A 57671-nucleotide genomic window follows, 5' to 3' on the forward strand; every position below is an offset into this window, starting at 1 on the left:
CGGTGTTCGTGAACTTCCTGCTCGCCGACGAGATCAACCGCGCCCCGGCCAAGGTGCAGTCGGCGCTGCTGGAGGTCATGGCCGAGCGCCAGGTCACGCTGGCGGGCGTCACACACGAGCTGCCCAGGCCGTTCATCGTGCTGGCCACCCAGAACCCGATCGAGTCCGAGGGCGTCTACCCGCTGCCCGAGGTGCAGCGCGACCGGTTCCTGTTCCGGGTGCGGGTGCCGCATCCCAGCGCCCACGAGGAGCTGGAGATCCTGCACCGGATGAGCGTCACCCCGCCCGCGGCGGAGCGGGTGCTCGACCCGCAGCGGCTGATGGCCCTGCAGGAGGCCGCCGAGCAGGTCTCGATCCACCAGCTGGTCGCCGACTACGTGGTGCGGCTGGTGATGTCCACCCGCGCCCCGGCCGAGTACGGCGTGCCCGACCTGGCCGAGACCATCGAGATCGGCGTCAGCCCCCGCGCCACGCTCGGCCTGGTCGCCGCCGGGCGGGCGCTGGCGCTGCTGCGCGGCCGCGACTACCTGCTGCCCGACGACGTACGGGACGTGGCCGTCGACGTGATGGGGCACCGCCTGATGCTCACCTTCGACGCGCTGGCCGACGGCGTCGATCCCGAGCAGGTCGTCCGGCAGATCCTGCAGGCCGTGCCGCCGCCTCTCGTCGTCTGGAACCAGAACCGTTGACGGCGACCGCGGAGCAGGCGCTGCGCCGGCTGGAGCTGCTGGTGACCAGGAAGCTCGACGGCCTGCTGCACGGCGCGCACCAGGGGTTGCTGCCCGGCACGGGCAGCGAGGCGGGCGACAGCCGCGTGTACGTGCCGGGCGAGGACGACGTGCGCCGGATGGACTGGTCGGTGACCGCGCGCACGACCGTGCCGCACGTGCGGGATCTGATCGCCGACCGGGAGCTGGAGACGTGGGCGCTGGCGGACCTGTCGCCGAGCATGGATTTCGGCACCGCCGACACCGACAAGCGTGACCTGGTGGTGTCGGCGGTCGGCGCGATCGGGTTCCTGTGCAGCCGGATGGCCGACCGGTTCGGCGCGCTGGTGATCCACGACGAGTTCCTGCACCGGATGCCCGCGCGCACCGGCCGTCCCGCGCTGTACGGGCTGCTCCACTCCCTGATGGACGCGCCGCGCGGCCGGCCCGTGCCCGACGCCCCCGACCTGGCCGAGGGCATCGAGGTGCTGGCGGCGACCCGGCGCAGGCGCGGCATGCGGGTGGTCGTGTCGGACTTCCTCGACGCCCGGCCGGAGCTCGACCCCGACGCCGAACGCCCGTGGGAGCGGCCGATCCGCCGGCTCGCGTCCCGCCACCAGGTGCTGGCGGTCGAGGTGATCGACCCCCGCGAGCTCGAACTGCCGGACGTCGGCAGGGTCGCGTTCGCCGACCCCGAGACCGGGAAAGTACGCGAAGTGCACCTTTCTCCCAAAGTTCGCCGTGACTACGCCGAGGCGGCCGCCCTGCAGCGGGAGGGCACCAGGGCCGCGCTGCGCCGGGCCGGCGTGGCGCACCTGGTGCTGCGCACCGACCGGGACTGGGTGTTCGATGTGGCACAGTTCGTGCTACGCCAGCGCCGTATCGGCCACCTCGCCCGCCGGAGGGTGACGTGACCGAGGGCGCCGAGGCGACCACCGGACCAGGCGACGTGGCCACGAAGGAGGCGTCATGACGTTCCTCGCCCCCGCCTGGTTGTGGTTGTTCCTCCTGGTGGCCCTGCTGATCGCGGGATACGTGGCCGCGCAGCTGGCGCGGCGCCGCTACACCGTCCGCTTCACCAACCTGGCCCTGCTCGACCTGGTCGCCCCCGCCGGGCCCGGCTGGCGGCGGCACGTGGCCCCGTTGCTGTTCCTGGCCATGATGTCGCTGCTGGTCATCGGCGCGGCCAAACCCGCCGACCAGGTCAAGGTGCCGCGCGACCGCGCGACCATCATGATCGCGCTGGACGTGTCACTGTCGATGGACGCCGACGACGTCCAGCCCGACCGGATCACCGCCGCCAAGGCCGCCGCCCAGGCGTTCGTCAGTGAGCTGCCCGACCGGTTCAACGTGGGCGTGGTCTCCTTCGCCCGCTCGGCCAACGTCGTCATCTCCCCCACCACCGACCACCAGGCCGTGGTGACCGCCATCGGCAACCTGTCGACCCGCCCCGGCACCGCGATCGGCGAGGCGGTGTTCAACGCGCTCGACTCGGTGCGCTCCTTCGACCAGGACGCCGCCACCGACCCGCCGCCCGCGGCGATCGTGCTGCTGTCCGACGGCGACAACACCTCCGGCCGCTCGGTCAACGAGGCCATCGACGCCGCCAAGCAGGCGGCGGTGCCGGTCTCCACGATCGCGTACGGCACGCAGGAGGGCACGGTCTCCATCGACGGCCGCCCGGTCAACGTGCCGGTCAACAAGCAGACCCTGCAGTCGCTGTCCGACGGCACCAGCGGCCGGGCCTACTCGGCGGAGTCCGGCAACGAGCTGCGCGACGTCTACGAGCAGATCGGCACCTCACTCGGCTTCAAGCTGGTCGACCAGGAGATCACCCAGTGGTTCATCGTGGCCGCGATCCTGTGCGGGCTGCTGGTGGCCGGTGCCGCGGTCCTGTTCGGTGCCCGGATCCCGTAACGTTGCGGCCCGTGGCCCACTACTTCTCCGAGCAGCCGGGGACGCCGAGCCGGCCGGGCGTCGTCGACCTCGTGCTGCCCGACCTGCACCTGCGGCTGGAGACCGACAGGGGCGTGTTCAGCCCCGAGCGGATCGACCTCGGCACCCGCGTCCTGCTGGAGACGGTCCCGCCGCCGCCGCGCGAGGGTGACCTGCTCGACCTCGGGTGCGGCTACGGCCCGATCGCGCTCACCATGGCCTCGCGGGCTCCGGAGGCGACCGTGTGGGCCGTCGACGTCAACCGGCGCAGCGTGGAGCTCACGGAGCGCAACGCCCGGGCCGCCGGCCTTTACAAAGTAAGAGCAATGCACGCCGACGAGGTCCCGGACGACGTGACGTTCGACGCCATCTGGTCCAACCCGGCCATCCGCATCGGCAAGCCGGCGCTGCACGAGATGCTCACCCGCTGGCTGACGCGGCTGGCGCCCGGCGGGGTCGCCTACCTGGTCGTGCAGAAACACCTCGGCTCCGACTCCCTGCAGCGCTGGCTCGGCGAGCAGGGCTGGCAGGCCTCCCGCGAGGCCTCCCGGGCCGCCTACCGGATTTTGAGAGTGGAACGATGAGACGGCAGTTGCGCCCCACCGATGTCAAGCGCCTCAACCGCACCTGGCGCCGCCAGACCGGCAACCGGCTGGCCCTGATCCTGGAGTCGGTGACCGGCCCCTTCAACGTGGGCTCGATCTTCCGCACCGCCGCCGCCTTCGGCGTCGACCAGATCTGGCTGGCCGGCAACGCCACCCCGCCGACCAACCCCAAGGCGGGCAAGACCGCGCTCGGCACCGAACGCCTGGTCACCTGGCACGACGCGGTGCCCGCCGGCGAGGCGGTCAAGGCGGCCAAGGCCGACGGCTACACCGTGCTGGCCATCGAGCTGACCTCCGAGGCGGTGCCGCTGCACCGGGCCGACCTCGGCCGCGACGTGTGCCTGGTGGTCGGCAGCGAGGACCACGGCTGCTCGCCTGCCCTGCTCGACGCGGCCGACGGGGTCTGCTACATCCCCCAGGTCGGGCGGGTCGGCTCATTCAACGTCTCGGTGGCCGCCGCGATCGCGCTGGCCGAGGCACGCCGCCAGGAATGGCAGAATCTCCCCGATTCGTAATCGCATCGTTCATCCGGGGAAGGCATACTTCAGGACGTGCTGAGCCGCCGCTTCGCGTTCCTCGACCATCCGGGCCCGCTCGCCTTCGCCCATCGCGGAGGCTCGGCCGAGGGCGCCGAGAACTCCGCCGAGGCCTTCGAGCGATCCGTGCGGCTGGGCTACGCCTACCTGGAGACCGACGCCCACGCCACCTCCGACGGCGTGCTGCTCGCCTTCCACGACCACACGCTCGACCGGGTCACCGACCGGCGCGGCCGGATCTCCGAGCTGCCCTACAGCGCCGTCAGGCGCGCCCGCATCGGTGGCGTTCACGAGATCCCGCTGCTGGAGGACCTGCTCGGCACCTGGCCGGAGCACCGCTTCAACATCGACGTGAAGGAGGCCGGCGCGATCGCCCCGCTGGCCGACGCGATCAGGCGCACGGGCGCCCACGACCGCGTGTGCCTGACCTCCTTCTCCGAGGAGCGGCTGATGCTGGCCAGGGCCGCGGTCGGCCGGGAGGTCTGCTCCGCGCTCGGGCCGCGCGGCGTCGCCACGCTGCGCGCCGCCGCCTCGACCTCCGGCTACGGCCGGCTGCTCGCCCGCCTGTCGCGTGCCGGCGTCCCGTGCGCGCAGGTGCCAGTGGGGTTTCGCGGGCTGCGGGTCACCACCCGCAGCCTGATCCGCACCGCCCACGCCATCGGCATGCAGGTGCACGTCTGGACCATCAACGACGCCACCCGTATGGAGCACCTGCTCGATCTCGGCGTCGACGGCATCATGACCGACAACGTCACCGGCCTGCGCGACGTCCTCGATCGTCGCGGGCTGTGGCATCCCGGCCACCTGGCCGCCTAGGAGCGACTGGACACCATGCCCGTACCCGCACCCCCCGCGGTCCCTGACGACCCCGCCCACGAGTCCCCCGCCGCCCGCAAACGCGAGCAACGGGCCTGGTACTTCTACGACTGGGCCAACTCCGCCTTCTACACCACGATCGTCTCGGTCTTCCTCGGCCCCTACCTGATCGCCGTGGCCAAGACCTCGGCGTGCGCCACCGACTTCCCGTCGGTCGCGGCCGCCACCTGTTCCGACGGCTTCGACGCGCTGGTCACCGCCAACCCGGGGCTCGGTTATGTCGACGTGCTCGGCGCCGACATCCGGCCCGCCGCGTTCTTCGGGCTCACGCTGACCGTGGCGGTGTTCCTGCAGATCGTCTTCCTGCCGATCGTCGGCGCGCTGGCCGACCACACCGGCCGCAAGCGCGAGCTGCTCGGCGGGTTCGCCTACCTCGGCGCGCTGGCCACGCTCGGCCTGTTCTTCGTCGAGGGCGACCGCTACCTGCTGGGCGGCGTGCTGTTCGTGCTGGCCAACCTGGCCTACGGGTCGTCCGTCGTGGTCTACGACTCGTTCCTGCCGCAGATCTCCACGCCCGACGAGCGCGACGGGGTCTCCTCGCGAGGGTGGGCGATCGGCTACCTGGGCGGCGGGCTGCTGCTGGCCCTCAATCTGGCGCTCTACCTGCAGCACGAGAGCCTGGGCCTGTCCGAGGGCATGGCGGTGCGGATCTGCATGATGTCGGCCGGGCTGTGGTGGGCGACGTTCACCCTGATCCCGCTGCTGCGCCTGCGCAACCGGCCGGTCCCGGCGCACGAGACCACCGCGCTGCGCTCGGTCGGCGGCAGCTTCCGCCAGCTCGGCCGCACGCTGAGGGAGCTGCGCCGCTATCCGCTGACGCTGCTGTTCCTGGTGGCGTACCTGGTCTACAACGACGGCATCCAGACGGTCATCGGCAACAGCGCGGCCTTCGCCTCCGAGGCCCTCAAACTGGACCGGACCGTGCAGATCAGCGCGATCCTGATGGTGCAGTTCGTGGCGTTCTTCGGCGCGCTGCTGCTCGGCCTGCTGGCCCGCCGCTTCGGCACCAAGCGCACCGTGCTCGCCAGCCTGGTCGTGTGGACGGTGATCGTGGTCAGCGCCCTGTTCGTCGAGGAGGGCGAGCCGCTGCAGTTCTACCTGCTGGCGCTGGCGATCGCCATCGTGCTGGGCGGCACCCAGGCGCTGTCGCGCTCGCTGTTCTCGCAGGTGATCCCGAAGGGCAGGGAGGCGGAGTACTTCAGCCTGCTGCAGATCAGCGACAAGGGCTCGGCCTTCATCGGCGCGCTGACGGTGACGATCGCGCTGCAACTGACCAACAGCTACCGGATCGCCATCGTCTCCATGATCATCTTCTTTGTCCTGGGGTTCGTGCTGCTGGCTCTGGTCAACCTGCCCAAGGCGATCCGCGCCGCCGGCAACGAGGTGCCCGAGCGCATCTGACTCGCCGCGCGGTGGACCTGCGCGACCTGTCCGGCGAGGTCGCCCGGCGCCACAAGCTCGCCGTTCTCATCCCAGGCGAGCTTGTGGTGCGATGTGAACCCGCCTGCTCCCCGTCGCCACCGCGACGTGATGACAGGTCGGGACTCGGACATGCCCGTCAGGGTTGATCAGCGAAACAGCCGTGAGATCTCCTACTCGGTCTGCGCCGAGACACTCACCGAACCGGGCCGAGCCCTGCGAGCAACGGTCGATCTGATCTGCGACTGGACCCACCACCACTTCGGTCACATCGAGGGTGCCCGCCGCCGCTTCGACAGCTGACGGCGGAGCCCGTACGAGTACCACGCCAGCCTGGACTTCCGAGGCATGCGGTCCGAACAGAGAGCACCGCTCTTGACGGCGGCACTCTCCAGCGAGAGCATTGCTCACATATCAGAGCGATGATTCCCACTCGATGGAGCGCCATGAACCCCCGACTCACCTCCCTGGCCCTCGCGGCCGGCGGCGTGCTGTTCCTCGTCTATCCGGCCGTGCGGCCCTCCGGCGACGACGCGGCCGCCATGGCCTCCACGGCCTGGATCATCGGCCATCTGGCCGCCATGATCGGTTTCATCCTGCTCGCCCTCGGCCTGCTGGGCCTGCACGGGCTGCTCGGCGACCGGCTGTCACTCCGGGCGGCCGTGGTCACCTGGATCGGCGCGGGGCTGACCCTGCCCTACTACGGCGCGGAGGACTTCGGGCTCAGCGTCATCGCCCGGCGCTCCCTGCGCGACGACGCCCCGGCCCTGATGGAGCTGGCCGAGGAGTTCCGCTACGGGCCGGTGGCCCTGTCCATGTTCGCCGCGGGGCTCGTGCTGCTCGCCGTCGGCGTCGTGATGGCCGCCGTGGCGGTCAGGCGCTCCGGCACGCTCGCCGGATGGAGCGCGGCTCCGCTCGCGCTCGGTTTCGTGTTGTTCGTCCCGCAGTTCTTCGGGCCGTATCCGCTGCGGATCGCGCACGGCGCGCTGATCGCCGTCGGCGGTCTGTGGCTGTCGTACGAGGTGTGGCGCTCGCGCGCCGCCTGAATCGGCTGCCCCCTCGCGACGCCCGGACCAGGGGGGCGCGGCTTCCGTGTCAACTCCTGGGAGCCGAAGCGATTGGATCACGCCGCGGGTGGGAATCCCATCACGGTACCAAGCGTTAGACACCGTGGGAGACAGACCCCCTATGCATGGGGGCCCTGTAGGAGGCATTTAGACATGGGCGAGCGCGCACTTCGTGGCACCCGGCTCGGGGCAACCAGCTACGAGAACGACCGTAACACGGATCTGGCCCCACGCCAGGAGGTGCCCTACACCTGTCCTAAGGGCCATCGCTTCGAGGTTCCGCTTGCCGCCGAGGCCGAGATTCCCTCGACCTGGGAGTGCCGGATGTGCGGCGTAACCGCCGTACGCGTCGACGGCGAGCAACCGGAGTCGAAGAAGACCAAGCCCCCGCGGACACACTGGGACATGCTCCTGGAGCGGAGGTCCATCGAGGACCTGGAAGAGGTGCTCAACGAGAGGCTGGCCGTCCTGCGAGCCCAGCGTCGCAAGAGCGCCTGACACATCTCACGGTACGAAACCCCCGGGCGGTCGCCCGGGGGTTTCGCTGTGCCCACGCGTAAGTTCCGCGCTTATCGAGGGTCGCCGGATCCGTGGTCGGACCGGATCGCCGCCGGACCCGAGGCACGCTCCTCGCGGCCGGAGTCACCCCCGGGGTCACCGCCGGGGGCACGGTCGTCGCGGATCACCTCACCGTGCACCACCCGGCCGCCCCGCGGCCCCTGATCCGGCGCGCCGCCGCCCTGCGGCGGGAACAGATGGGTGTACGGCGAGGCGGCCGCCATCCGCTTGACCCGGCGGTCGAAGAACCAGGCGCCCAGGCGGCGCATCATCGGCCGGGTGAACGGCAGCACGAAAGCCAGCCCGACGATGTCGCTGAGAAAACCCGGAAGCACCAGCAGCATGCCGCCCATCAGGATGAGGCCGCCCTCGGCGAGCTCCCGGTCGGGCATCCGGCCCGTCTGCACCGCCTCCTGCAGCACCCGCCACGCCCGCCGCCCCTCGCGGCGCACCAGCCACACGCCCAGCGCGGCGACGGCCATCAGCACCGCCACGGTCGTCCAGCCGCCGATGGCCGAGCCGACCTGGATCAACAGCCAGATCTCCAGCACCGGAATGGCCAGAAAGGCAAGAAAGAGCAGCAGCCGCATCATTTCCCTCGATTCCGCATACCTGCGTACAGCAGGAACAACGCCCGGGGCGGCCGAACCGTTCCGCCTCAGGACCTGCCGCCCCGCAAGCGGCCGGGCAGGCCGGTGATCCCCCACACGAAGATCCGCCAGAACGCCTCGGCCATGATGCGAGCGTTCATCTTGCTGGTGCCGACCGTCCGCTCCACGAACGTGATCGGCACCTCCACCACCCGCAGCCCGTGCTGGGAGGTGCGCAGGGTGAGGTCGACCTGGAAGCAGTAGCCCTGCGACTGGACGTCGGCCAGGCCCACCTTCTCCAGCGTCGCCGCGCGGTAGGCGCGAAAACCCGCGGTCGCGTCGCGCACCGGCAGGCCGAGCATGATCCGCGTGTAGACGTTGGCGCCCCTGGACAGCAGCTCACGCGAGGCCGGCCAGTTGACCACCTTGCCACCGGGCACCCAGCGCGACCCGATCGCCAGGTCGGCGCCCTCGTCCAGCGCCCGCAGCAGACCGGGCAGTTCCTCGGGCTGGTGGGAGCCGTCGGCGTCCATCTCCACCAGCACGGTGTAGCCCTCGTCGAGGCCCCATCGGAAGCCCGCGATGTAGGCCGCGCCGAGCCCCTGCTTGGCGGGCCGGTGCAGCACGTGGACGTGGTCGTCCTTGGCCGCCAGCTCGTCGGCGACGTCACCGGTGCCGTCGGGGCTGGCGTCGTCGGCCACCAGCAGGTGGGCCTCCGGCAGCGCGGCCCGCAACCGCTCGGCGATCGCCGGCAGGTTGTCACGCTCGTTGTAGGTCGGGACGATGACGAGCACCCGGCCGAGAGTCTCCATGATCAGTCATTCCTCATCGGGTCGTCCTGCCGCCTGCCTCTCCACGCGGCACCGGCGGCCACCACTCCCATCAGGGCCAGGGCCCACTCAGGCAACGCGCCCAGCCTGGTCGCGACGGTGGTCTGGGTGCGCACCGGCACCGTGACCACGTTCATGTCCGCGACGAGCTCGCGGGTCTGCCAGGAGACCTTACCGTCAGGAGTGACATAGGCGGAGATGCCCGTGGTGGCGGCCGTCACGACCGCCCTGTTGTGCTCCACCGCGCGCAGCTTGGACATGGCGAGCTGCTGCGGCGGCAGATTGGACTCGGCGTAGCTGGCGTTGTTGGTCTGCACCACCAGCGGCGTGGCGCCGGTGCGCACGGTATCGCGCACGGTGCCGTCGTAGGCCACCTCGTAGCAGTTGACGGCGCCGATCGTCACGGGGCCCATCTTCAGGTCGCCGGGCCTGGTGCCCGCGACGGACTGCCTGCCGACCAGGTTGGCCCGCTCCCACAGCGCCAGCACGATGTCCTTGAACGGGGTGTATTCGCCGAACGGCACCAGGTGCCGCTTGTCGTAGTAGGCGCCGGGCCCGGTCACCGGGTCCCACACCAGGCTGCGGGTGGCGCGGTGCTCGTCGCCGATGGCCACGACGGCGCCGACGAGCGTGGGCACGCCGACGTCCTTGACGGACTCGTCGATGATCTCCCGCGCGCCGGCGTCGCGGTAGGGGTCGATGTCGGTGGAGTTCTCCGGCAGCACCACGAGGTCGGGCTTGGGCAGCCTTCCGTCTCGTACGGCCCGCGCCAGCCTCTTGGTCTCGTTGGCGTGGTTTCGCAGGACGACGGCCGGCTCGTCGCCCAGGATGTACATGCCGCGGCCGGGCACGTTGCCCTGCACGATGCCGATGTTGACGGTGCGGCCCTCGTCGCCCGGCCTCGGCACGGCCAGGCCCAGCACCGGAACGGCCAGCGCTAGCGCGAGCGGGACCAGCCGGCGCGCCTCCACCGGCCCCACCCGCCGCACCGGAGCCACCGGCCGCGCCCCGGCCGCCGGTCTCCACCGGAGCGCGCAGGCGATCAGGGCGCCGCACAGGGCGACGGCGAACGACACCAGCGGGGCGCCGCCCAGCGCCGCGTAGCCGGTGAACGGCGACTCGCCCTGGCTGAAGGCGGCCCGCGCCCAGGGGAAGCCCCCGATGGGCACCAGCCCGCGCGCCCACTCCATGGCCACCCAGAGCCCGGCGAACCACAGCGGCCACAGCCGCAGCCGGAACGCCGGCGCGGCGAGCGCGGCCAGCGCCGCGTAGAACAGGCTCTCGACGCCCACCAGCATGAGCCAGGCGTCATCGCCGATCGTCCGCACCCAGGCCAGCGTGGGCAGCAGGAACACGGCGGCGGCCAGGTAGCCGAGCCAGGCGGCGCGGCGCGGGCGGGTGCCGCGCAGGGCGGCGACGATCAGCGCGATGCCGAGCGGCGCGCACGCCCACCAGTCGAGCGGCGGGAAGGCCAGGAACAGCGTCGCCCCGCCGGCCACGGCGGCCGCAACGCGCGCGGCGAGCACCCGGCCGGACTCCATTGCGCGAGCCCCGCCACGTTCGAATTCGGGTCCGGGTGCCGCTGCCGGTGCGGAGGTGGCCGCGGGTTCGGGTGCGGCCGGGGTGGCCGGGGCGTGCGCAGGCTGATCGTCGCTCGACGGTAGGCCTGTCCTGTCCTGCACCACTCCGGTCTCTCCTCAGCGCGTCGCGTGCCTGCTAGCCGAAACGGTACCGCCCTCCGGCGGGCGTTCGGTCGTCCCGCCGCGGCCGGATCGGAAATGGGAGCCCCAGGGCGTCACAGGAGTCTCTGACGGCCTCGCGGCCACCGGGTCGCACTGGGAGACGGAGATCGGGCCGTCCGTGGCCTGTGGGCCCTCTGGGCCCTCTGGGGCCGCTGTGAGCGGAGCCGGCGGCCTGGCACCGGGGGCGGATCAGGGAGGGAGCCGGCGACTGGGTGATCCCGCGGTAGACGAGGCCGTGGGACCACCCGGCGCTTGATGGCGATCCTGCGCACGAGAGCGGGAAGAGGGCCCGGAAACCCTTCGGACCGGACCCGTCTCGTCGGCGGCGAGCGCGGAATTCCGTTGTCTACTGGGCTCCCGGGCCCGTCCCGGGTCCAACCCCCCGCCCGGTTGGGGTGCCCCGACTCGACGGACCGACGGCCCTGCACCTGGCTGTGTGGACGAAGTCACGCTCCGTCACGGACGCAGGATCCGACGATGTCAGAGACGGCCAACCGGCCAAGTCCCGTGCTGGACTGCGCAGCAAACTACCGACTCCACCTCAGATGTCAACCGTGTCCCGATCAGCAGAAACATCAAGTTTTCGCAGGTAGGACATGCCGGGGCCGCCTCGGCCAAAGCCGGTTATAGCCCATTAGTCGCCTCCTGCCCGCGCCTTGGCAAGCCGCTCAGCGCCTCCCCCGGCGGCTGGTCGTACACGATGCCGAGCCGCTGGGTGGCCCGGGTCAGCGCGACGTACAGGTCGCTGCGGCCGCGCGGTGACTGCGCGGCGATGAGGGCGGGCTCGGCGACGATCACGGAGTCGAACTCCAGCCCCTTCGCGTCGGCGACGCCCAGCACCGCGACCGGCGCGTCGAGCGCCGCGGCGCCCTTGACCCGGCCGACTCCGGGGGCGATCACCTCGGCGCCCGCCACAGCGGCGCGGACGGTCTCGCCGACCGGCTCCAGCAGCTCGTCAGGCACCACGACCGCGATCTTGCCGCCCTCCCCGACCTCGGCCTTGACCAGCTCGGGCAGCGCGGCCAAGGGCGCCGACCAGGGCTCCGCGCCGGTCTCGCGGACCGAGGCGGGCGCCTCGAGCGCCGGGTCGATGGTGGCCAGCACGCGGGCCGCGACCGCCATCAGCTCCACCGGCGTGCGGTAGTTGACGGTCAGCCGCTCCTGCCGCCAGCGTCCGGCCACGTAGGGGTCGAGCACCTCCTTCCAGGAGCGCGCCCCCGCCGCCGAGCCGGTCTGCGCGATGTCGCCGACGATGGTCATCGACCGGGTGGGCACCCTTCGCATGACCGCGCGCCAGGCCATCGGCGACAGCTCCTGCGCCTCGTCCACGATGACGTGGCCGTAGGCCCAGGTGCGGTCGGCCGCGGCCCGCTCGGCGGTCGTCAGGTAGGGGCCCTGGCCGCGCTGGCGCTCGGCCAGCCGTTCGGCCTCCATGACGTCGGACAGGCCGGTCAGCTCCAGGACCTCGCGGGCGTAGGCCACCTCGGACTCGCGCTCGCGCTCCTCGGCCTGCCTGGCGGCGGCCAGCTCCTCCTCCGCCTGCAGCGCGGTGGCGCGCAGCACCTGCTCGTCGATCTCGCCGAGCAGCTCCGCGGCCTCGTCGAGGAGCGGCACGTCGGACTCGGTCCACTCCCCGCCGCGGGCCGCCGGGTCGCGGCGGAGCAGGGCGCGTTCGGCCGGAGTCAGGGCGGAGGCGGCGGCGCCGAGGCGTTCGGGCGAGCCGTACAGGCCGAGCAGCAGGCGCTGCGGCGTGAGGTAGGGCCACAGGCGGTTGAGCGCGGCCTTGACGACGGGCTCGGTGCGCAACTCCTCGCGCAGGTCGGCCAGATCGTCGTCGTCGATGAGCCCCTTGCCGAGCCGCTTGGCGGCCTGCCGGGCCAGGGCGTTCAGCAGGGACCTGACGAACACCGCGCGCGCCTGGTTGTGCGGGCGGCGGGCGCGCACGGCCTTGTTGCGGGCCGCTTCGAGCATGTTGCGGTCGATGGTGAGGCTGTGGCGGCCGAGGTCGAGCTCGATGGGCTTGCGCGGCACCCGCTGCCGGTCGCGCACGGCCCGGGCGAGCACCTCGGCCATCCGCGTGTCTCCCTTGAGCGCGGCCACCTCGGGCCGGTCGCGGGCGGTCGCGGTCACTCCGGGGTAGAGCTCGCCGACCGTGGACAGCAGCACGTCGGTCTCGCCGAGGGAGGGCAGCACCTGCTCGATGTAGCGCAGGAACATGGGGTTGGGGCCGAGGATGAGCACGCCGCGGCGCTCCAGCCGCTGCCTGTGGGTGTAGAGGAGGTAGGCGGCGCGGTGCAGGGCCACGACGGTCTTGCCGGTGCCGGGGCCGCCCTGGACCACGAGCACACCGCTCAGGTCGGCGCGGATGACGCGGTCCTGCTCGGCCTGGATGGTGGCGACGATGTCGCGCATCCGGCCGGTGCGGTGCTCGTCGAGCGCGGCGAGCAGCGCGGCCTCGCCGTTGAGCGTGGCGCGGTCGTCGTCGCTCAGCGCGTCGAGGTCGAGCAGGTCGTCCTCGACGCCGATGACCGCGCGGCCCTTGGTCTGCAGGTGGCGGCGACGGGTGACGCCCATCGGCGCGGCCGGGGTGGCGCGGTAGAACGGCTGCGCGACGGGCGCGCGCCAGTCGATGAGCAGGCGGTCCTGCTCGTCGTCGGTGAGGCCGAGCTTGCCGATGTAGAGCCGGCCCTCGTCGACGTGGTCGAGGCGGCCGAATACCAGGCCCCGCTCCACGGCCCACAGCCGGGCCAGGCGGGAGGCGTACATCTCGGCGAAGGTGTCACGCTCGGACCGGTTCTGCAGCGTGCCGACGGCGCCGGTGGCCAGCACGTCCTTGAGGCTGCGCTGGGTGCGGTCGCGCAGCACGTCGAGGCGTTCGTAGAGGCGGGTGACGTACTCCTGCTCCCTTGCGAGCTCTGTTTGACGTGTTGACACCAGACCATTATTGTTATTAATGGGACACTCCGGGCCATTCTGTTTGTTGTTGCGACAAACGACGACATTAGCATGCCCGTCGAGTCACACACATCCTCGCGCCTGCCGCCCCTCCCCGCATCCCGTCCTCCCTCTTGTGACGGCAGCGGTCCGGTCAAGGGCGGGTCAGGTGCTGGCGCGTACGGTCAGCCGGGGTTCGAGGAGGGTGGCCTCCGGCACGCCGCGGCCCGCCGGCTTGTCCATCAGCAGCCCCACCGCCTCGCGGCCGACCTCCTCGGCCGGGATCAGCACCGAGGTGAGGCGGGCCGGCTGGGCCACGTCGTCGGGGCAGATAGAAGGGCACGTTCTTGTACGCGCGCTGCGACTCCGCGCCGAAGGCGTCGAAGTTCCACATGACGGGCCGCTGGCCGCGCTTGTCGACCCGGGTGAACGACTCCCCGAACCCGCTGAACGCCTCGTCGGCCGGGGCGGCGAAGCTCTCGTGGTAGGCCACCGTGACGCCGCGGCCCGCGAGCGCCCGAACGGCAGGGTGCGCAGCCGGCCGCTGATGTCGACGTGGCCCCGGTCCTGTTCCACCAGCGTCGCGCCCGAGGCGTCGGTGAACCTGATCCGCCACGGGTCGAGCGTGATCTCGGCCCGCAGCGAGCCCGCGTCGACGGGCAGCGCCCCGACTCCGAGTTAGTTTGCCGTCCATACCAACCCGGCCACACGCCCGGCACGACGGCCATGCGGGTGGACCTGCCCGAGCCCGGCACCATGATCTTCACCGCCGACGCGATCTACGGGCGCGACCCCTGCGGCCCACCGCACAACGCCGACCGGGAGTACGTCGCCTCACCGCGCAGGACCGCCGACGAGCGGCGCGCCCTGAAGGAGCGCCACCCCGGGCGGGATGAGCCGGGCTGAGGGACGGTCAGGAGAGGGTCTGGCCGTCGCCGTCGCCGACCACGTCGGGGGCCCGGTGCTCGTAGGGGGTGCTCAGCACCACGGTGGTGCGGGTCGAGACGTTGGCCGAGGCACGGATCTGCTGGAGCAGGTCCTCCAGCGCCACCGGTGAGGCGACACGCACCTTGAGGATGTAGCTCTCGTCACCCGCCACGCTGTGGCACGCCTCGATCGCGCGCAGGTGGGCCAGCCGGTCGGGGGCGTCGTCGGGCGCGGCGGGGTCGATCGGTTTGATCGACACGAACGCGGTGAGCGGCAGGCCGACCGCGTCGTGGTCGATGATCGCCGCGTATCCCCGGATGACTCCGCGCTTCTCCAGGCGGCGCACCCGCTGGTGCACCGCCGAGACCGAGAGCCCGGTCTCCCTGGCCAGGTCGGTAAAGCTCATCCGGCCGTCTCTGGCCAGCAGCGTCACGATCCGGCGGTCGATCTCCTCCATCGGTCAAAAGTAGCGGCTCTTGGTCACGACCCGGTCCCGACCGGGATGGCCGCCCTGCGCATGGCATGCTCCACGAGCGTGATGAGCACCTCCTTGCCCGAGTCGCGCCTGCGCGCGTCGCAGCGCACGATCGGGATCTCGGGCTCCAGTCGGAGGGCCGTCCGCACCTCGCCGACCGAGAAGGGGATCAGGTACACATTCCGTGATCGGTCTCTGGTCAGTCGGTCAGCAGGATGCGTTTGCGCAGGAGATCGGGGTTGGCGCGGCCGTACATTTGACGTTTGAGCATTTTGGTCCGGTTGACGTGTCCTTCGACGGGTCCGGAGCTGTAGGGCAGGGTGAGGCCGGCGGTGACGGCGTCTTGGTCGCGGCGTAGCCCGGTGACGAAGGAGTGCAGGTCGGGCAGGTCGTCGCCCTGGACTGCGTTCATCCACGTCTCCAAGTTCTGGCCCTGGCGGTGGACCATCATCTCGGCGAACTGGCGCACGTGCAGCCGAAGCGCCGCCAGTTGGGGGCATGCGGTGGTGAGCGCGTCGAGGTGTTGTTGCTCGTCGGGGTCGAGATTGGCGGGGTTGCGCAGGAACCAGCCGGTGGCCTGTCGGACGGTGGGTGGGCGCGCTGATGCCGGCGCGGGAGGCGTTGCCGCTCGCCAGGGGTGGACGTACTGGCGGAGGGTGGTGGTGCTGCCGCGATAGCCCAGAGCCTGCAGTTCCCGGTAGAGAAGTTCGGCGTTGGTGCATCCCTCGGCCCACCGCCTGCGCAGGTAGGAGTCGTAGGTCTCCAGGGTCTTGGGCCGCCGGCCCGTTCCGGCGTGAACGAGCAGGTCTTCGGGATCGGCGGCGCGAGCGAACCGCCGGACGGTGTTACGACCCAGGGATAGCAGCCGGGCGATCTCCCGCAACCCTTGGCCTTGATCGAGCAGGGTGTGAATGGCGGCATGCCGCTCGCGGGTTCGGGTGGCGATGCGATCGTGACGGTCGGCGGACGAGCGAGGCGGGGCGGGCGGCTCCGGAGGCGGGGACGTATCAGTGGGGGTGCTCGGCGCGCTGGCCAGGGCTTGCAGGTGGTGGCGGTGGCGGGTGACGGTGCGTTCGACAGCCTCGCCGAGGTTGCGCCAGAGGTGCCAGCGGTCAGCGACTTGAGTCGCATGCGGTGCGCCCCGGGCAATGCCCACGGCATAGGCGCCGGCTCGATCGCGGCAGACGATCTCGACACCGGGATGGGCTCGCAGCCAGGCGGCCAGGGTGTCGGCCGTCCGGTCGATCAGCACATCGACCGGGGTGCTGGTGGAGATGTCGATCAGGATCGTTCCGTAGGAGTGGCCGCGCCGCAGGGCGAAGTCGTCCACCCCGAGCACCCGCGGGCCCGCCACGAGAACCGGGTCTGGCAGGGAACGGATCAGCCTGATCAGCGTCATCCGGCTCACCGAGGCCGCCAGCCGACCAGCGAGCCGGGCTCCGGCACGGCCGCTCAGCGCCAGCGCGATGGCCTGCAACGCCTGTGCCGCTCGCACGCTGCGGCGGCCGTATCGGACGGTCAACCCCGGGACCTGCTCGGCGAACGTCGCCTTCGCGCACGCGTCAGTGCGGCAGAAGAACCGGTGGACCCGCAGGTGAATGAGCACCTCCTGGCCCCCGACTGCGGTATCGGACAGCCGCCGTTCATAGTGGCTGTGCACCCGCCGCGACGGCGTTCCACAGGCCGGGCAGGCGGCCTTCACTGTGCCGGTCCTGGCCCGGATCTGCACTGTGGCCCCCGACCGGAACACTTCGTCGATGCACACTCCGGCCAGGTGAGGGAACAAGACGGCCAGCAGCTCCTTGATCAACACGCTGCAGATGGTGGTGATCAAACAGTCAGCTACCGGCCGGAACACCCGAATCGTGATCTACACAACGGGTCCCATCACGGAATGTGTGCCTGATCCCGAGAAGGGGCTCGCGCCGTCGAAGCAGTTGAGCGCCACCACGAACGGCGTCTGGCGGCGTTCGAAGTAGTCGAGAGCCGGAAAGCAGTCGGCCAGCCGGCGGGTGTCGGCCAGCACGACAGCGCCGAGGGCGCCCAGCGTCAGGTCGTCCCAGACGAACCAGAACCGCTCCTGACCGGGCGTGCCGAACAGGTACAGCATGTAGTCGTCGCGGATCGTGATGCGGCCGAAGTCCATGGCCACGGTCGTGGTGGGCTTGGCCTCGATGCCCGACAGGTCGTCGACGTGCGCACCGATGTGGGTCAGGGCCTCTTCGGTGCGCAGCGGCCGGGTCTCGGAGACCGCGCCGACCATGGTGGTCTTGCCCGCGCCGAAACCGCCCGCGATCAGGATCTTGATCGCGGTCGGCAGCCTCCATCGAAGATCAGAGCGACCGAAGTCCATCGAACACCGCCTGTACATCCCTTCGCGGCAAAGTGTTGAACCCGCACGCGTGCACACATCCGCCCTGAGGAGCCTTGGTCAGCGGAACCTGTCAAGGCGCAGGAAGAGGTCGATCTACACGGCTGACATCGAGACACCATAGCAACGCCACAAATTCCACTCAAGACGCAAAGCAGTACAAGATTCAATGTGTCACAATTGTCGCCTCCTGCCCCTCTTGTGGGTCCGCTTCCCACCAGGATGTCAAGAGGGTTGTCAGGGGTGCCGGCCGCCGGGCCGGGGCAGCCGGACATCGTGCGCCGGACGCCCCGGGCCGTGTTGGCCCGGGGCGTCCACGGATCAGAAGTCGGCGTCGAAGCTGACCGAGCCGGTCACGCCCACCTGATAGGCCGAGACCCGGCGCTCGAAGAAGTTCGACAGCTCCTGGACGTCCTGCAGTTCCATGAAGGCGAACGGGTTCTTCGCCCTGTACAGCGGCTCGATGCCGAGCTGAGCCAGCCGCCGATCGGCCACGTGCTCCAGGTAGGTCCGCGTGTCCGCGATCGACATGCCCGGCACGCCCTGCCCGAGCAGGTCCTCGGCGAACGACGCCTCACAGTCCACCGCCTCGGCGAGCATCTCCCTGACCTGGGTGGCCAGCTCTTCGTCGAACAGGTCCGGTTCTTCCTGCCGCACGACGTCGACCACGTCGAAGGCGAAGGCCATGTGCATGGACTCGTCGCGGAAGACCCAGTTCGTGCCCGAGGCCAGCCCGTTGAGCAGGCCGCGCGAGCGCAGGAAGTAGACGTAGGCGAAGGCGCCGTAGAAGAACAGCCCCTCGATACAGGCGGCGAAACAGATCAGATTGAGCAGGAAGGCCCGCCGGTCCTCCCGGGCCTCCAGCCGGCGAAGATCGCCCAGCGAGTCGATCCAGCGGAAGCAGAACTCCGCCTTGCGCCGGATGGAGGGGATGTTCTCCACGGCGGCGAACGCCTCGAAGCGCTCCTGCTCGTCGGGCACGTACGTGTCGAGCAGGTTCAGGTAGAACTGGACGTGCACGGCCTCCTCGAACAGCTGCCGCGACAGGTACAGCCGCGCCTCGGGCGCGTTGACGTGCTGGTAGAGGTTGAGCACCAGGTTGTTGGCCACGATCGTGTCGCCGGTGGCGAAGAAGGCGACCAGGCGGCTGATCAGATGGCGCTCGGCTCCCGACAGTCTCGACAGGTCCTTGAGGTCGGAGTGCAGGTCCACTTCCTCGACGGTCCAGGTGTTCTTGATCGCGTCGCGGTAGCGGTCGAAGAAGAGGGGATAGCGCATCGGCCGCAGGGTCAGGCTCATGCCCGGGTCGAGCAACATCAGGTTCTCCTTGGGGTCGGCGCCGCTCACTGGCAGGCCTCGCAGGACTCGGGGTTCTCCAGCGAGCAGGCGAGAGCCTCCTCGGAGGTGTTCACGACGGGGACGGTGGCCTGCTGGATGCGGGTGGCCGGACGTGAGCGCAGGTAGTAGGTGGTCTTCAGCCCGGACTTCCAGGCGTACAGGTACATCGAGGAGAGCTTGTCGATGGTCGGGGCGCTCATGAACAGGTTGAGCGACTGGCTCTGGTCGATGTACGGCGAGCGCGCGGCTCCCAGGTCGATCAGCGCCCGCTGGGGCAGCTCCCAGGCCGTGCGGAACAACCGCCGCACGTCTTCCGGTAGCTCGGAGATGCCCTGCACCGAGCCCTCGGCCTGCCTGATGGCGGCCCTGATGTGCTCGGTCCACAGCCCGCGCGCCTTGAGTTCGGCCACCAACGCGCTGTTGACCTGCATGAACTCTCCGCTGAGGGTCTCGCGCTTGAACAGGTTGGACACCTGCGGCTCGATGCACTCGTAGCAGCCGGCGATCGACGCGATGGTGGCGGTGGGCGCGATCGCGATCAGCAGCGAGTTACGCAGGCCATGAGCCGCGATCCGCTCACGCACCTGCGCCCAGCGCCCGCTCTGGGTGCCGCTTTCGCCCCACAGGTCGTGCTGGAGCTTGCCACGGGCCGCCCAGGTCCGGTCAAAGGAGGGATGGGCGCCGAAGCGCTCGGCCAGACCCGCCGACGTCTCCAGCGCCGACAGGTAGATCTCCTCGGCGATCCGGGTGGACAGTTCCTTGGCCTCAGCCGAGTCGAACGGCAGCCGCAGGGCGAAGAACACGTCCTGCAGACCCATCACGCCCAGACCGACCGGCCGCCAGCGCGGGTTGCTCGCCGCCGACTGCTCACTCGGGTAGTAGTTGATGTCGATCACGCGATCCAGGAAGGTGACCGCGGTACGCACGGTCGCACGCAGCCGCTCCCAGTCGATGCCCCCGTCGGCCACATGCGCGGCGAGGTTGACGGAGCCGAGGTTGCAGACGGCGGTCTCGGCGTCGCTGGACACCTCGATGATCTCCGTGCACAGGTTGGACAGGTGCACCACGTTGCCGGGCTCGGCCGCCTGGTTGCACAGGCGGTTGGCGGCGTCCTTGAACGTCATCCAGCCGTTGCCGGTCTGTGCGAGAGTGCGCATCATCCTGGCGTACAGCTCGCGCGCCTTGACCTGGCGCACGTAGCGGCCGGCCCGCTCGGCGGCGCGGTAGACCTCGTCGAACGCCTCCCCCCACAGATCGGGCAGTTCGGGCAGCTCGTCGGGGTCGAACAGCGACCACATCCCATCGGCCTCGACCCGGCGCATGAACTCGTCGGGGATCCAGTTGGCCAGGTTGAGATTGTGCGCACGGCGGGCGTCCTCACCGGTGTTGTCGCGAAGCTCCAGGAACTCCTCGACGTCCGGATGCCACGGCTCCAGGTAGACGCAGGCCGCGCCCTTGCGGCGACCACCCTGGTTGACGGCCGCCACGGAGGCGTCAAGAGTCCGCAGCCACGGGACGATGCCGTTGGAATGTCCGTTGGTGCCGCGGATCAGGGCGCCCCGCGAGCGCACCCGAGACCAGGAGATGCCGATCCCCCCGGCGAACTTCGACAGCTGGGCGACCTGGGCGTAGCGCTCATAGATGGAGCCCAGCTCGTCGCGAGGCGAGTCGACCAGATAGCACGAGGACATCTGGGTGTGGCGCGTGCCGGAGTTGAACAGCGTCGGCGAGCTCGGCAGGTAGGCCAGCGACGACATGAGCCGGTAGAACCCGATCGCCTCGGCGGGCGTCTCGGCCAGTCCGCACGCCACGCGGAGCAGCCAGTACTGCGGTGTCTCCAGCGTCAGCCGGGTGGACGGGTGGCGCAGCAGGTAGCGGTCGTAGACCGTGCGCACCCCGAAGTACTCGAATCTCAGGTCCGCGGCCGGGTCGATCGCGTCGTCGAGCTTGCGGGCGTTGGCGTCGACGAACTCCGCCGTGGCGTCGCCGATGAGCCCTTCGGCATGAGCCAGGCGGATCGCCTGGCTGAAGGAGGCCACCCCCTGCCCGCGGACCTCCTTGTCGACGTAGCCGGACAGCAGCCGCGCGGCCAGGCGCGAATACTGTGGCTCCTCGCCGATCATCTCGGCGGCGGTCTGAATCGACAGCCGGTCCAGCTCGGCGGTGGTGGCCCCGTCGTACAGGCCGCTGATGGTCTTGGTGGCGACCCGCAGCGGGTCGACGTCGGTCAGATCGTCGGCCCAGCGCTCCACCGCGCGAACGATCTTGTTGACATCGACCGGTTCGGTCCTGCCATCGCGTTTGCGCACCCGCATCTGAACACGGCGTGGCGCGGGCACCTCCCCGTCCGCCGGCGCCCTCTCGGTGAGGTCGGTCAATGCGTCCCCGGTGACCGTCACTGTTCTCTCCTCGCGAACTCGGTCATGAACCGAGAACACGCGCAGGAGGCGCCGGCAAGGACGCCGCACAAGCCCTCGCGCCGGTGCCGTCGGCCGTCCCGCGCGGCCTCGGAGCAGCCGCACACGCATGATCGTGTACGGCGCGCCGGCAGGTCTTCGGACTCGTGGGCGCGTCCCTCATGCCTACTGGCCGTCGCTTCCCGGGCCTCGTGGCCCAGTGCACCTGACGGCGGTCGTTCCCACTCACCGCTGCGGGGCAGTCCCGGATTCTCACCAGGTTCCCTCTTGCCTCAGCCTCCCTGTCGGGCGGCCGAACCGGCTGCAGGAGACACCATATATAGGGGACGATCGAAAGTCACACCCAACATGTCGTGTTGAGAGAAGCGTCATGGGAGGTGCCGTCCGGCTCGCCAGGCCGAAACCCGGACCGGTCACCCGGTCAGGACCACGGGACGGGCCGCTAACCCGAAACGCCGTTGTAGCCCGCGTGGAAGCCGATCTGCCGCCGAAGGTAGGCGGCCACCCTCGGGCTCCGCTCGCGCAGCGGCCCGATCAGCTCGGCCGACTCGTGTTCCAGCCGGGCCATGGCGTCGGTCACCTCCGCGCGGTCGACGCCGAGCATGAGCACGTTGAGGTCGCCCCAGGAGACGTCCCTGCGGTAGGAGGCGAGGTCACCGAGGAGGTGCAGGTAGCGCTGCACGTGCGCGCTGACCGGGCGCAGCTCGGTCAGGTGCCGCCTGGCCCAGTCGTCACCCGCGTAGATCCAGTGCGACAGGTCCACGAAGCACGACCCTCGGCTGTCGGCGTTGTCCAGGTAGCCCTCCAGCGAGGGCACCCGCCGGGTGTCGCGCCACACCCACGCCCGGGTCATCGCGCTCAGCATGGCGGCCAGCTGGTCTCGCCAGAGCCCCTTCAGGTCCTCGAACTCCTTGACCCGCTCCAGCTCGTCGCGCAGGTCGGCGAGGAACCTGGTGACCGCCGCCCTGGGCACCGCTCCGTCGGCGACCGCCAGGCACTCGCGGACCAGCGCGTGGACCTCGCCGCGCCTGGTGAAGGTGTGGTCGATCAGCCGGTCGACGGCCAGCACCCAGATCGCGGCCCTGTTGGCCACCTTGAGCCCCTCGGCGCTGGTCCACGGCGAGGTGAACGCGCCGGCCAGGGACATCCCGGTGTAGAAGTCGGTGTCGAAGGCCGCCGCCGGGAACAGGCCGGTGTACATCTGGGCGCAACGCCGCAGATCTCTGCCGCATTCGGCGGCCAGCGCACAGGTCCTGCCGAGCTCGAACGCCACGTCCAGCCCGTCGTCCGGCATCCTAGAGCCGCTCGATCGGCACACGGATCATGGGCGACGACCCCCACTGTCCGGATAAGTAACCCATTATAAAGAAGTCTCACATGATCAACGGCATCCGATCAAGGCGCTGGACGGCCTCATCGTCAAATCTGCCGAGGCCGGAGACCTCCCCCTTCAGGGGGCGGCGGGGAAAGCCTCAACCTGCCCCGATGGCGACGAAGGAGACGTCGTCTCCGCGGGCGGCCGCGAGCGCCCCGGCCAGGGTGAGCCCCCGCCGCAACCCGTCGTGCAACCCCACCATCACCGGCACCGCGGCCTCGTCGTTGACCGGGACGACGCTCGCCACGATGCCGGCCGTGCCCAGCCGGAGCAGCGCGGTGGCGAGGCCGAGCACCTCGTCGGCCCCGACGGGAGCCATCTGCCCGGAGTCGCAGCTCGACAGCACCAGCCGGTGCGGCGCCCGGTCCAGGCCCTCCAGGTCGTGGGCGGTCAGCGGTCCGTCGTCGAGCAGCAGTGAGGAGAACAGCGGGCTGTCGGCCCGGAACGTCCCGTGCGCCGCCAGGTGGGCCAGCCGGCAGCCGTCGACGGCCGACAGCACGGCGCCGGCCGTCGCCGAGCCGCCGCCCAGCACCGTGGCCTCGTCGTACAGGGCGGCGATGGCGCGCACCTCGCCGTCGGCGGCGGCCATGCCGGGACCGCGCACCAGCACGACCGCGCCGTCCTCGGGCGGGACGGCCGCACGCGCGCGCAACCAGGCGGCGGCCGACGGCGCGACGCTGAACACCCGGCGGCGCAGGGACGACAGCAGCGCCCAGGGCGCGCCGTGCAGGATGCCGGGCGGCACGATGACGAGCGGGCCGTCGCCCAGCCGGGCGGCCACCGGCCCCAGGACGCTCGCGTCGAGACGGCGGCCCAGCTCGCCGAGCTCCTCCCGGTCCGGCTCGCGCTGGTAGGCCAGGCGGCGCAGCCTCGACCGGGCGAACTCGATCTCGGCGACGGCCGCCGCCACCGGGCCCACCTCGAACCTGCGGACCCGGCCGCCGCCGCACAGCAGCGCGTGGAGGACGCCGTCGACCACGACCAGCTCCACGAGCCGCACCCCGGCACGCGGGTCGCCGCCGAGCGCCGCCAGGATCCGGCCGGCGTCCGGCGCGCCCGCCTCCCGGCCGTACGGCCCGCGCACGCGCAGCGCGAGCTCCCGGACCTGCGCCTCCAGCCGTTCGCGATCCCGTTCGAGGGTGGCCGCCGGCGCCGCGCCGTCGGAGCGGGCCCGGTCGAGCAGGTGGTCGGTCTCGCGCAGCGCGGCCAGCCGGGCGAACAGCTCGGGGTCCTCGGGCGGGCGCACGGCGGGCACCGCCAGCGCGGTCGCCCGCCACCGCTCGGTCCAGGTGAGCAGCTCGCGGGCGCCGCCGGAGCGCACCCAGTGGCGCTGCGCGAGCCTGGCCAGCTCCGCGCCCTGCGCGGTGGCCCGGGCCCGCAGTTCGGCGGAGCCGAACGTGAGCCGGTGCTCCTCGATCAGCGCCAGCCCGGCGCGGCAGGCGTGCAGCAGCAGCCGCGGCCGGCCCGCCGCCCGCGCGCGCAGCGCCTCCGCGAGCCAGCCCGCCGCCCGCGACGCGGCGGGGCCGCGGTGCCGTGCCCTGGCGGCGACGCCCAGGTGGTGGTCGGCCGCGCGCCGGTCGCCCAGCACCAGCGCGGCGCGGCCGGCGAGCAGGTGGGCCTGCCACACCTCGGGCGAGCCGAGCTCGGCCAGCCGACCGGCCAGCCGGCGGGCCGCGCTCAGCAACGCCGGCGACGCCGCGCCCTCGGCCAGCGCGGCCTGGACCAGGATGAGCCGCGCGTGCTCGGTCCACCAGGCGCGCCGCTGCCCGCCGAACAGCCGCCGGGCCTCGTCGGCGCGCTGCCGGGCGGTGCCGGGATCGCCGGCGAGCAGCGCGGCCCGGGCGGCGATGAGCAGCAGCTCGGCCCGCATCGTGGCCTGGCCGCGCAGCCGCGCCAGGCGCAGCAGTGCCTGGTCGGCCCGTCCCAGCGCGTCCCTGGCCAGCCCGGCGGCCATCAGCACCGCGCACCGGTCGGCGGCCAGGTCGAACATGGGCGTGCCGAGCTCGCGGAAGCGCCGGTCGGCCTCGTCGAGCAGCTCCAGCGCCGCGGGCAGGTCCCCCGATCTGAAGGCGACCACGCCGCGGTTCTGCACCGCGACGACCGAGTCGTGCTCTTGGTCGGTGGTGGCGAACATGTCCTGCGCGGTGCCGAAGTCGGCGTCGGCGAGGCGTACCGAGCCCAGAGCCAGGTGGACGTGGCCGCGCAGGGTGAGCGCGCGGGCCGCCCACACGGTGTCGCGCGCCTGCGTCAGGGCGGGAACCGCCACCCGGAGGTCGTCGAGCGCGTCGCGATGCCGGCCGAGGATCCACCGCGCGCCCGCCCGCCGGAACAGCACCCTGGCCCGCGTGGGCCCGCCGGACGTCGCGGCGGCGGCGTCGAGCGCCGCCAGCCCTCGCCGGGTGCGCCCGCGGTGGAGCAGCGCGATGCCGAGCGTGGCCAGCACGTCGGACTCACGGTCGGGCGAACCGGCCCGCCGCGCCAGCCGGACGGCCTGCCGCAGCTCGCGGATCGCGGCGTCCAGGTCGCCGAACTCGCGGTGCAGGATGCCCAGCGCCTGCCGGGCGATCGACGACTCGTACGGCCCGCGCCCATCTGCCAGCATGGCCCGGGCGGCCCGCAGAGCCTCCTGAGGACGTGCGAAAACCATGGCCAGCACATCGTGCGGGTCGCCCGGAATCCGGGAATCCCTCGCCGTTCCCCCAGGCACGGACCGATCGTAGAGGCGAGGGGTGCCCGCGTCCATGCGGCGGCCTTGTCAGGCGGGCCAGCCGGCCAGGCCAGGCGAGGGCCGGCCGGCCGAGGTCAGGCCGGCCGGACCGGACGGGCTGTATCAGGCGGGCGCCACCTGGCTCATACAGGCAGGACTAACACGCTCCCCTGGAGGAAGACCCAAATGAGCACACCGGACACCCGCCCGGATCCCCGGTTCTGGAAGCAGCTGGAGCTGGTGAACGAGGCACTGCCGGAGGACGCGCGCGCCGCGGCCGGCCCGGAGGGCGCCGAGCCGGGCTCCCCGGTCGCGCCCCGCTACGCCTACCTCGCCGGCCACATCCTGGTCCGGGCGGCCGACGTGTCCCGCGCCATCGAGATCGCCGAGCGGAACCAGCCGCAGGAGGGGAACGTCCGCGTCGCCTGGCCGTCGGAGGACGGCCAGGACCGGGTCACCGTCCGCCGGCTCGCCCTCGGCCGCCGCAACGTCTTCCGCGCCCTGGAGGCCCTGGAGCGGGAGAAGGTCCACGCCACGCTGGTCCACCTGGTGTCGGTCAGCGGGGTCAACCTGTGCCCCGGCGACGAGCCGATGCCGGCCGCCTCGCCGCCCATGCCGCCGAGCGGCCCGCGTGCCCACGGAGCCGGCGTCACCGTCACCGTCATGGACACCGGACTCGTCCACGACTACCTGACCCACACCTGGCTGGACGCCAGCACCGGCACGCCGAACATCCCCATGGTCGGCGGCGACGTCACCACACCCGCCCAGGAGCTCGAGCTGGACGGCACGATCAGGTCCTACACGGGCCACGGCACGTTCATCGCGGGCGTCGTGCGCCGCGTGGCGCCGGCCACCGACGTCCGCGTCCACAACACCTTCCCGTACGCCGGCGCGGTGCCGGAGGACGAGCTGGGCCTGGCCATCCTGCAGACGCTCGACACCCACGGCTGGCCGGACATCATCTCGCTGTCGGCCGGGGCGTCGACCGAACGGACCCAGGCGCTGCTCGGCCTCGCCGACTTCGTCACCGAGCTGACCGGCCACCCCGGCACGGTCCTGGTGGCCGCCGCGGGCAACGACGGCGTGACCGACCCGTTCTGGCCGGCGGCACTCGCGGACGAACCGGTGAACGCCGGCGGCGACGTGGTCGTGTCGGTCGGAGCACTGCGCGAGGACGGGCAGGGCCGGGCCTGCTTCAGCAACCACGGCGGCTGGGTGAAGGTCTACGCGCCCGGCGAGCGGCTGGTCAACGCCTACACCTCGGGCGACTATCTGTACGACTACCCGGCGAGCGCGGTCTGCCGCTTTCACGCGCCCGCCCTCTACCCGGGCTGCACCTGCCTCGCGCCCTTCTCCGTCGGCGACAAGGAGACCTTCACCGGCCTGGCCCGGTGGAGCGGCACGTCGTTCGCCACGCCGATCATCGCCGGCGTCCTCGCGGCCCGCATGTCGCAGGCCCAGGTGACCTCCCGGCAGGCGGCCAAGGACCTGGTGGACGGCGTGCTCGCCGTGCCCGATCTGAGCGGCATGCTGTGATGAGTCACCCATCCCCTGTCCTGGAGCGTCTCACGAAATATCATGAGCACTTCGCTCCAGCAGAGGGAAGGATCGCCGTGGACGATACCGGAGCCCTCGTCAGGGCAGCCGCGGATGGCGACGCCGGAGCCTGGAAAGAGCTCTACCACCGTCACACCGGGCTGGTGTGGTCGGTGGCCCGCTCCTACCTGCCGAACAACTCCGACGCCCAGGACGTCTGCCAGACGACGTGGTTCCGGCTCGCCGAGCACCTCACCCGGCTGAGAGAGCCGGAGAAGGTCGGCTCCTGGCTGGCCAGCACGGCCCGCCACGAGGCGCTGCGCGTCGTCCGCACCAGCGGCCGGTCCATGCCGGTGAGCGACGTGGCGCTGCTGGGGCTCGACATCGACGAGCGCAGCCCCGAGCTGCTGGTGCTGGAGGCCGAGGAGGCGGGCGCCGAACGGCGGCGCGCCCAGCAGGTGTGGGACGCCTTCCAGGAGCTGCCGGATCGCTGCCGGCGGCTGCTGCGGGTGCTCATCTCCTCCCCTCGGCCCTCCTACCAGGAGATCGCGGCGGGGCTGGACCTCGCCGTGGGCAGCGTGGGCCCGATCAGGGCGCGCTGCCTCAAGAAGCTGGGCGAGCTGATCGCGCGGCGCGGAGTGACCGGGATTCGCAGGTGAGGGCCATGGATGACGACGGTTTCGAGCTGGAAGAAGAGCTGCGTGAGATCGCGCTGCTGCTGGATCCGGTGCCCGCCGAGCTGTTCGACGACGCCATGCTGGCGTTCACGCTCCGGACGCTCGACGGCGAGCTGGCCGAGCTGACGTTCGACTCCTGGGACGAGCTGACCGCGACCCGGGTACGGGGCGGCGACCGGCCGCGGTTGCTCACCTTCGAGACCGGCGGCGTGGTCGTGGAGGTGGAGATCTCGGGCTCGCGGCTGGTAGGCCGGGTGCTGCGCGGCACGCGGGTGGAGATCGGGGTCCAGCGGCCCGACGGTGAGATCCGGGTGCGCTCCGACGACCTCGGCCGCTTCACCGCCGAGTCGCCGGGCACCGGCCCGTTGCGGCTGCGCGTCATCTGCGAGGAGGGGGCGACCGTGACCACGTCGTGGATCCGCGTCTGAGCGGACCGGCCCGCGTGCGCGGACGCCGCGCCGGTCCCCTCCTCCGGCGCGGCGTCAGCTCGCGGTCCTGACCGTACGAGGTCAGGGGGTGTCTCCCAGGGCGGCCAGCCTGGAGGCGAGCGCGACCCGGGAGCCGATGCCGAGTTTCGTATAGATCTTGCCGATGTGGTATTCGACGGTCTTGACGCTGATGAGCAGCTCGCGGGCGATCTGCCGGTTGGTCCGGCCGTCGGCCACGAGCCTGGCCGTGCTGAACTCCTGGGGCGTCAGCCCCAGCCGCACGGTGCCCGACGGCTCCAGGCCGCACGCCTCCAGCTCCTGCGCGCAGCCGGCCACCAGCGGGTGGGCGCCGAGCCGGACGAAGACCTCCCGCGCGGCGCGTAACCGCTCCGCCGCCGCCCGCCGCCGCCCGGTGCGGCGCAGCAGCCTGCCGAGGTCGAGCAGGACGCGCCCCTCCTCCAGCGGGTCGCCGCCCTCGGCGGCGAGCGCGAGCGCGTGCTCGAAACTCGCCTCGGCCTCGGCCGGAGCGTTCCGCGCCGCCAGCAGCAGCCCCTGAAGCCTGGCCTGTCGCGCCTGCCCGGCCAGACCGGCGAGCCCGGCCAGCTCCTGCTCCGCCTCGTCCAGGCGGCCCTCGGCGACCAGCAGCTCGACGAGCCGGGGCCGAGGGTCGGGCACGAACGGGTCGCCGGTCGCGGCGGCCGCGTGGAGCGTCACCGCCGGCTCGTCCCTGCCTTCGAGCAGCGCCATCGCGACGTCCGCCGCCGCCTCTCCCATGACGTGCCGCATGTCGCGGGCGGCGGCGCGGGCGGCGTTCGCGTGGGCCAGGGCCCGCTCGTGCTCACCCCGTGCGACCAGCGGCGCCACGCACACCACCTCCAGGCAGGGCAGCAGCCAGCGCTGGCCGAGCTCCCACGCCTCGGCCAGCACCCGCTCCCCACGCGCGACCGCGTCCGCCCACCGCCCGTCGCGGTACTCGGCGACGGCCAGCAGCGCGCCGGCCAGCAGCCGGTGGTGCGGCAGCCCGGCCCGCCCCTCCGCCGTGACGGTCCGGGCCAGCATGGCGGACGCGGCCGCCGCGTCGTCGCCGCGCAGGCACCGGACCGCCCCGGCGAGCCCGCCGGCCGGCCCGCCCTGAGCCGCCGGCACGTCACGCGACCTCCCCGCCGCGACCGGCAGGGCCGGCGCGTCATGGGGTCGCCCCTGAAGGGGCTCCCCGGTCAGCGCCAGCACGTCGTACGGCCGACCGGCCGGGCCCTGGATGGGCTGCTCGATCGCCAGCCGGGCCCAGTTGGCCGCGGCCTCCCGGTCGCCCCGGACCAGGTGCAGCCAGGCCAGTTGCTCGGCGGTGTCGGCGGCGAAGCCGGGAGCCCGGTCACGCCACGCCTCGGCCAGCGACTCGGCCGCCTCGTCGAAGCGGCCGGCGGCCAGGGCGAGCCGCCCCAGCACGTAGCGGCGTTCCGGCCGGGGGTCGGAGCTGGGCGCCGCGGCCAGCTCGTCGGCTCGGACGACGTCGCCGCCGAGCAGCACGTGCTCCAGCACCGCGGTGCGCAGCTCGTCCCGGGTGGCGGCCGGCTCCGACAGCCCCGCCGCCAGCTCCAGGTGGGCGGCCGCCTCCAGCCACAGGCCGTGCTGCGCCTCCTTGGCCGCGAACCCCACCAGTTCCTCGGCCAGCGTCTCGTCAGGGCCGTCGGCGGCGGCCGCCCGATGGCGCAGGGCCGTACCGGTGTCCTCGACGACCCGGGCGGCGGCCAGGTGCAGGCGTGCGCGAGCCCCCGCGCCGAGCATCCCGTACGCGGCCGCCCTGGCGAGTGGATCGCGGAACGCGACCGTCCGGCCGGGCCGCTCCTCCAGCACCCCGGCGTCCACCCCGCCTTCGAGCGCGTCCAGCACCTCGACCCGCGCAGCGCCTCCTCCGGCCTCGGGAGCCGCCACCGGCCAGGCGGCGACGCCCGAGGCGGAGGCCGTCGCCGGAGGCGTTTCGGCCTCGTAGGCGGGCAGGGGGGTGTCCAGTGCGGCGGCGACGGCGGCGGCGACGTGGAGGTCGCAGGGGTCGCCGAGCACGGCGCAGGCGGCGATCAGCGCCCTCGTGCGAGCGTCGCTGGCGCGCAGGCGGCGGGCGAAGGGGCGGGCGTAGGTGCCGGGGGCGGGCAGCCGTACGCCGGGATCCGCCAGCTGCCGCGCCGTGTGGGTGGCGAGCAGGGCGCGGGCGTGCAGCGGGTTGCCCGAGGTGTGCTCGCGCAGCCGCGCGGCGGCCCTGTCCGTCAGCGGCCCGGCGTCCGGCTCCCCCGCGTCGGCCGATACCTGGCCTGCCAGCCGGGCCAGGTCCGCGGCCGTGAGGCCGGCGAGGGTGAGGCGGAGGGCCTCGTCGCCGGTCAGGAGCCGCCGGAGCCCCTCCGGCAGCCACTCGTCCGCGACGTCGCGGCAGGCGACCAGGGCGAGCACACGTCCGGCGCGAAGGCGGCGCAGCGCGAAGGCGAGGGCCTGCAGGGAGGCGCGGTCGGCCCACTGGGCGTCGTCCACCACCACGACCACGGGCCGGGCGGCCTGGAGCCGTTCGAGCTCGTCGAACACGGCTTGGCCGACGCTCCACGGATCATCTCCCCCGACCTCCCCCAGCAGTTGCCGCACCACCCCGAGGCGGAGCCGTCGCTCCTCCTCGTCCCCGCTCGCGGCGAGCACCCGGACCTCCGTGGTCTCCCCAGGCTCCCGCCGGCTCGCGCTCTCCCCACCCGCGTTCCCTCCAGTCGAACCATCCGCCGCGCCCCCGCAACCTCTGGTCCCGCAATCCGCGCCCCCGCAACCCGTGGTCCCGCAGGCCGTTCCCCCGCGGGCCGCTCGGTCGCCCGACGCCTGCGCGAGCGCGTGACGCAGCAGCGCCGTCTTGCCGATCCCCTCCGGCCCCTCGATCGCGATCGTCCGCGCGAGGCCGCCCCCGGCGGCGCGCAGCGCCCCCCGCACCAGGGCCAGCTCCACCGCCCTTCCGACGAACATCCCCTCTCCCTCCGTCGCCCTCGACTTCCCAGAGCACGAACGGGGAGATTTGATACACCTCGCCGACCAGATGGCGAGCCGCACGCTCCGAAGGCGGCCCTCGCTACGTCCTCGGAGATCAGGAGTCGCGCCTCCGGCCGGGTTCGGCGCCGGAGGCGTGGCCCGTCACGGTAGACCACCGGGCGCGGGCATGGCCTCAGGGTCCGCATCGGTGATGTCCCTAGTCGCGCAGACCGTGCAAAAGTGGTGATCTACGGCAGAATGCGAGTGACCGCTAGCTGTGAGGGCTCATGCCGCGCGACCATTACGCCACCGTCGCCCAGGTTCTGCCGGTGCTGGTGCTGGGCACGCTGCTGACCCGCATCTGGATCGACGTCATCAGGGCCACCGCCGACCGGCCCAACGAATAGACCTGGTCCGCATGGTCATGGGCGGTTGAAGTGCCAACAAAATTGGGGACCTATGAACATGTGCTCCCATATCTCGTCGGAGTCCACGGGGTCCGCAACTACTCGTACTTCCGCCGGACGGGGTCCGCGGCCGAGGCCGCGGCGTCGGCCGGTCGCGACTGGACGTGCTGGCTGGGCGGGACGCCCGTCACCGTCGGCTACTACGCCCACCACCTGCGCCGGGGCGCCCACCAGGGCGCCGACGACGTCGACACGCTCGACGACTTCGCCGCCGGCCTGCTGATCGACTGGGTCGACCGGCTGCGTCCCGCGCCGCAGACGGCGCAGGGTGACCGTACGGCCAGGGCCCGCGCCGCGGCCGACTGGCTCACCCGCAGATACGGCAGGACGGTCCGCGCGTTCGCCACCGCGTTCGTCCGAGAGGTCGGCGTCTACCTGAAGAGCCCCGGCGGGAAGCGGCGGCTGGCGGCCCGCGACGCGGTGGGCTCGGCCATCGCGGCGGGCTCCGGGCACGAGCGCGTCGTCGTGGTGGCCCACTCGCTGGGCAGCGTGGTGACCTACGAGGCGCTGTGGGCCGCGCCCGAGCTGCGCGTGGACCTGCTGGTCACCCTGGGGAGCCCGCTCGGCATGCCCGGCGTGGTGTTCGACCGGCTGGATCCCCTGCCGGACGGCCGGGGCGCGCGGCCGCCGGGGGTGCGCCGCTGGGTCAACCTGGCCGACGTGGGCGACCTGGTGGCGGTGCCTCGGACGGGCCTCGGCGGCAGCTTCGACGGCGTGGACACCGAGGTGACCGACCTGCGGATCGCCGGCTGGGACTTCCACACGGCGCAGAGCTACTTACGTTGTGCCGACGTCACCCGGCATCTCGGCCTGTAGGCGGCATGGTGCCCCAGACCCCGCGGCGCCGCGCGCTGTGCCTGAGCGTCCCGGAGGCGCGGGGCCGGGAGCCGCTGGAGTTCGCCGGCGCACTCGCGGCCCGGATGGCCGGCGTGCTGCGGCGCTTCGGCTTCGACTACGCGACCCCGGCCCCCGCGACGGCGGCGGAGCTGGGGGACGCGGTCTTCGCGGAGATCGAGGCGTGCGGGCCGGGCGACCTGCTGGTCGTGGCGATCGTCGGCCACGGCGAGCTGACCCGGACGGGCGACCTGCACGTGGTGGGCCCCGACGGCAAGGCGCCCCGCCAGACGCGGGTCGTGGACTGGGTCAAGGAGGCGGAGAACCCGGCGGACGGGCCCCGGGTGCTGTTCCTGGTCGACGTGTGCCACGCCGGGACGGCCGCCCGCTCCCCGCACCAGCTGAACCTGGAGACGCCGGCCCGCGCGACCGTCCTCGCCGCCTGCGCGCCCCGCAACGCCGCGTTCGACGGCCTGTTCACCCGGGCCGCCGCGAGCGTCCTGGACGAGATGAGCCGCGGGCTGCGGCACATCCCGCCCGCCAACGAGTACATCTCGCTGTCCACCCTGCACGCCGACATCCGCGACCAGCTCGACCGGCTGATCACGGAGCTGGACGCCGCCCCGCAGGAGATGATGTCCAGCCTGGTCGAGTTCAGGTCGGCCGCGGACGTCCCGCCGTTCTTCCGCAACCCCGACTACGACCCCGACCGGGCCGCGGCGACCGAGCAGGCGGCCGACCGCGCGTTCGGCGGGTTCCTCGCGGAGGTCGCGGCCATCGACCCCAGGCACTACGAGCGGCGGGCCGCGGGCCACGACCGGACGGCCCAGGCGGGCTGCTTCACCGGCCGGGCCGACGAGCTGGCCGCGCTGGCGGCGTGGCTCGACGGGGCGGGTGACGGGCCGCTGCGCGTCGTGACGGGCAGTCCGGGCACCGGCAAGTCGGCGCTGCTCGGCGTGCTGGCCTGCGCCGCGCATCCGGAGCTGCGCCGCCGTACGGAGCGGATCTGGACGCGGGCCGCCCACCGGCCGGCCGAGAACGCCCGGCTGGCCATCGCGCACGCCCGGCAGCTGGGCACCGGCGAGATCTTCGCCGCCCTCGCGGCCCAGCTCCGGCTGCCGGCGCCGCGGACCCCGTGGACCCGCGAGTCGTTCGGCGAGGCGCTGGAGGACCGGCCCACCCTCCTGGTGGACGCGCTGGACGAGGCGAGCCACCCGGCCGAGCTCGCCGCCGACCTGCTGGCCCTGGTGCAGCGGGGCCGGTGCCGGCTGCTGGCCGGGATGCGGCCGTGGCCGGAGTTCGCGGCACTGCGGCGGGCGGCCGAGGACACGGGCGGGCTGGTGGACCTCGATGACGAGGACCGGGCCGAGGTCCAGCGGAACATCCGCCAGTACGTCGAGGCGGTCCTGGAGCTGACGGAGCCGTACAACTCGGTCCGGTTCGTGCCCGCGCGCCGCGCCTACGCGCGGGCCGTCGCCGAGACGCTGGCGGCCGATCCGCCCAAGGACGCCGACCGGTGGGGGGAGTTCCTGGTGGCGGGGCTGTGCACGCACCGGTTCGCGGCCCGGCGGGTGCCGGTCGCGAACGCGGTCGTGGCCCGGGCGCTCGGCCTCGGCACGCCGCGCACGCTGCCCGAGGTGATGGACCTCGACCTGGCCGACCGGCCGGAGGTGGGCGCCGTCCTCACCGCCGTGGCCCACGCCCGGGGCGACGGCATGCCGGTCGAGGTCGTACGCGCCCTGGGCGCGCTGTCCGGCCCGGCCATGGCCGAGGCGGAGGTACGGGCCGCCCTGTCGGCCGCGCGCTTCTACCTGCGGCAGAGCGTCGAGGAGGACGGCACGACCGTCCTGTACCGGCTGTTCCACCAGGGCCTCATCGATCACCTGCGGGCCTCGGGCCGCGACGCGGAGATCCTGGACCTGCTCGCCCCGGCCGGGCCGGAGATGGACTGGGCGGCGGCCCCGGCGTACGTGCGGCGGCACGCCGTCCACCACGCCGACGGCGCCTCGCGGATCGCCGAGCTACTGGCCCGGCCGGAGTTCCTGGTGCACACCGACCCGGTGACGACGCTGCCGCTGCTGGCGGCCCTGCCCGACCCGCCGGTCGGCGCGCACGTCTACCGCGCCTCGGCGGCCCGCCACGCGGTGGCCGGGCCCGGCGTCCGGCGTCAGATCCTGGCCGTGGACGCCGCCCGGTTCGGCGAGCACGCGATGGCGGCCGAGCTGAGCCGGGGCAGCGGCTGGGCGCCGGCCTGGGCCACCGGCATCGCGGTGAGCCCGGCGCTGCGGATGACCATCGCGGCCGGGGGCACGCGGCACACTCTCGACGCCTTCGGGCTCGACGGCCGCCACGTGCTGGCGATCAGCTGCGACGAGGGCCCGGTCCGGCTGTGGGATCTGGAGACCGGCCGCCGGACGGGCCCGCCGGCCGGGTTCGGCGGCGAGGTGACCGCCGTGCGGGCCGTCCCGTGGGCGGGCCGCACGGCACTCGTGACCGGGCACGGCGACGGGGCGATCCGGGTCTGGGAACCGGCGACCGGCGAGCGGATCGAGCTGTCCGCGCCCCGGCACGCCGGGCGGGTCTCCGCGCTGGCCGTCGCCGAGATCGGCGGGGTGAGCGCCGTGGTGAGCACGGGTACGGACGACCACTGCCGGGTCTGGAGGCCGGGCGCGGAGATCGGCGTGGTGCGCGTGGGGGCGGACGGCCACCGCCAGGTCCGGACGCCGGGGAGCGGCCCGCCGCTGACCGGCGCGCTCGCTCCGGGGGGTCCGGGGGGCTCGGGCGGCTCGGTGGCCTGCGCCGCGGTCAACGGGCCGGTCGCCGTCACCACGGACGGCGCGGGCACGGCCCGGCTCTGGTCTCTGGAGACGGGCCGATCGCTGGGCATCCTGCGGGTCGCCGGCGCGCCGTTCGCGGACGTCACCTGTGTCAGCGCGGCCGGCTCGGCGCACGCGGTGCTGCGGGCCCGCGACGGCCGCCTGTGGGCGTGGAACCTGGTCGACGGCGACCACCGGCCGCTGCCCGGGCCCGGCGCCTCGGCCGCGTTGCCCGCCCCCGGTCCCGAGGCCGACTTCGCGGGCGATGACACGGGCGCGCTCCACTCGGTGGACCTCGGGCTGGGGCGGCCGGCCTGGAACGTGGCGGCGCACGCGGGCCCGGTGACCGCGCTGGCCCGCACCTGGATCGCGGACCGGCCGGTGATCGTCAGCGCCGGTCGCGACGGGCGGGTCCGCCTGTGGAACGCCGACGTGGCGTCCGCGTCGCCGGACCGCGGCTGGGCGCCCATCACGGGGCTGGCGACCGGCGAGGGTGTGCTCGCCGCGCTCACCGGCGACGTGCTGCACCTGTACGCCTCCGCGACCGGGATGCCGCTCGGCCGGCACGCCGTGCGTCCTCGGTCCCAGCTGGCCGCGGCGGCGGACGGCCGGCACGTGATCTCCTACGCCCCGTCGGGTCCTCTGACCCTGTGGACCGGCGCGGGACGGGCCGGGTTCCAGCGCACCGGGCCGGCCACCGACGTGGCCGCCGGTCCGGAGATCCTGGCCTCGGGCCGGCTGGGCGAAACCGGTGTCCTGGCCTGCGGGTCACGTACGCGCGGCGTCGTGGAGATCGTCAGCGTGGCGACCGGGCTCCGCCTGTCCACGCACGAGATCGGCCGGGCGCCCGTGCGTGATCTCGACGTCCACACGATGGGCAACCGGACCTGCCTGATCGTGGTGGACGAGCCGGGCACGGCCTGGGTCGTCGACCTGGCCAGCGGCAACCCGGTGCCGCACCGGCTGAGCGGGGCCCACGGGGTGCGCGCGGCGCGGGGCGTGCGGGTGGACGACCGGCATCTCGTCGTCACCGTCGCCGACGACGGGTCGATCCGCGGCTGGGACCTGCGCAACGCCGCCCCGCTGCACCAAGCCGCCGAACGGCACGAGTCCGCCGCGACCAGCCTGGCGTGCGCCGCCCTGGGTGGCCGCCCGGTCGCGATCACCGGCTCCGAGGACGCCACGGTGGCGTTCTGGGACCTGCGGACCTGGCGGCGCACCGGGTCCTACGCGCTGCCCGAGGCGGTGCAGCGGGTGACCGTCACCCCGGAGGGCAACGTGGCCGTCGCCATGCGCGCCGAACTCGTCGTACTCCATTACCGATTTTGACCGCCCTTCCGGATAATTCGGTAAAGGGAAGTGAATGCTTTATGACGTATCATCGCGATGATCCCCATGAAGGAGGCCCGAATGGGAGGTCCGGAACTGAGTATCGACCCACTCACCCTGGACCAACTGGCCCAACTCACCGACGAATCGTTCACGGCTCTGGCCGGCACCATAGGAAACATGCGGAGCGAAGCTTCTCGAGTATGGGACCAACCGAGCGGGAGAAGCGGATGTCCCGGCGATGAAACCCCCACTGACTGACCTCGCGGCGGGCCGTATTCAGCCCGCCGCGGTGACCCCCTGGCGGCTGGCCGAATCACGCCGTCACCTCATCCTGATCGAGGCGCTGCGGCGCGAACTCCGGTCGGGGGATCCGGCTCCGGAATTCACCGCGGCGCACCGTCAGCTGGCCAAGGCCGAGCACGAGGATCCGCGGCGCGTACGCGAGCTGCTGGCCGCGCCGCAGGTCGGCGTCTGGGCGGCGCGCGCCCTCCACGCGACCTCCCGGCCCGACACCCGCTACCTCGCCGAGGTGGCCGCGGCGCTGTCCGGGCCACCCCGTCCGCCCGACCTGCGGATCGCCCGCCACGGTCTCGTCCTGCGGCTCTGCCTGGTCAACGACGACCCCTACCTCGACCTGTACGGCGACCGCGACCCCGCCCCCCGGCTGCCCGTCTGGCGAGACGTGCTCGGCGGGGGCTGGCGGCTGCTCGGCGGTCACCTGCCCGGCACGGCGGCGGCGATGGCCGAGACCCTGCGCGTGCTCGTCCCCCTGCTGCCCGCCGTGCCGGGCGTCCTGCGCAGCTCCACCTCCGGCTGGGCGTTCGGCGCGATCGCGATGTCGATGCCCGCCGACGACGTGGAGTGCGCCGAGACCCTGCTGCACGAGTTCAGGCACGTGCTGCTCGGCGCGGTCACCAACCATGTGCCGCTGGCGCGGCCGGACACCGGCTGGACCGGCCGGGCGCCGTGGCGCGACGACCTCCGCCCGGCCGAGAACCTGCTGCAGGGCTGCTACGCCTACGCCGGGCTCATCGCCTTCTGGCGGCTGCTGCTGGACACCCCGCACCACGACCGCGCGCTCGCGGGGATCCGCGCCTGGGAGGAGCCGACCCGTAAGGCGATCGGCGAGCTCACCGGGTCGGGAGCGCTGACCGCGGAGGGCGAGCGCTTCGTGGCCGAGATGCGGCGCTCACTGTGACATGGGCTCGATGTCGAGGTCGATCCGGCCGCCCTGCTGGGTGAGCAGCGCGTGCGGGTGGTCGGGCAGCACCTCGGCGTAACGCGCCAGGGTCTGCTCGCACAGCGCCTGCGCCTTGTCGGTCTCGCCTGAGGCACGCCGGTCGAGCACCAGGTTGCTCGCGGCGGCCAGCGCGCGCGGGTGACTCTCGCCGAGCGTCTCGCTGAAGATCTTCAGGGCGGTCTCGCCCAGCTCGCGGGCCCGCTGCACGTTGCCGAGCGCGGCCAGGTCGCTGGCCAGGTTGGTCATCACCGTGGCGGTGCCGGGATGCTCGGCGCCGAGCCGGGCGGTGTGGTGGTCGAGCGCTTCCTGGTCGATCCGGCTGGCGCCGAGCGGGTTGCCGAGGAGCCGCTGGACGACGGCCAGGTTGACGGCCGCCGCCTGGGTGTTGGGGTGGGTGCGGTCGCCGGTGACCTTCTCCCAGGCCAGCAGTGTCTCCTCGCCCAGCCGGGCCGCCGCCACCAGGTCACGGTCGAGCGTCCGGCTGAAGACGAGGGTGACCGCGCAGTTGAGGGTCTGACGGTGGGCCGGGCCGAGGATGCGCGCGTGGCGCTCGAAGTTCTCCTCGCCGAGCTGCCTGGCCTCCTCGTAGAGGCCGACCCAGCGCAGCGCCGCCGACAGCTCGGTCTCCCACTGCAGCCTGACCGCGTGCCAGGGGTGGTTCTTACGTTCGGCCAGCCGGCAGACCTCGCGGATCAGGTCGAGCGCCTCCTCGACCCGGCCGAGGCTGCGCAGATCGCGGGCGATGGCGAACTTCGAGCTGAGGGTGTAGTCGGCGGCGTCGCCGAACATGCGGCGCCGCTCGTCGTGGGCGCGCCGGTCGTAGGACAGCGCCTCCTCGTAGCGGCCCAGGCAGCGCAGGTCGAGCGCGATGTTGTTGAGCAGGTTGAGCGTCTGCAGGTGCTCGGACCGGAACACCTCTTCGTACAGCGGGAGCAGCTCCACGTCCTGCTGGTGGGCCTCGGCGTAGTTGCCCTGGTGGCGCTGCAGGCGTGAGTAGGTGCCCGCGGTCTTGAGGTAGGCCTCGTTGTCGCGGCCGTGGGTGCGGGCGAGCCGGGTCTGGGTGTCGATGGTGAGCTGGCCGGCCCGCTCGACCTCGCCCAGCTGGAACAGGCAGATCGACACCTCCAGTGCCAGCATCAGCGTCTGCAGGTCGTCGGGACCGAACCGCTCCCGCCAGCTGTCGAACACCAGCTGGCCGAGGTTGAGCCCCTCGCGGTTGCCGCCACGCAGGCGCATCCGGCGCACCTGGTTGATGATGAGCGCCCGGACCCGCGGGTTGGCCGACTCGTGGCCGCCGGACGGGATGAGGTGCTGCTTGGACAGCTCGTACTGCGGGTCGTTGGCCTCCTTGTCGGGCACGCCGGGGTCGGAGGCGGCCAGCAGCTCGTGCGCGATCCCCCGGTATTCGGCGACCTGCTCGGGGTCCTCGCGCTGCATCTTGCCCCTGGTGACGTCCTGCACGACCCGGTGCACCTGGACGACGTTGCGCACCCCGAAGATCTTCAGCAGCGAGAACCGGGCCAGCTCGCGCACCGCCCGCCGGAACGTCGCCTGGTCGCCCAGCACCCGCCCGAGCTCCTCGGGCAGGCTCCCGCCGGCCGTGAGCGTGGGCCGTACGATCAGCTCCTCTGAGATCGGCTCCGGCGAGAAGAAGCAGAGCAGCTTGAACAGGCTGCGCGCCTCGTCGGAGATCCTTTCGAGCGACACGCTCCAGGTGGTGGCGACCGGCTCGGGGTAGTAGATGTCGACGGGCTGGCCGAGCATCTCGTGGGCGTTGCGCCGGTAGAGGACGAGATAGTCGTCCACCGCCATGCGGGTCTCGATGAGGTAGGCGGCGGCGTGCTCGCTGGCCAGCGGCAGGTGGCCGAGCGCGTCGGCCAGCCGCGTGGCCTCGGCCAACCGCTCCTCGTCGGCCTCCGGTGTGCCGCCCGGCCCGAGGCCGGGGATCCGCCGGCGCAGGAAGCCGACGCTCTCCTCCGCCTTGAACGCGCCCACCTCGATGCCCTCGGAGTTGAGCTCGCGGCGCCACTGCGCGATGCGGGAGGTGATGATGACGTGCCCGGCGCCACGCGGGATGTAGGAGCGGATCATGTCGGGGTCGGTCACGTTGTCGAAGACCAGCAGCCAGCGGGAGTACTTCCTCCCGGTGCGCAGCGCGTCGAGCACGATCTGCGAGGAGTAGTCGCGCTCGGTGTCGGAGAACTCCGCCAGGCCCATCCGGCGGCCGAGCGCGATGAGCGCGTTGCGGACGGTGTCCTCCTGCTCCGACCTGACCCACCACACCAGGTCGTAGTCGGCCTCGTGGCGGTGGCAGTATTCGGCGGCGATCTCCGTCTTGCCCACTCCGCCCATGCCGTAGAGAGGCTGCAACGGGTGGCCGAGGACGCCCCGCGAGGTGGCGCCGAGACTCGCGCGCAGGATGTCCAGCTCGCGGTCACGTCCGGTGAAGTGCGGGTTGCGGAACGGGATCTCGCGTCCCCAGATGGGCTCCGCGGGCGAAACCGGTGCTGCGGCATGATGCTGGGTCACGATTACCTCGCCGGATTTCGAGCGCCTGAGCCGCTTTTACGGGGTTCATAGTAACCCCGCGTCAATGGCGGGGCCGCGCGCCTCGTCATTCCGGTTCCCGGCCGGTGGCGCGATATCAGCCGCACCGAATCGGCGATCCACCGACTGCACCATTTACACCTTTCACCCCTATTTGAATTCGACATATAGCGGCCAAGTCGTCACTACGGGGCGATTTGGACATTCGTTTCACCCGCACAGCCGGGCACAGCTTTGGTAAGGTGCCCCCGCAGGTTCAACGGCTCACCGGCCGTGCACCACATTTCCGCTGGTGGCTGATTGACGAGGAGGCCGGTGATCAGCGAGTCTCGACTTATCCGGCCACGGATGAGGAGGCCTCGATGAGCGGAGCGGACGCCTCTCCGCTGTCCGGACCGTCCGCTCAGGAGCTCGCCTCCGTCTGGGCCGCCGCCGAGGCCGCCCTGCGGGCCGGAGACTTCGCCACCGCCCGCTTCCACGCCACCAGCATCGCCGAGAAGTCCCGCGGTCGCGGGCTGCAGCGCCGCTTCGGCGGCGCCTACCGGCTGCTCGGCCGCATCGCCCAGGCCGACGGCGACGTGGAGTCGGCCGAGCGGGCCTTCCGCACCGCGCTGCTGACCTACACCCTGCTGGAGGACGGCTGCGCGGCGGCCCACGTGCTGGCCGAGATGGCCCAGACCCGGCTGGGCGCGGGCCACTTCGGCGCCGCCACCGACCTGTCCCGCCAGGCCGTGCAGCGGGCCCCCAGCGACGTGCGGGCCCTCACCGTGCTCGGCTACGCGCAGTGGCTCAGCGGCTCGCCCGCCGATGGGGCGAGCGCGTTCGAGCAGGCGCTGCACGTCAACCGCGACGCCGCGCCCGCCCTCGCGGGGCGCGGGCAGATCCGCGCCGACCTGGGCGACCACCACGGCGCCCTGGCCGACCTCGGCCGCGCCCTGGCGCTCGGCCTCTCGCCGAGCGACGAGGCCGACGTGCGATCGGCCCGCGCGCTGGCGCTCGCCGGGCGGGGCGATCTCGACGCCGCCGAGGCCGAGCTGGCCCGCGCGCTCGTCCTGGCCCCCGACCGGATGCGCACCCGGCTGCGGCGGGCCCGCATCCGGGCGCTGACCGGCGACACCGAGCAGGCCCTGCGCGACCTGGAGGAGATCCGCTTCTCCGACACGGCGCCCGTCGAACAGGCCACGGCGCGCCGCGCGCTGGCCGGGCTGAGGCAGACTCTTTCACCGTGAGGATCACGATCGTCTCGGGTGACATCACCGAGCAGCACGTCGACGCCGTCGTCAACGCCGCCAACTCCAGCCTGCTGGGAGGCGGCGGGGTCGACGGGGCCATCCACCGGCGCGGCGGCCCGGCGATCCTCGCCGAGTGCCGCGAGTTGCGCGCCTCCCACTACGGCAAAGGCCTGCCCGTCGGCCAGGCGGTGGCCACGACCGCGGGCGATCTCCCCGCCCGGTGGGTCATCCACACCGTGGGCCCGGTCTACTCCCGCGCCGAGGACCGCTCGCACCTGCTCGCCTCCTGCTACCGGGAGGCCTTGCGGGTCGCCGACGAGCTGGGCGCCGCCACCGTCGCCCTGCCCGCGGTGTCCGCCGGGATCTACGGCTGGCCGGCCCGCGACGCCGCCCGCATCGCGATCGGCACCGTCCGCGTCACCCCGGCCCGGCTGGCCGAGGCTCGGTTCACGCTGTTCACGCCCGACGTCCTCGCCGCCTTCGAGCAGGCCCTGCGGGAGGCCGGGCCCACCGGTGAGGAGCCCCGCTGAGGCGGGCGGTCACTCCCTGGTCAGGGCACGGCCGATGACCACGCGCTGGATCTGGTTGGTGCCCTCGACGATCTGCAGCACCTTGGCCTCGCGCATGTAGCGCTCCACCGGGAAGTCCTCGACGTAGCCGTAGCCGCCGAACACCTGCACCGCGTCGGTGGTGACCTTCATGCACATGTCGGTGGCGAACAACTTGGCCATCGCCGCCCGCGTGCCGTAGGGACGGCCGGCGTCACGCAGCCGGGCGGCGTCGAGGTAGAGCGCCCGGGCGGCGGCGACCTGCGTGGCCATGTCGGCCAGCATGAACGAGACGCCCTGGAAGTCGGCGATCCGGCTGCCGAACTGGCGGCGCTCCCTGGCGTAGGACACCGCCGCGTCGAGGGCCGCCTGGGCCACGCCGACCGCGCAGGCCGCGATGCCGAGCCGGCCCCCGTCGAGGGCCGCCATGGCGATGCGGAACCCCTCGCCCTCGGCTCCGACCAGAGCCTCGCGCGGCAGGTGCGCACCGTCGAAGCGGACCTGGGCGGTCGGCGAGGAGCGCATGCCCATCTTGTGCTCGGGCTCGCCGCAGGAGAGCCCGTCGAGCCCGGCGGGGACGTACAGGCAGGAGATGCCGCGCGCGCCCGGCTCGCCGGTGCGGGCCATCAGCAGGTAGAAGTCGGCGACGCCGCCGTGGGTGATCCACGCCTTGACGCCGTCGACCGTATAACCGTCGGGGCCGGGCACCGCCCTGGTGGTCAGCGCCGCGGCGTCGGAGCCCGACTGGGGCTCCGACAGGCAGTAGGCGCCCAGCAGGTCGCCGCCGAGCATGGCGGGCAGCAGCGAGGCCCGCTGCTCCTCGTCGCCGTACGCCGCCACGGGGAAGCAGGACAGCGTGTGCACCGAGGTGCCGAGCCCGACGGTCAGCCAGCCGGCCGCGAGCTCCTCCACGACCTGCAGGTAGACCTCCTGCGGCTGGGCCCCGCCGCCGTGCTCCTCGGGATAGGGCAGGCCGAGGAGCCCGGCGGCGCCCAGTGTGGTGAACACCTCGCGCGGGAACCTCCCGGCCGCCTCGTCGGCCGCCGCGCGGGGCGCAACCTCCTTGGCGACCAGGTCACGCGTCAGCTCGATCAGGTCGCGCGCCTCGTCGGTCGGCAGGGCCCGGTCAACAGTCATCGGCACAGAACTCCTCGGAAAGGTACATGTCCCCCGATTCTGCCTAAACGATCACCAATTCACGAGACGTGTTGTTGAGCCGCTCCCCTCCGGACTCGCCGCACACCACGATGTCCTCGATCCGGGCGCCGTGCCTGCCGGCCAGGTAGATGCCCGGCTCGACGGAGAACGCGAAGCCCGGCTCCATCGGCTCGGCGTTGCCCGCGACGATGTAGGGCTCCTCATGCGTCTCGATGCCGATGCCGTGCCCGGTGCGGTGGATGAAGTGATCGCCGAAGCCGGCCTCGGCGATGAGGTCACGGGCCGCCGCGTCGATCGACTCGCACGGCACGCCCGGCCGTACGGCGGCGCAGGCGGCGTCCTGGGCCCGGCGCAGCACCTCGTAGTAGGCGGCGAAGTCGGCCGGCGGCTCGCCCACGGAGTAGGTGCGGGTGGAGTCGGAGCAGTAGCCGTTGTGCAGCTGGCCGCCGATGTCGACCACGACCGGCTCGCCCGCCTGGATCACCCGGTCGGACACCTCGTGGTGCGGGCTGGCGCCGTTGGGGCCGGAGCCGACGATCACGAAGTCGACCGTGTCGTGACCCGCGGCCAGGATCGCCTCGACGATGTCGCGGGCCACCTCCCGCTCGGTGCGGCCGGCCCGCAGGAAGCCGGGCACCTGCCGGTGCACCGCGTCGATCGCCTCCCCCGCCTCGCGCAGCGCGGCCACCTCGGCGGGGGACTTGCGCTTCCGCAGCTCGCCCAGCACGCCGCCGGCCAGCACCTGTTCGGCGCCGGGCAGCACGTCACGGAAGCGCAGCGACGACATCGCCCACATCCGGTCGGCCAGCCCCACGACGCCCGGCCGCCCCAGCCGCGCAGCCGCGATCCGGTAGGGATCATCGGTCTCGTCCCACGCGACGAACTCCAGCCCCAGCCGCGAGGCGGGCGACGCCTGCGCGGCGGGCAGTTCCAGGCGGGGCACCATCATGTACGGCTCGCCGGCCGCCGGCACCACCAGGCACGTCAGCCGCTCCAGCGGCTTGGCGTCATAGCCGGTCACGTAACGCAGATCGGGCCCGGGGGTGAGCAGCAGCGCGTCGATGCCGGACTTGGCGGTGGCCTCCTGGACGGCGGCCAGGCGGGAAACGGGATACAGCTCTGAAGACGTCACAGTGACAAATCTACTCGGACCGCCCGGCCCGGAAGCCCTGCCGGGTAGCCGGGCGGGAGCCGTCCGGCCGTCCGGTTCCCGGCCGAATCCGCTCGGATCCCGCCGCCTAAAATCCCGGAAAGCTCTCACCACAGCACAAGCCATCCCCACCGTACGCACTTCTTCGATGACGTACTGTGAGCCGAATGTCCCGTTCCACTGCATGCGAGTGTGAGGCTTCGTGAGCGCCCCAGGCGACTGCGAGTTGCTGGCCGCACGGCTCGCCCACGCCCAGCGGCTGGGCAACATGGGCTGGGCCGAGTGGGACCTGCGCACCGGTGAGGCGACCTGGTCCGACCAGGTCTTCACCATCTTCGGCAGGCACCGCGACGCCGGCCCGGTCCGGCTCGCGGACCTGTCCGCCCACGTGGAGCCGGCCGACCGCAAGGCGCTGGCCCGGCTGCTGGCGGAGGTGCTGCGAGCCGGCCGGCCGGCGCAGGCGGAGTTCCGCATCCGGCGCGGCGGTGAGCTGCGCGACCTGCGCGTCGTGCTGGAGCCGCTCGCGTCACCCGGCGGTCCCGCCCGCGTGCACGGCGTCGTCCAGGACATCACCGGCCGCCGCCGGGCCGAGCGGATCATGTCGGAGTCGCGCCGCCAGCTGCTGGAGGCCAGAGAGAAGGCCGCCGAGGAGCGCCACGTGATGCTGGCGCTGCGCGAGGCCATCCTGCCCGAGCCCGTCGGCTGCCTCGACCTGCCGGAGACCAGGATCGCGGTGCGCTACGTGCCGGCCGAGAAGACGGCGAGCCTGGGCGGCGACTGGTTCGAGGCCGCGCCGCTGCCCGACGGCCGGGTGCTGCTCGCGATCGGCGACGTCTCGGGGCACGGCCTGCCCGCGATCGCGCGCATGGCGCAGCTGCGGCACGCCCTGATCGGGCTGACGATGACCGGCGAGCCCGCCGAAGTGCTGCTCACCTGGCTGAACGAGCTGGTCATCCATCGGCTGGAGGAGACCACGGCCACCGCGGTGATCGGCCACCTCGACACCTCGGCCCGGGTCTTCAGCTGGGCCAGGGCGGGCAACCTGGCGCCCATCCTGGTGCGCGACGGCACCGCCCGGCCGCTCGACCAGCCGAAGGGCGTGCTGCTGGGCGCCGCCTGCGGCCAGCCGTACCAACCGGCCCGCACCGAGCTGCGCGGCGGCGACCTGCTGCTGATGTTCACCGACGGGCTGGTGGAGCGGCGCACCCGCGACATCGACGAGGGTCTCGACCTGGTGTTGAAGGCCGCCTCGCAGCTGCGGGGCGGCGACCTCGACGCCGGCCTGGACCGCGTCCTCGACGACATCGGCGGCCCCAACCCGGAGGACGACGCCTGCCTCCTCGCGGTGGGCATCCTGGGCCCGAGCGACGCGTAGGAGGCTCTGCGAGGGGCCGCCAGGAGTGCGACCATGGACCCGTGCTCATGCTTCTGGACACTCCCTCGCTCTACTTCCGGGCCTTCTACGGCATCCCCGACTCGATCACGGCGCCCGACGGCATGCCGGTCAACGCGGTGCGCGGGCTGATCGACATGATCGCCACCCTGGTGCGCGCCCACTCCCCCACCGGGCTGGCGGCCACCATGGACGCCGACTGGCGGCCCGCCTTCCGCGTCGCGGCCATCCCCACGTACAAGGCGCACCGGGTCGCCCACGGCGACGCCGAGGAGGTGCCCGACACGCTGGTGCCCCAGATCCCGGTCATCGAGGAGGTCCTCGACGCCGTGGGCATCGCCCGGCCGGAGGCCCCCGGCTACGAGGCCGACGACGTGATCGGCACCCTCACCCACCAGGCCGAGGGGGCGGTCGACATCGTGACGGGCGACCGCGACCTGTTCCAGCTGGTCGACGACTCGCGTCCGGTGCGGGTCCTCTACACCGTGCGCGGCATCCGCAACCTGCAGACGGTGGACGAGGCGTTCGTGACGGCCAAGTACGGCATCCCCGGGCGCGCCTATGCCGACTTCGCCACGCTGCGCGGCGACCCCAGCGACGGCCTGCCGGGGGTCGCGGGCGTGGGCGAGAAGACGGCCGCCTCCCTCATCACCCGCTTCGGCTCGCTCGACGCGCTGCTGTCCGCTCTCGACGCGGGCGTCACGGAGGGCTTCCCGGCGGGCAGCCGCACCCGCCTGGCCGCCGCCCGCGACTACCTCAGGGTCGCCCCCGCCGTGGTGCGAGTCGCCCCCGACGTGCCCCTGCCCGCCGCCGACCTGACGCTCCCGGCCAAGCCCCGCGACCCCGAGGCCCTCGTCCGGCTCGCCGACCGCTACGGCCTCGACAGCCCGCTCAACCGCCTGCTCGACGCGCTGCCCCGATAGCCGTCACGGTAGGTTGACCGCGTGTCGAAGACGAGCGTTCAGATCCCCGGCGAGATCCCCGCCAGGCTGGAGGACGGGTTCGCGCGCATCCGGCGCGAGTCCGGGCTGCCCGACGCCTTCCCCTCCCGCGTGCTCGACGAGGCCGAGTGGGTGGCCGAGGTGCCCAGGCTCGACGGCAAGGACCTGACCGACCTGCCGTTCGTCACCATCGACCCGCCCGGCTCGATGGACCTCGACCAGGCCGTCCACCTCGAACGGCTGCGCGGCGGCTACCGCGTCTGGTACGCGATCGCCGACGTCGGCGCGTTCGTACGGCCGGGCGGGGTCATCGACACCGAGGCCCGAGCCCGGGGCGCCACCGTCTACCTGCCCACCGGCAGCGTGCCGCTGCACCCGAGGGTGCTGTCCGAGGGCGGCGCCAGCCTGCTGCCCGGCGCCACCCGCCCGGCCGCGGTGTGGTGCGTCGACCTCGACGCCGACGGCCGCACGGTAGGCGCCGACGTGCGGCGGGCGCTGGTCCGCAGCCGCGAGCGGCTCGACTACGCCTACGTGCAGGCGGCCGTCGAGACCGGCACCGCCGACGGCACCCTCGGCCTGCTGGCCGAGATCGGCGCGCTCCGGCTGGCGCTGGAGCGCGAGCGCGGCGGCGTCACGCTGCCCACCCCCGAGCAGGACGTGGTGACCGCCGACGGCGGCTACCGGCTCGCCTACCGGCTGCCGCTGCCCGCCGAGGCGTGGAACGCGCAGCTCTCCCTGCTCACCGGCATGGCGGCGGCCTCCATGATGCTCGACGCCGAGATCGGCGTGCTGCGCGTGCTGCCCGCGCCGCAGCCGCGCGACCTGGACAAGGTGCGCCGGGTCGCGGCGGCGCTGGACGTCCCGTGGCCCGACGGCGCCGGCTACGGCCAGGTGGTGCACGACCTCGACCCGGCCAACGCGCGGCAGGCGGCGTTCCTGCACGAGTCGAGGGTGCTGCTGCGCGGCTCCGGCTACGTGTCCTTCAACGGCGAGCCGCCCCAGCTGGCCGACCACGCCGCCGTGGCCGCCCCCTACACGCACGTGACGGCCCCGCTGCGCCGCCTGGTCGACCGCTACGCCACCGAGGTGTGCCTGGCGATCGCCGCCGGCGAGCCGATCCCCTCCGACGTGGCCCGGGCCCTGGACGAGCTGCCCGGCCTGATGTCGGCCGCGGCCCGCCGTTCCTCGTCGGTGGAGCGCGCCTGCGTGGACCTGGTGGAGGCGTTCCTGTTACGCGACCGGGTCGGCCAGGCGTTCGAGGCCATGGTGATCGACGTGGACGCGCGCCGCGGCGACGGCCAGGTCCAGCTCGCCGACCCCGCCGTGATCGCCCCCTGTGACGGGCCGCTCCCCCTCGGCGAGCACATCACCGTACGCCTCACCCAAGCGGACCCGGCCACCCGCCAGGTCCGCTTCACCCCCGCCTGACGCGCCCGCCCGGCGCGGAACGAGGCCGCGCCCGGGATCCGGACGCGGCCAGGTGGAGCGGTCACTTGCCGAGCGGCCGCCATCCGGCTCCGAGGCCCATCAGATGAAGGGCGACGCAGACCAGGCCCGCGAGGGCGAGCGTGGTGACGGTGAGCACGCCGCCCACGGCGAGGTCGGCGATCTCGAAGACGAGGGCGAGCACGAACAGCAGGGCGGCGACGAGGGCGAACATGGCAACCTCCAGGGGGATGGCCGGACGCCGCGTGGGCGGGCTTCGCGGCGGATCCGAGAAGGGCTGGACCGAGCTTGCGACATGGGGATTTCCGCCGTGCTCAGCCGGAAAACCGCCCGAACGGTGACGTTGCGTAGACCCACGATGACATCACCTTGACCGGGCGGTCAGTACGCCGCCCGGCCACCGAAGAACGTCAGGTGAGCGAGGAGTAGGCCACCACGCCACGGCGCATGGCGTCCATGGCCTTGTTCGCGGTCTGCTTGATCTTGCTGCCCTCCGGCACGGCGTTGCCCAGCTGACCGAGCAGGTCCATCAGCTGCTTGATCCACCGGACGAAGTCGCCCGCGGCCAGCTCGCTGCCGTTGACGCCGTCCATGAGGACCGCGTCGAGGCTGTGCCCCTTGGTCCACCGGAACGCCGCCCAGGCGAAGCCCAGGTCGGGCTCGCGGATGGTCTCCAGCCCGTGGTCGGACTCGATGCCCTCCAGCTCGCCCCAGAGCCGGACCATCGAGGTGAGCGCGTCCTGCGCCCGCCCCGCCGGGATCTTGGGGCGGCGGGCGTCGTCGGCCTGCCGCGACTCGAACACCAGCGCCGACACGCACGCCGCGAGCTCCGCCGGGTCGAGCTCCTCCCACAGCCCGCTGCGCAGGCACTCGGCGGTGAGCAGGTCGAGCTCGGTGTAGAGGCGGCCGAGGCGGCGGCCCTCCTCGGTGACGGTCTCGCCGCTCAGGTAGCCGAGCTGCTCCAGCACCGAGCAGATGCGGTCGAAGGTGCGGGAGATGACGTGGGAGCGGCCCTCGACGCGCCGGCGCAGCCCGTCGGTCTCGCGCAGCAGCTTGTGATAGCGCTCCGCCCAGCGGGCGTGGTCCTCGCGCTCGTCGCAGCCGTGGCAGGGGTGCTGCCTGATGCGGCGGCGCAGCTCGTTGATCTCGTCGTCCTCCACCGCGTGGTCGCGCGCCCTGGCCGGCTTGCCCAGGTCACGGTCGCCGAGTTTGGCGAGCAGCGTCGAGACGAGGTTGGCCCGCTCCTTGGGCGAGCGGCCGTTGAAGTTCTTCGGGATGCGCAGCTTCTCGATCGGTTCGACGGGCACCGGGAAGTCGGCCGGGTCGAGCTTCTTGACCTGCTTGCCGATCGTCAGTACCAGCGGGCTGGGACCGTAGCCGCGCGGGTTGCGACCCGGGTCGAGCACGATCGCCAGGCCCGCCCGGCGCCCGCCGGGCACCCGGATGACGTCGCCCGGCTGCAGCGCCTCCAGCGACCGCACGGCCGCGGCCCGCCGCGCGGCGCCACGCTGCTTGGCCAGCTGCGCCTCGCGGTCGGACAGGCGGCGGCGCAGCCCGGCGTATTCGGTGAAGTCGCCCAGGTGGCAGGTCATCGCCTCCTGGTAGCCCTCCAGCGCCTCCTCGTGCTTGCGCAGCTGCTTGGCCAGCCCGACGACCGCCCGGTCGGCCTGGAACTGCGCGAACGACTCCTCCAGCAGGGTGCGGGCGCGCTCGCGGCCGAACTGGCCGACCAGGTTGACGGCCATGTTGTAGGAGGGCTGGAAGCTGGAGCGCAGCGGGTAGGTGCGGGTGCCGGCCAGCCCGGCCACCGACAGGGGGTCCATGCCGAGTTGCCAGAGCACCACGGCGTGACCCTCGATGTCGATGCCGCGCCGCCCGGCCCGGCCGGTCAGCTGCGTATATTCGCCCGGGGTGAGGTCGGCGTGGGTCTCGCCGTTCCACTTGTCGAGCTTCTCGATCACCACGCTGCGCGCGGGCATGTTGATGCCGAGCGCCAGCGTCTCGGTGGCGAACACCGCCTTGACCAGCCCGCGGGTGAACAGCTCCTCGACCACCTCCTTGAACGCCGGCAGCATGCCCGCGTGGTGGGCGGCGAGCCCGCGCTCCAGGCCGTCGCGCCACTCCAGGTAGCCGAGCACCGCCAGGTCCTCGTCGGGCAGGTGCGCGGTCCGCTCGTCGACGAGCTGGCGGATCTCGTGACGCTCCCGCTCGGTGGTGAGCCGGATCCCGGCGTTGAGGCACTGCTGGACGGCCGCGTCGCAGCCGGCCCGGGAGAAGATGAACGTGATCGCGGGCAGCAGCCCCTCGGCGTCGAGCTTCTCGATCACCTGGGTGCGGTCCGGCGGGCGCGAGCGCGACGGCCGGCCGTTGCCGCGCCTGCCGCGTCCGGCGGTGAGCCGCTCGGCGTCCCGGGTGACCCGCATCAGGGTGGGGTTGATGCGGGGTGTCTCGTCGTCGGCCATGAACAGGTCGTAGATGAGGTTGCCGACCATCATGTGCTGCCACAGCGGCACCGGCCGGTGCTCGTCGACGATGACCGTGGTGTCACCGCGCACCTCGCCGAGCCACTCGCCGAACTCCTCGGCGTTGCTGACCGTGGCCGACAGCGCCGCCAGCCGGACGGACTCGGGCAGGTGGATGATGACCTCCTCCCACACCGCCCCCCGGAACCGGTCGGCCAGGTAGTGGACCTCGTCCATCACGGCGAACCCCAGCCCGGCCAGCGTCGCCGACCCGGCGTAGAGCATGTTGCGGAGCACCTCGGTGGTCATGACCACGATCGGGGCCTCGCCGTTGACGCTGTTGTCGCCGGTCAGCAGGCCCACCTTGGCGGTGCCGTAGCGTTTGACCAGGTCGTTGTACTTCTGGTTGGACAGCGCCTTGATCGGAGTGGTGTAGAAGCACTTGCGCCCCTGCTCCAGGGCCAGATGGACGGCGAACTCTCCGACGACCGTCTTGCCCGACCCGGTGGGGGCGGCCACCAGGACCCCGTCACCCGCTTCGAGGGCACGGCAGGCGTCGATCTGGAAGTCGTCGAGCTCGAACTCGTACAGGTCGCGGAACGATCTGAGAGCGGGCCCGTCGTCACCGTACTTTTCACGGAAGGCCGCGTAGCGTTCCGCTGGCGTTGTCATGACGCCAGCCTACCGAAATCGTCTTTCCGGTCCGTCCTGCCCGGCCGACGCCTTTACAAGGTAGATCTCAGGTGATGACGCGGAGCGCTCCCGGCCGCACGTCGCAGGTGACGGGCACCGGCCCGACGCGTTCGCCGTCGGCGTAGGCCACCACGTCGGCCGCCACCAGCCGCACACTCCTGGCCCGCCTGATCGACACGGCCGGGTGGGTCACGTGGGTCCCCCGGTAGACGCTCGGGAAGACCCGCAGGAACTCCCCCTTGCCGACCGCTCCCAGCACCATCACGTCGAGCAGCCCGTCGTCGGGCCGCGCGTCGGGGCACACCCGCATGCCCGCGCCGTAGGACCGGGTGTTGCCCACCGCGACCAGCATGGCCTCCCGCTCGACCGTCTCGCCGTCGAGCGTGATCCGGAACGGGATGGGCCGGAACCGGCGCAACTCCTCGGCCATGGCCACCAGGTAGCGGGCCATGCCGGGCGGCCAGGTGAGCCTGTTGGCCCGCTCGTTGACCCGCGAGTCGAACCCGCAGCACATCACCCCGGCGTACAGCTCGTCGGCGCCGCCGGCCCGGACCCGGACGGCGTCGATCAGCCGCGACTTCATCCGCAGCACGGTGCGCGCCGCGGCCATCGGATCCCCGCGCGGCAGGCCCAGGGCGGCGGCGATGTCGTTGCCCGTCCCGGCCGGGATGATCCCGAGCGGCACGTCGGTGCCGGCCACGGCCTGGACGGCCAGGTGCACCAGGCCGTCGCCGCCGAAGGCGACCAGGGCGTCGGGGCGTTCGGCCACGGCGGTGCAGGCTCGTTCGAGCGCGTCCGTGGCGCCGTCGCCGACGATCACCGACACATCGGCCCCGCCCGCGCGCAGCCGGCGGACCACGGGTTCGAGCAGGCGCAGCGCCCGGCCGCCGCGTGCGGCCGGATTGACGAGCAGGGCGAGTTGAGGGGGCACGCCCGGAACTTATCGCCTATTTGGCGGGATCGGAATCCTCTTCCAGCGGCGAGGCCTCGTCGTCGTCCAGGTGCGAGAAGTCCTCACCGGCGGGCCGGCGCTTCTCGCGCAGGAACATGAACAGCTCGGCCGCCGCGAACAGCAGGATCATCGGCAGGGCCAGCGCCATCATCGCGATGGGCTCGCCGCCGGGCGTGATGACCGCGCCGAACACGAACATCAGGAAGATGACCATCCGGCGGTGCTTCTTGACCGTGGCGTGCGGCAGCACCCCGATGATGTTGAGGAACACCAGCAGAAGCGGCAGCTCGAACGACACCCCGAAGATCAGCAACATGATCAGGATGTAGTCGAGGTAGTCGTCGATCTGGATGGTGGCGACCGTGTCCTCGAGCGAGAAGCTCAGCAGGAAGGACAGGCTGGTGTCGATGATGACGTAGGCCAGGACCGCGCCGAGGAGGAAGAGCGGGATCGCCAGGGCGAGGAAGCCCATGGAGTAGCGCTTCTCGTTGCGGTAGAGGGCCGGGGTGACGAACGCCCAGATCTGGTAGAGCCAGACGGGTGAGGCCACGATGAGGCCGACCATCGCCGAGACCTTCAGGGTGATGAAGAAGGACTGGAAGATGCCGCCGTAGGTGAGGCTGCACCGCCCGTTGAGCTGGCGTGACTGGACCGTCTCGCAGTAGGGGGCCTTGAGGAACTCCCACACCGGATCGAACAGGATCCAGCCGATGATGATGCCCACGCCGACCGCGAGGAACGCGATGAGCAGCCGGTTGCGCAACTCGCGCAGGTGCTCCATCAGCGGCATGCGCCCCTCGGCGTCCGTGGCCGGGGGCGGGTCCTTACGGCTCGACCGTCTGAGCAGCGCCATTCAGCAGTCCAGGTGACGAGGAGGGATCGGGGTCAGACTTGCTTGTCGGCCTTGCTCGCGGCGGCGCGGAGCCTGGCCGCCTGCTCCTCAAGCTGGCGTGCCTGCTCCTCGGCCGAGAGCGGGGGAGACACCACCGGAGGGGCGGCCGGGATCTGCTGCGGCGGGACCGGCTGCGCCTGCGGCTGGGCCTGTGCCTGCGCCTGAACCGTGGTCTGCCCGTCCTCGTCGTCGTCGCGCAGCTTCGCCGTCTCCGACTTGAAGATGCGCAGCGACCTACCGACGCCTCGCGCCATCTCCGGCAGCTTCTTGGCGCCGAAGAGCATGATGAGCACGACTGCGATGATCAGAAGTTCGGGAACTCCGAGTTGTCCCATGTGACATCCTCACCAAGCTAGTGCGTTTTCAGCCACGATCGTACGCTGCCTGACGATAAGACTCATCCCTCTGGCGGCCGCAATCTGGCCCGCCTCGGCTCCATCTGTGCCTGGGCCGTGGCCACTTCCCTGTTCAGGGTACGTGCCGCGGTGATGACCCGCGCACCGGAGACGGCCAGCACGGCCGCCCCGGCGGCGCCGAGCCCGGCGGCCAGGAAGATCCAGGTCATGACCGCTGAGAGTACAGCGTCAGGGCCCGCTCGGCCTCCTCGCGCACCCGGTCGGCCATGGCGGGCGGCGCCACCACCCGGCCGGTGTCGCCCAGCCGCAGCGCCAGCTTGAGGATCCAGTCCTCGTCGCGGGCGCGCAGCGCCACCCGCAGCCGGCCCTCGCCCAGCTCGGTGACCTCCTCGCACGGGTAGTACTCGGCCACCCAGCGCCCGGCGGCGGTCACCTCCAGCTCGACCAGCTCGTCGCTGGGCGACGGCCGGAAGACGCCCTGGGTGACGTCGATCGGCTCGGCCTCGGCGGGCGGGTCGGCGGGCACGTCGAGCACCTCGACGCCGAGCACCCGGTCGAGCCGGAACAACCGCATGGCCTCGGCCCGGTAGCACCAGCCCTCCAGGTAGGTGCGGCCGTCGACGATCACCACCCGCATCGGATCGACGTCGCGCGGCGTCACCTCGTCGCGGCCGGGCACGTAGTAGCGCAGCGACAGCCTGCGCCGCCTGGTGAGCCCCTCACGGACCTTGGGCAGCGCGTCGGGGGCGGCGTCGACGTCGACGGCGACCTGGCTGCTCACGGCGGCGGCGCCCTCGCCGGCGGCCCGCTCCAGCTTGGCCGTCACCCGGGGCAGCGCGTCGCCCGGCACCTCGGCCAGCTCGGGCATCGCGGCCAGCATGCGCAACGCCACCAGCAGCGCGCTGGCCTCGTCGATGCCGAGCCGCAGCGGCCTGGCGATGGTGTCGGCGTTGTCGATGAGGATCTCGCCGCCGTCCCAGGACACGTCGATCAGGTCACCGGGCGTGTGCCCCGGCAGCCCGCACATCCACACCAGCTGCAGGTCGTCGATGAGCTGCTTCTCGCTCAGCCCGAACACCTCGGCCACCTCGCCGACCTGCGCGCCCGGATGCGACATCAGGTAGGGGACGAGGGCCAGCAGTCTCGGCAGCCGGTCGGCGGATCCGCTCACGCCAGTGCCCCTTTCAGTCGCCGGATGACGGCCTCGCGGGCGTCGGGCGGCCCGGCCACCTCGACGTCGGAGCCCAGGCTGGCCATCCATCCGGCCAGCCGCTCGGGGTCGGCGAAGGTCAGCTCGGCCTCGTCCCAGCCGTCGGTGCCGGGGTAGACGACCCTGGCCAGCTGGCGCAGCCCCTCGCAGGTGCCCTGGCGGACCCGGATCAGGGCCACGCGTTCCTCCATCGCCTCGTCGGGGAAGCCCACCATGTCGCGCAGGTCGACCCCGGCCGGCACCTCGACGGCCCCTGGCCTGCCCACCGTCGTGACCTGGCCGGTGATGCGGCTGAGCCGGAAGGCGCGGGGCGCGGCGCGGTCGCGGTCGAAGCCGGCGAGGTACCAGCGGCCGCGCCGGCTGACCACGCCCCACGGCTCGACCGTGCGGCTGCGCACGCTCTCACTGCCGGCGCCGCGGTAGTCGAAGCGCACCGCCCGCCGGTCGCGGACGGCGTTCCACAGGGCCGGGAAGGCCGGGTCGCGGGTGTCGACCCGCAGCTCCAGCGCGCCGCCGGCGCCCACCCCGCCGCCGGCCGGGTCGTCGGTGGCCACGCCGCCCGCACGCAGCTTGAGCAGCGCGCCGGAGGCGGCCTCGGCGAGGCTGGCCCGCTGCCACACCTGGGCGGCCAGGCCGAGCACGGCCGCCTCGTCGGGTTCGAGGGTGATCTCCGGCAGCTCGTAGGAGGTGCGCTCGATGCGGTAGCCGGGCTCGTCCTCCCACGGGTCGCGCACCACGTCGATGGGGATGCCGATCTCGCGCAACTCGTTCTTGTCACGTTCGAACATGCGCTGGAACGCCTCGTCGCCCTCACGGTCGTAGCCGGGGACGGCGTGGCGGATCTGCTCGGCCGACAGCGGGCGCCTGGTCGCGAGCAGGCAGATCACGAGGTTCAGCAACCGCTCGGTCTTACGGCGCGACATCCGCTCACTCCTCCTTCATGGACGCTACCCTGCCCCCGTGATCAGATGGCGCAAGGGCGAGGTCGTACGGATCCGGCGCGAGTGGCCGGGAGCGATGGAACTGGAGGTCGCCGTCTCCGAGGGCACGGGGCCCCCTGGATCGTGCCGGGCGCTGGCCTATCCCCCGCTGGTGGGCCGCCCGGAACCCGGCGACGAGGTGCTGCTCAACACGACGGCACTCGCGATGGGTCTCGGTACGGGAGGTTACGCCATGGTGGTGGCCGTGCCGAACCGTTTGCCGGAAGATCCCGACGGCCCCGGGCACCTGGTGAAGGCACGCTACACCCCGCTGCAGGCCACCGTGCTCGGCGCCGACGAGCAGGACTCCCCCTTCCACGAGGCGCTGCGCGAGGCCGACTCCGTGGACGGCATGCCGGTGGTGGTGGCCGACCTGCACTCGGCGCTGCCGCCGATCCTGTGCGGCCTGTACGACTCGGCGCCGGACGCGCGGGTCGCGTACGTGATGCTGGACGGCGGGGCGCTGCCCGCGTGGTTCTCGATGGCGTGCGCCCGGTTGCGCGAGGTCGGCTGGCTGGCCGGGGTGGTCACGGTCGGGCAGGCGTTCGGCGGCGACGTCGAGGCGGTCACCACCCACACGGGGCTGCTGGCCGCCAGGCACATCCTGGAGGCGGACGTGGCGATCGCCGCCCAGGGCCCGGGCAACCTGGGCACGGGCACCCGGTGGGGGTTCTCGGGCGTCTCGGCGGGCGAGGCGGTCAACGCCGCGGCCGTGCTGCTCGGCCGGCCGGTGGCGGCGCTGCGGGTCAGCGAGGGCGACCGGCGCGAGCGGCATCTCGGGGTGTCCCACCACTCGCTGACGGCCTATGGCCGGGTCGCCCTGTCACCCGCCCGGGTGCCGGTGCCACTGCTGCCCGGTGAGTTCGGCGAGCGGGTCAGGGACCAGGCCGAGCTGCTGGCCGTCCGCCACGAGCTGGTGCCGGTGCCGGTCGACGGGCTGCACGAGGCGCTGCGGGCCTCGCCGGTGCGGCTGTCGACGATGGGCCGGGGGCTGGAGGAGGACCTGGCCTACTTCCTGGCGTCGGCCGCGGCGGGCCGGGACGCGGCCTCACTGCTGTCGTAGGAGTCCTTGAACGTGAACGCCTCGGGACTCGGCCCCTCGTCCCTGAGGCGTTCGAGGCGCCGCATGCCCTCGGCGAGGGTCGGCAGCCGCCCCTCGGGGATCCACCACATCACCATGTACGGCTCCGCCACCCGCAGGAACCACTCCCTGCGGCGGCGCAGCACGTCCAGGTGCGCGCTGCGGTAGGCGTAGTTCCACAGCGACTCCAGCGACTCCCACACCGAGAAGTTGACCAGCAGGTGGTCACCGTAGGCGTGCGTGAGGGTGGCCGTGGGGTCGTCCTCGCTCTCCTTCATCCGCCACACGAAGCCCGGTGAGGTGTCGGCGAGCGCGTTGACGGGTGCGAGGAGCTCGACGAACGCGGCGAGCTCGGGGGCGTCGATCGGCGCGCGCAGGTGGGCGATGTTGAGCTGGGCGAGATGCATGACGTCAGCACACCATCCCGGCCACTTCTATGTCAATCTTCATTTGTTTTAGAAAGGGAGACGCAGCACTCCCCCGGCCGCGGATCGAGCCGCGCGCGCTCCGGGTCGTCGCCGAGCCCCTCCAGCAGGCCCTGGCACAGCGCCAGGTTCATCGAGCAGACCAGCACCGGCTGCTCCCGCGACAGCGCGTGGAAGGGGCAGTTGCGCATCCGCAGCCGGTCGCCCTCGGCGTACGGCTCGTAGCCGCGCTCGCGCAGCACGGTCTCCACGGGCTCGTCGCCGCGCGTCCCCGCCAGCCGCCGTCCCGCCCGGCGCGCCGCCCGCTCGGCCTCCTCGTCCGCGCCGAGCAGCTCGACCACGCCGGCCAGCACCGAGGCCAGCCCCTGGTAGTCGCGCGGCGGCAGGCTCACCGACCGTTCGCCGGCGGCCCTGCGGTAGACCTTCGCGGGCCGCCCGCTGCCCGGCCCCCTGCGCTCCTGGGGGCGCA

General features: G+C 72.7%; 49 protein-coding genes, 2 pseudogenes and 1 riboswitch (2 of these 52 only partly in view). Of the genes and pseudogenes, 23 read left to right on the forward strand and 28 right to left on the reverse strand.

All coding sequences use genetic code 11. From position 1 onward, the window contains the following. The 10 genes from AB0I38_RS05045 to AB0I38_RS05090 form a co-directional block, all read left to right on the forward strand. Positions 1-689 carry the 3' portion of an AAA family ATPase gene (locus AB0I38_RS05045; RefSeq protein ID WP_358462068.1) on the forward strand. The gene continues 313 nt to the left of window position 1, outside the view, so the window shows 689 of its 1002 coding nt (coding positions 314-1002); its start codon lies beyond the left edge, outside the window; the stop codon is at positions 687-689. Further along, the gene (locus tag AB0I38_RS05050; RefSeq protein WP_358462071.1) at positions 686-1621 is read left to right on the forward strand and encodes a DUF58 domain-containing protein; all 936 of its coding nucleotides are present in this window, start codon (positions 686-688) and stop codon (positions 1619-1621) included. The genes AB0I38_RS05045 and AB0I38_RS05050 overlap by 4 nt, the downstream gene beginning before the upstream one ends. A 55-nt stretch (positions 1622-1676) precedes the next feature. After that, on the forward strand, positions 1677-2624 hold the full coding sequence (locus AB0I38_RS05055) for a VWA domain-containing protein (RefSeq protein ID WP_358462074.1): 948 nt from the start codon (positions 1677-1679) through the stop codon (positions 2622-2624). An 11-nt stretch (positions 2625-2635) separates the two neighbouring features. Beyond that, the gene (locus AB0I38_RS05060; protein ID WP_358462077.1) at positions 2636-3226 is read left to right on the forward strand and encodes a class I SAM-dependent methyltransferase; all 591 of its coding nucleotides are present in this window, start codon (positions 2636-2638) and stop codon (positions 3224-3226) included. Next, positions 3223-3762: a TrmH family RNA methyltransferase gene (locus AB0I38_RS05065; RefSeq protein WP_358462080.1), complete on the forward strand. Its 540-nt coding sequence runs from the start codon at positions 3223-3225 to the stop codon at positions 3760-3762. The genes AB0I38_RS05060 and AB0I38_RS05065 overlap by 4 nt, the downstream gene beginning before the upstream one ends. 39 nt (positions 3763-3801) lie before the next feature. Further along, positions 3802-4599, forward strand: a complete 798-nt coding sequence (locus AB0I38_RS05070; protein ID WP_436838721.1) for a glycerophosphodiester phosphodiesterase family protein — start codon at positions 3802-3804, stop codon at positions 4597-4599. A 15-nt stretch (positions 4600-4614) separates the two neighbouring features. Then, a complete protein-coding gene (locus AB0I38_RS05075; RefSeq protein WP_358462086.1) occupies positions 4615-6060 on the forward strand; it encodes an MFS transporter in 1446 nt (481 codons plus the stop codon). A gap of 150 nt (positions 6061-6210) precedes the next feature. After that, positions 6211-6381 carry a hypothetical protein gene (locus AB0I38_RS05080; protein ID WP_358462089.1) on the forward strand — a complete coding sequence of 57 codons (171 nt, stop codon included), beginning with the start codon at positions 6211-6213 and terminating at the stop codon, positions 6379-6381. Between the two features lie 143 nt (positions 6382-6524). Beyond that, positions 6525-7124, forward strand: a complete 600-nt coding sequence (locus tag AB0I38_RS05085; RefSeq protein ID WP_358462092.1) for a hypothetical protein — start codon at positions 6525-6527, stop codon at positions 7122-7124. 174 nt (positions 7125-7298) lie between these two features. After that, on the forward strand, positions 7299-7643 hold the full coding sequence (locus tag AB0I38_RS05090; protein WP_189127551.1) for an RNA polymerase-binding protein RbpA: 345 nt from the start codon (positions 7299-7301) through the stop codon (positions 7641-7643). Positions 7644-7714: 71 nt separating this feature from the next. Here the strand turns inward: AB0I38_RS05090 and AB0I38_RS05095 are convergent, their stop codons facing one another. From AB0I38_RS05095 to AB0I38_RS05120, 6 genes and pseudogenes are all read right to left on the reverse strand, one after another. Further along, positions 7715-8296: an FxsA family protein gene (locus tag AB0I38_RS05095; protein WP_358462095.1), complete on the reverse strand. Its 582-nt coding sequence runs from the start codon at positions 8294-8296 to the stop codon at positions 7715-7717. A 65-nt stretch (positions 8297-8361) separates the two neighbouring features. After that, positions 8362-9105: a polyprenol monophosphomannose synthase gene (locus AB0I38_RS05100; RefSeq protein ID WP_358462098.1), complete on the reverse strand. Its 744-nt coding sequence runs from the start codon at positions 9103-9105 to the stop codon at positions 8362-8364. Between the two features lie 2 nt (positions 9106-9107). Then, the gene (lnt, locus tag AB0I38_RS05105) at positions 9108-10649 is read right to left on the reverse strand and encodes an apolipoprotein N-acyltransferase (protein ID WP_358462101.1); all 1542 of its coding nucleotides are present in this window, start codon (positions 10647-10649) and stop codon (positions 9108-9110) included. An 840-nt stretch (positions 10650-11489) separates the two neighbouring features. Beyond that, the gene (locus tag AB0I38_RS05110) at positions 11490-13799 is read right to left on the reverse strand and encodes a HelD family protein (protein ID WP_358462104.1); all 2310 of its coding nucleotides are present in this window, start codon (positions 13797-13799) and stop codon (positions 11490-11492) included. Between the two features lie 165 nt (positions 13800-13964). Beyond that, positions 13965-14117: a substrate-binding domain-containing protein gene (locus AB0I38_RS05115; RefSeq protein ID WP_358462107.1), complete on the reverse strand. Its 153-nt coding sequence runs from the start codon at positions 14115-14117 to the stop codon at positions 13965-13967. Positions 14118-14178: 61 nt separating this feature from the next. Then, positions 14179-14493 (reverse strand): annotated as a pseudogene (locus AB0I38_RS05120) (hypothetical protein); the annotation flags it as partial. A 32-nt stretch (positions 14494-14525) separates the two neighbouring features. Between AB0I38_RS05120 and AB0I38_RS05125 the strand changes: the two are divergent. Beyond that, complete coding sequence (locus tag AB0I38_RS05125) at positions 14526-14705, forward strand: hypothetical protein (protein ID WP_358462110.1); 180 nt, start codon at positions 14526-14528, stop codon at positions 14703-14705. A 7-nt stretch (positions 14706-14712) separates the two neighbouring features. Here AB0I38_RS05125 and AB0I38_RS05130 read toward each other — a convergent pair whose 3' ends face one another. From AB0I38_RS05130 to AB0I38_RS05165, 8 genes and pseudogenes are all read right to left on the reverse strand, one after another. Then, positions 14713-15183 carry an Lrp/AsnC family transcriptional regulator gene (locus AB0I38_RS05130; protein ID WP_358462113.1) on the reverse strand — a complete coding sequence of 157 codons (471 nt, stop codon included), beginning with the start codon at positions 15181-15183 and terminating at the stop codon, positions 14713-14715. A 23-nt stretch (positions 15184-15206) separates the two neighbouring features. Beyond that, positions 15207-15380 carry a hypothetical protein gene (locus tag AB0I38_RS05135; protein WP_358462116.1) on the reverse strand — a complete coding sequence of 58 codons (174 nt, stop codon included), beginning with the start codon at positions 15378-15380 and terminating at the stop codon, positions 15207-15209. Between the two features lie 20 nt (positions 15381-15400). Next, positions 15401-17059: an ISL3 family transposase gene (locus AB0I38_RS05140; RefSeq protein ID WP_436838716.1), complete on the reverse strand. Its 1659-nt coding sequence runs from the start codon at positions 17057-17059 to the stop codon at positions 15401-15403. Between the two features lie 63 nt (positions 17060-17122). Continuing rightward, positions 17123-17554 (reverse strand): annotated as a pseudogene (locus AB0I38_RS05145) (GTP-binding protein); the annotation flags it as partial. Between the two features lie 339 nt (positions 17555-17893). Then, entirely contained in the window at positions 17894-18889 is a 996-nt protein-coding gene (locus AB0I38_RS05150) for a ribonucleotide-diphosphate reductase subunit beta (protein WP_358462122.1), read from the reverse strand. A 26-nt stretch (positions 18890-18915) separates the two neighbouring features. Beyond that, complete coding sequence (locus AB0I38_RS05155) at positions 18916-21309, reverse strand: ribonucleoside-diphosphate reductase subunit alpha (RefSeq protein WP_358462125.1); 2394 nt, start codon at positions 21307-21309, stop codon at positions 18916-18918. A gap of 130 nt (positions 21310-21439) precedes the next feature. Beyond that, a riboswitch (cobalamin riboswitch) is annotated at positions 21440-21644 on the reverse strand. Positions 21645-21769: 125 nt separating this feature from the next. After that, positions 21770-22621: a terpene synthase family protein gene (locus tag AB0I38_RS05160; protein WP_358462128.1), complete on the reverse strand. Its 852-nt coding sequence runs from the start codon at positions 22619-22621 to the stop codon at positions 21770-21772. A gap of 178 nt (positions 22622-22799) precedes the next feature. After that, positions 22800-25349 carry a CHAT domain-containing protein gene (locus AB0I38_RS05165; RefSeq protein WP_358462131.1) on the reverse strand — a complete coding sequence of 850 codons (2550 nt, stop codon included), beginning with the start codon at positions 25347-25349 and terminating at the stop codon, positions 22800-22802. 246 nt (positions 25350-25595) lie between these two features. Here AB0I38_RS05165 and AB0I38_RS05170 point away from each other — a divergent pair, with 246 nt between their 5' ends. The 3 genes from AB0I38_RS05170 to AB0I38_RS05180 all read left to right on the forward strand — a co-directional run bounded on the left by AB0I38_RS05170 (position 25596) and on the right by AB0I38_RS05180 (position 28053). Continuing rightward, positions 25596-26948, forward strand: coding sequence for a S8/S53 family peptidase (locus AB0I38_RS05170; RefSeq protein WP_358462133.1), 1353 nt, complete (start codon positions 25596-25598; stop codon positions 26946-26948). Positions 26949-27025: 77 nt separating this feature from the next. Next, positions 27026-27607: an RNA polymerase sigma factor gene (locus AB0I38_RS05175; protein ID WP_358462135.1), complete on the forward strand. Its 582-nt coding sequence runs from the start codon at positions 27026-27028 to the stop codon at positions 27605-27607. 5 nt (positions 27608-27612) lie between these two features. Then, the gene (locus tag AB0I38_RS05180; RefSeq protein WP_358462136.1) at positions 27613-28053 is read left to right on the forward strand and encodes a hypothetical protein; all 441 of its coding nucleotides are present in this window, start codon (positions 27613-27615) and stop codon (positions 28051-28053) included. Between the two features lie 81 nt (positions 28054-28134). On the opposite strand, the gene AB0I38_RS05185 is transcribed toward AB0I38_RS05180, so the two are convergent. Further along, on the reverse strand, positions 28135-31044 hold the full coding sequence (locus AB0I38_RS05185) for a helix-turn-helix transcriptional regulator (RefSeq protein WP_358462138.1): 2910 nt from the start codon (positions 31042-31044) through the stop codon (positions 28135-28137). Between the two features lie 470 nt (positions 31045-31514). Between AB0I38_RS05185 and AB0I38_RS05190 the strand changes: the two genes are divergently transcribed. The 3 genes from AB0I38_RS05190 (at position 31515) to AB0I38_RS05200 (ending at position 37694) form a co-directional block, all read left to right on the forward strand. Next, the gene (locus AB0I38_RS05190; protein WP_358462141.1) at positions 31515-32330 is read left to right on the forward strand and encodes a hypothetical protein; all 816 of its coding nucleotides are present in this window, start codon (positions 31515-31517) and stop codon (positions 32328-32330) included. Between the two features lie 5 nt (positions 32331-32335). Continuing rightward, the gene (locus tag AB0I38_RS05195; RefSeq protein WP_358462144.1) at positions 32336-36493 is read left to right on the forward strand and encodes a caspase family protein; all 4158 of its coding nucleotides are present in this window, start codon (positions 32336-32338) and stop codon (positions 36491-36493) included. 241 nt (positions 36494-36734) lie between these two features. Next, positions 36735-37694 carry an aKG-HExxH-type peptide beta-hydroxylase gene (locus AB0I38_RS05200; RefSeq protein WP_358462147.1) on the forward strand — a complete coding sequence of 320 codons (960 nt, stop codon included), beginning with the start codon at positions 36735-36737 and terminating at the stop codon, positions 37692-37694. Here the strand turns inward: AB0I38_RS05200 and fxsT are convergent. Next, positions 37686-40265 carry an FxSxx-COOH system tetratricopeptide repeat protein gene (fxsT, locus tag AB0I38_RS05205; protein ID WP_358462150.1) on the reverse strand — a complete coding sequence of 860 codons (2580 nt, stop codon included), beginning with the start codon at positions 40263-40265 and terminating at the stop codon, positions 37686-37688. The two genes, AB0I38_RS05200 and fxsT, sit on opposite strands and share 9 nt — an antisense overlap. 380 nt (positions 40266-40645) lie before the next feature. Between fxsT and AB0I38_RS05210 the strand changes: the two genes are divergently transcribed. Further along, the gene (locus tag AB0I38_RS05210; RefSeq protein WP_358462153.1) at positions 40646-41512 is read left to right on the forward strand and encodes a tetratricopeptide repeat protein; all 867 of its coding nucleotides are present in this window, start codon (positions 40646-40648) and stop codon (positions 41510-41512) included. Continuing rightward, entirely contained in the window at positions 41509-42045 is a 537-nt protein-coding gene (locus AB0I38_RS05215; protein WP_358462156.1) for an O-acetyl-ADP-ribose deacetylase, read from the forward strand. Before AB0I38_RS05210 ends, AB0I38_RS05215 begins: the two co-directional genes overlap by 4 nt. Before the next feature lie 9 nt (positions 42046-42054). Here the strand turns inward: AB0I38_RS05215 and AB0I38_RS05220 are convergent, their stop codons facing one another. Together AB0I38_RS05220 and AB0I38_RS05225 are read right to left on the reverse strand one after the other, a co-directional pair. Continuing rightward, on the reverse strand, positions 42055-43200 hold the full coding sequence (locus tag AB0I38_RS05220; protein WP_358462159.1) for an acyl-CoA dehydrogenase family protein: 1146 nt from the start codon (positions 43198-43200) through the stop codon (positions 42055-42057). A gap of 43 nt (positions 43201-43243) precedes the next feature. Next, the gene (locus tag AB0I38_RS05225; RefSeq protein WP_358462162.1) at positions 43244-44353 is read right to left on the reverse strand and encodes a M24 family metallopeptidase; all 1110 of its coding nucleotides are present in this window, start codon (positions 44351-44353) and stop codon (positions 43244-43246) included. Between the two features lie 220 nt (positions 44354-44573). Between AB0I38_RS05225 and AB0I38_RS05230 the strand changes: the two genes are divergently transcribed. The 3 genes from AB0I38_RS05230 to AB0I38_RS05240 are packed head-to-tail and all read left to right on the forward strand — an operon-like array spanning position 44574 to position 48133. After that, positions 44574-45746, forward strand: coding sequence for a PP2C family protein-serine/threonine phosphatase (locus AB0I38_RS05230; protein ID WP_358462165.1), 1173 nt, complete (start codon positions 44574-44576; stop codon positions 45744-45746). Positions 45747-45793: 47 nt separating this feature from the next. Continuing rightward, positions 45794-46687 carry a 5'-3' exonuclease gene (locus AB0I38_RS05235; protein WP_358462287.1) on the forward strand — a complete coding sequence of 298 codons (894 nt, stop codon included), beginning with the start codon at positions 45794-45796 and terminating at the stop codon, positions 46685-46687. Between the two features lie 21 nt (positions 46688-46708). After that, a complete protein-coding gene (locus AB0I38_RS05240; protein WP_358462168.1) occupies positions 46709-48133 on the forward strand; it encodes an RNB domain-containing ribonuclease in 1425 nt (474 codons plus the stop codon). Between the two features lie 61 nt (positions 48134-48194). Here the strand turns inward: AB0I38_RS05240 and AB0I38_RS05245 are convergent, their stop codons facing one another. The 8 genes from AB0I38_RS05245 to AB0I38_RS05280 form a co-directional block, all read right to left on the reverse strand. After that, positions 48195-48365, reverse strand: coding sequence for a hypothetical protein (locus AB0I38_RS05245; RefSeq protein WP_358462170.1), 171 nt, complete (start codon positions 48363-48365; stop codon positions 48195-48197). Between the two features lie 196 nt (positions 48366-48561). Then, complete coding sequence (locus AB0I38_RS05250; protein ID WP_358462173.1) at positions 48562-51285, reverse strand: DEAD/DEAH box helicase; 2724 nt, start codon at positions 51283-51285, stop codon at positions 48562-48564. A 67-nt stretch (positions 51286-51352) separates the two neighbouring features. Continuing rightward, on the reverse strand, positions 51353-52237 hold the full coding sequence (locus AB0I38_RS05255; RefSeq protein ID WP_358462176.1) for a diacylglycerol/lipid kinase family protein: 885 nt from the start codon (positions 52235-52237) through the stop codon (positions 51353-51355). 16 nt (positions 52238-52253) lie between these two features. Beyond that, the gene (gene tatC / locus AB0I38_RS05260; RefSeq protein ID WP_358462179.1) at positions 52254-53111 is read right to left on the reverse strand and encodes a twin-arginine translocase subunit TatC; all 858 of its coding nucleotides are present in this window, start codon (positions 53109-53111) and stop codon (positions 52254-52256) included. A 32-nt stretch (positions 53112-53143) separates the two neighbouring features. Continuing rightward, a complete protein-coding gene (gene tatA, locus AB0I38_RS05265; RefSeq protein ID WP_358462182.1) occupies positions 53144-53485 on the reverse strand; it encodes a Sec-independent protein translocase subunit TatA in 342 nt (113 codons plus the stop codon). Positions 53486-53547: 62 nt separating this feature from the next. Next, complete coding sequence (locus tag AB0I38_RS05270; RefSeq protein ID WP_358462185.1) at positions 53548-53715, reverse strand: hypothetical protein; 168 nt, start codon at positions 53713-53715, stop codon at positions 53548-53550. Next, positions 53712-54677: a helix-turn-helix transcriptional regulator gene (locus AB0I38_RS05275; RefSeq protein WP_358462190.1), complete on the reverse strand. Its 966-nt coding sequence runs from the start codon at positions 54675-54677 to the stop codon at positions 53712-53714. Before AB0I38_RS05275 ends, AB0I38_RS05270 begins: the two co-directional genes overlap by 4 nt. Then, a complete protein-coding gene (locus AB0I38_RS05280; protein WP_358462193.1) occupies positions 54674-55639 on the reverse strand; it encodes a helix-turn-helix transcriptional regulator in 966 nt (321 codons plus the stop codon). Before AB0I38_RS05280 ends, AB0I38_RS05275 begins: the two co-directional genes overlap by 4 nt. Positions 55640-55676: 37 nt before the next feature. Between AB0I38_RS05280 and AB0I38_RS05285 the strand changes: the two genes are divergently transcribed. Next, positions 55677-56759 carry a DUF3866 family protein gene (locus AB0I38_RS05285; RefSeq protein ID WP_358462196.1) on the forward strand — a complete coding sequence of 361 codons (1083 nt, stop codon included), beginning with the start codon at positions 55677-55679 and terminating at the stop codon, positions 56757-56759. Here the strand turns inward: AB0I38_RS05285 and AB0I38_RS05290 are convergent. Beyond that, positions 56705-57184, reverse strand: coding sequence for a DUF3291 domain-containing protein (locus AB0I38_RS05290; RefSeq protein ID WP_358462199.1), 480 nt, complete (start codon positions 57182-57184; stop codon positions 56705-56707). The genes AB0I38_RS05285 and AB0I38_RS05290 overlap by 55 nt on opposite strands. Positions 57185-57216: 32 nt before the next feature. Further along, positions 57217-57671, reverse strand: the 3' portion of a protein-coding gene (locus AB0I38_RS05295; RefSeq protein WP_358462201.1) for a helix-turn-helix transcriptional regulator. The gene runs 190 nt beyond the window's last position; the window shows 455 of its 645 coding nt (coding positions 191-645); its start codon lies beyond the right edge, outside the window — the gene reads right to left on this strand; its stop codon occupies positions 57217-57219.

Source organism: Nonomuraea cavernae, from assembly GCF_040655715.1.
In the GTDB taxonomy this organism is placed as follows: domain Bacteria; phylum Actinomycetota; class Actinomycetes; order Streptosporangiales; family Streptosporangiaceae; genus Nonomuraea; species Nonomuraea cavernae_A.

Excerpts from the sequence above, each read along its gene's own strand:
- AB0I38_RS05185 (WP_358462138.1), bottom strand. The coding sequence starts at position 31,044 with ATGTTCGTCGGAAGGGCGGTGGAGCTGGCCCTGGTGCGGGGGGCGCTG.
- AB0I38_RS05100 (WP_358462098.1), bottom strand. The coding sequence starts at position 9,105 with ATGGAGACTCTCGGCCGGGTGCTCGTCATCGTCCCGACCTACAACGAG.
- AB0I38_RS05090 (WP_189127551.1), top strand. The coding sequence starts at position 7,299 with ATGGGCGAGCGCGCACTTCGTGGCACCCGGCTCGGGGCAACCAGCTAC.
- AB0I38_RS05095 (WP_358462095.1), bottom strand. The coding sequence starts at position 8,296 with ATGATGCGGCTGCTGCTCTTTCTTGCCTTTCTGGCCATTCCGGTGCTG.
- AB0I38_RS05220 (WP_358462159.1), bottom strand. The coding sequence starts at position 43,200 with ATGACTGTTGACCGGGCCCTGCCGACCGACGAGGCGCGCGACCTGATC.
- AB0I38_RS05235 (WP_358462287.1), top strand. The coding sequence starts at position 45,794 with ATGCTTCTGGACACTCCCTCGCTCTACTTCCGGGCCTTCTACGGCATC.
- tatA (WP_358462182.1), bottom strand. The coding sequence starts at position 53,485 with ATGGGACAACTCGGAGTTCCCGAACTTCTGATCATCGCAGTCGTGCTC.
- AB0I38_RS05165 (WP_358462131.1), bottom strand. The coding sequence starts at position 25,349 with ATGGTTTTCGCACGTCCTCAGGAGGCTCTGCGGGCCGCCCGGGCCATG.
- AB0I38_RS05195 (WP_358462144.1), top strand. The coding sequence starts at position 32,336 with ATGGTGCCCCAGACCCCGCGGCGCCGCGCGCTGTGCCTGAGCGTCCCG.
- AB0I38_RS05290 (WP_358462199.1), bottom strand. The coding sequence starts at position 57,184 with ATGCATCTCGCCCAGCTCAACATCGCCCACCTGCGCGCGCCGATCGAC.
- AB0I38_RS05245 (WP_358462170.1), bottom strand. The coding sequence starts at position 48,365 with ATGTTCGCCCTCGTCGCCGCCCTGCTGTTCGTGCTCGCCCTCGTCTTC.
- AB0I38_RS05160 (WP_358462128.1), bottom strand. The coding sequence starts at position 22,621 with ATGCCGGACGACGGGCTGGACGTGGCGTTCGAGCTCGGCAGGACCTGT.
- AB0I38_RS05250 (WP_358462173.1), bottom strand. The coding sequence starts at position 51,285 with ATGACAACGCCAGCGGAACGCTACGCGGCCTTCCGTGAAAAGTACGGT.
- AB0I38_RS05210 (WP_358462153.1), top strand. The coding sequence starts at position 40,646 with ATGAGCGGAGCGGACGCCTCTCCGCTGTCCGGACCGTCCGCTCAGGAG.
- AB0I38_RS05150 (WP_358462122.1), bottom strand. The coding sequence starts at position 18,889 with ATGTTGCTCGACCCGGGCATGAGCCTGACCCTGCGGCCGATGCGCTAT.
- AB0I38_RS05075 (WP_358462086.1), top strand. The coding sequence starts at position 4,615 with ATGCCCGTACCCGCACCCCCCGCGGTCCCTGACGACCCCGCCCACGAG.
- AB0I38_RS05065 (WP_358462080.1), top strand. The coding sequence starts at position 3,223 with ATGAGACGGCAGTTGCGCCCCACCGATGTCAAGCGCCTCAACCGCACC.
- AB0I38_RS05125 (WP_358462110.1), top strand. The coding sequence starts at position 14,526 with ATGCGGGTGGACCTGCCCGAGCCCGGCACCATGATCTTCACCGCCGAC.
- AB0I38_RS05130 (WP_358462113.1), bottom strand. The coding sequence starts at position 15,183 with ATGGAGGAGATCGACCGCCGGATCGTGACGCTGCTGGCCAGAGACGGC.
- tatC (WP_358462179.1), bottom strand. The coding sequence starts at position 53,111 with ATGGCGCTGCTCAGACGGTCGAGCCGTAAGGACCCGCCCCCGGCCACG.
- AB0I38_RS05200 (WP_358462147.1), top strand. The coding sequence starts at position 36,735 with ATGAAACCCCCACTGACTGACCTCGCGGCGGGCCGTATTCAGCCCGCC.
- AB0I38_RS05180 (WP_358462136.1), top strand. The coding sequence starts at position 27,613 with ATGGATGACGACGGTTTCGAGCTGGAAGAAGAGCTGCGTGAGATCGCG.
- AB0I38_RS05085 (WP_358462092.1), top strand. The coding sequence starts at position 6,525 with ATGAACCCCCGACTCACCTCCCTGGCCCTCGCGGCCGGCGGCGTGCTG.
- AB0I38_RS05270 (WP_358462185.1), bottom strand. The coding sequence starts at position 53,715 with ATGACCTGGATCTTCCTGGCCGCCGGGCTCGGCGCCGCCGGGGCGGCC.
- AB0I38_RS05055 (WP_358462074.1), top strand. The coding sequence starts at position 1,677 with ATGACGTTCCTCGCCCCCGCCTGGTTGTGGTTGTTCCTCCTGGTGGCC.
- AB0I38_RS05080 (WP_358462089.1), top strand. The coding sequence starts at position 6,211 with ATGCCCGTCAGGGTTGATCAGCGAAACAGCCGTGAGATCTCCTACTCG.
- AB0I38_RS05170 (WP_358462133.1), top strand. The coding sequence starts at position 25,596 with ATGAGCACACCGGACACCCGCCCGGATCCCCGGTTCTGGAAGCAGCTG.
- AB0I38_RS05280 (WP_358462193.1), bottom strand. The coding sequence starts at position 55,639 with ATGTCGCGCCGTAAGACCGAGCGGTTGCTGAACCTCGTGATCTGCCTG.